Genomic DNA, 52,899 nt, shown 5'->3' on the forward strand with positions numbered 1-52,899 from the left:
GATGATCAGCGGCCCGAACTCACGCACGCGGTTCACCCACAGCGTTTCCGGCATGCCCAGGTCCTGCCATTCTGCCCGCTCGATCTCTTCCACCTGTGTGGCCGCCAGCACCGCGCAGCCCCCCGGGAACACCGCATGCACGGCCTTGTTTTCCAGGCAGCCGGTGGTGGTCTCCGGGCCCATGCCGCCCTTGCCGACAATGAGTTTGACGCCGGTCTGCTCGATGAACTGTTTCTCGAATTTTTCCATGCGCATGCTGGTGGTCGGCCCGATGGAAACCATCTCGAAGCTGCCGTCGTCTTTCTTCCTGACGATGGGGCCGGCGTGGAAGATCGCGCCACCACGCAGGTCTACCGGAAGTTCGCGACCCAACTCGATGAGGCGCCGGTGTGCCACGTCGCGGCAGGTCACCAGTTGGCCGGTGAGGTAGACGACATCGCCCACGTTGAGGTTGGCCAGGTCTTCGTCGCTGATCGGGGTGCTGAGGATCTTTTTCACAGTACTACCCCTTCATGGGAGAGGATGTCGTAGGTCAGGTCGGCGTTGATGCGGATCTTGCCGCGGCGGTGGGCCCAGCAACCGGTGGACACCGCCACGCCGATGGTGGAGGGGTGACGGGCCGAAGACTCGATGTTCACCCCCATCACGCTGCTGTTGCCGGTCAGGCCCTGCGGGCCGATACCGATTTCGTTCAGGCCTTCCTCCAGCAGCTTTTCCATCATGGCCGCGCTTTCGTTGGGGTGGCTGGAGTCCACTTCACGCAGAATGGCCTTCTTCGACAAACGCGCCGCTGTTTCCACCGAGGTCGAAACCCCAACCCCCACCAGCAAAGGCGGGCAGGCATTGACCCCGCGCGAGGTGATCACATCGAAGACAAACTCGGTCACCCCTTCATAGCCTTGCCCCGGCATCAGCACCTTGGCCGAACCTGGCAAGGTGCAGCCGCCACCGGCCATGTACACATCGACAATGCAGTGATCGGCATCGGGGATGATTTCCCAGTCCAGCCACGGGATTTTCGAACCGGTGTTGGTGCCGGTGTTTTTCTCGATGAAGGTTTCCACCGCGTTGTGGCGCAATGGCCCCTGAATGGTGGCTTCCTTGGTGGCGTTTTCGAGGATGCCTTCCATCTCACCCAGCAGCGGGAAGCGTGCGCCGGCCGAGACGAAGTACTGGATCACCCCGGTGTCCTGGCAGCTGGGGCGGTTGAGCTTGTCGGCGTATTCCTGGTTGTCGGCCATCGAGTCGTACACGGCGATGGCCAGCGGGTTGGTTTCGGCTGCACGCAACTTGGCGGTCTTTTCCTTCACGTCACGGGGCAGGCGCTTGCCGATATAGGCGGTGAATTTGGCCATCACGTCGGTAAGCGATGACACGGCGGTTTCTTTGTCCATGATTATTTCCTCACTGCATCTCAAGGTGGGTTCTTTTTGCTGTTATGGAGAGGTCCGGGCGGGGCTCAGCGGCTTGTGGTTCTGCCGGCAGCTGGCCGTCCAGGGCCTGCGCCATGCGTTGTTTGTCCAGCGCACCCACCCAGTGGGCGATGGCCACGGTGCCGACGGCGTTGCCGATGGTGTTGGTGATGGCGCGGGCCTCGGACATGAAACGGTCCACGCCCAACAGCAGCACCATGCCGGCCACCGGGATGTTGTCCATGGTCGCCAGGGTCGCGGCCAGGGTGATGAAGCCCGAGCCGGTCACGCCCGCCGAGCCTTTGGAGGTGAGCAGCAGCACGCCGAGCACGATCAGTTGGTCCATCAGGGTCAACGGCGTGTTGGTGGCCTGGGCGATGAAAATGGCGGCCATGGTGTAGTAGATGCACTGGCCGTCCGGGTTGAAGGTAAGGCCCGAGGGGATCACCAGGCCGACCACCGGCTTGGACACGCCCACTTTTTCCAGTTTGTTCATCAGTTGGGGCACTACCGACTCGGACGAACTGGTGCCCAGTACCGTGAACAGCTCTTCCTTCAGGTACTTGAGGAACTTCCACAGGTTGAAGCCCGACAACCGGGCAATGGCGCCCAGCACGATCACCACGAACAGGAAGCAGGTCAGGTACATGGTCGCCATCAGCTTGCCCAGCGACACGATCGAACCCAGGCCATATTTGCCCACGGTGAAGGCCATGGCGCCGCAGGCCGCCAGCGGGGCCACGCGCATGATCATGCCGACGATGAAGAACATGCCGTGGGAAAAGGCTTCCAGCACATCCACCATCGGTTTGCCACGCGGGCCGAGGTGGGACAGGGCGATGCCGAACAGGGTGCTGAACAGCAGGATCGGCAGGGTCTCGTTCTTGGCGAAGGCATCGGTCACGCTGCCGGGTATCACGTGCAGCATGAAGTCGATGAAGCCGCCACTGTTGCCGGCCGCAGCAGCGGTGTAGGTGGAGATGCTCTTGGCGTCGAGTGTGGCAGGGTCGACGTTCATGCCCTGGCCGGGCTGCACGATGTTGACCACCACCAGCCCCAGTACCAGGGCGAAGGTGGACAGCACTTCGAAGTAGATCAGTGCGCGTACACCGACGCGGCCGAGTTCCTTCATGTTCTCCATCTTGGCGATGCCCAGCACCACCGTAGCGAAGATGATCGGTGCGAAGACCATCTTGATCAGCTTGATGAAGGCGTCACCGACGGGCTTCAAGTCTGCGCCAACCTGTGGCCAGAACACCCCGATCAGCACCCCGAGGGTTACCCCGATCAATACCTGTACGTAAAGCTTGCCGAACAATCGCTTGGCCATTGCCGTCTCCGAATTATTGTTGTGAGTCGGATTTATCTGGCGGCCGGGCTGCTTGTGGGGTGCAGGTCACACCTGGCCTTGGCGGCCGAAGAGCCCAGCGTTTTTGTGGTTAATCACGCAGGGCAAAAGGTAATGGTTTTTCAAAAATGCTGTAATACAATGAAATTCAACTCATTGTTTCCTTCAGGTTAATTATGAATCCGGTATCGGAGCTGGCGTTTTTCACCCAACTGATCCGGGTGGGCAGCCTGGCGGGCACCGCGCGCGAACTGAACCTGACCCCGCCTGCCGTTTCAAAACGCCTGGCGCAGCTGGAACAGCGCCTGGGTGTGCGCTTGCTCAACCGCACCACGCGCAGCATCAGCCTCACCGCCGAAGGCGAGACCTACCTGGTGAATGCCCGCCGAATACTGGGTGAAATCGAAGAAATGGAGCGGCAGGTGTCCAGCAGCCGTGCCGAGCCGAAGGGCCTGTTGCGGGTCAATGCGCCGTTGGGGTTCGGGCGTACCCATGTAGGGCCGGCAGTTTCATCGTTTGCCAAACGCTTCCCGGAGGTGGAGGTGCAATTGCACCTGACCGACCGTCCTATCGCGTTGCCGAACGATGCCATCGATGTGGCCATCCGCTTTGGTGAACTGCCCGACTCGCGCCTGATCGCCCGCAAGATTGCCGCCAACCGCCGTCGGTTGTGTGCAGCGCCTGGCTATCTGGAGGCTCATGGCACTCCGCAAACCCCCAAGGACCTTGCCAGCCACAACTGCATCGTGTTGCGCCAGAACGACGCCGCGTTTGGCATCTGGCGGCTCAGCCGCGGCAAGCTGAGCGAATCGGTGAAGGTGCATGGCAGCCTCAGCACCAACGACGGCGAAGTGGCTCTGAACTGGGCGCTGGACGGGCAGGGCATCTTGCTGCGGGCCGAGTGGAACCTGGCCGATCATCTGCGCAGCGGGCGTTTGGTGGAGGTGCTGGGCGACTACCACACGCCGCCTGCGGATATTTATGCGGTGTATCTGGAGCGTTTGAACCTGTCGGCGAAGGTGTCGTGTTTTGTCGAGCACTTACGGCAGTTCTTCCGACAGGGCGACAGCCAGGCGACGTGGCAGTAGCGCCGCTGCCGCCTTCTTTTTGGTGGCAACTGTCTTGCACAAAACCTGAAGCTGGCGCAATCACTGTGGGAGCGGGCAAGCCCGCGAAGCAGGCTGTGCGGAGGATGGCACGGGCTTCGCCCGTGTTCGCGGGCATGCCCGCTCCCACAGTGATTGCGCCAGCTTCAGGTAGGGTGAAAGACCGTCAGTTGCTACTACCAGCGATAGGTCAGGTCGGCGGTCACGGTACGCCCCGTTCCCAGCAGGCAGGCCACCGTGGCGAAGCAGCCGGCCACGTAGTATTTGTCGGTCAGGTTCTTCACGTTGAGTTGCGCCGACAACCCTTGCAGGCCGTTGTTGGCCTTGCCGAAGTCATAAGACAGCATGGCATCGACCAAGGTGTAGCCCGGCACTTCAAAGGTGTTCTGCGCATCGCCATAAGTGGCCCCGGTATAGCGCACGCCCAGGCCGCCGCCCAGCCCGGCCAGTGGCCCGCCTTGCAGGGTGTAGTCGACCCACAGCGAGGCCAGGTGGCGCGGCACACGGACCGGCGCATTGCCCTTGTTGCTGACACCCAGCGCGTTCGGGTTGTCCTTGGTTACCTCGACATCGTTGTAGGTGTACGCCGTGATCAGGTTAAGCCCCGGCAGCGGCTTGGCCACACCTTCCACCTCGACCCCGCGTGAGGTCACTTCACCCTGCTGCACGCTGAAACCCGGGTGATCGACATCGGTGGTGGCCACGTTCTGCCGGCGCAGGTCGAAGGCCGCTACCGTGAGGTAGTTTTCGCTGCCGGGTGGCTGGTACTTGATGCCCACTTCATATTGCTTGGCGGTTTCCGGCTCGAACGGGGAGCCGTCGAAGCTGTTGCCGGCGGCCAGCTTGAACGACTCGCTGTAGCTCACATAGGGGAACAGGCCCATGTCGAAGCTGTAGCCGAACGAGGCGCGAGCGGTGGTGGCCTCGTCGGTGATCACCTGGTGGCTGCCGAGGATGCGGTTGGTGCTGTCCTGGCGTGCCCAGTCGTGGCGTACGCCAAGGGTGGCGACCCAGTTGTCGAGGTGCAGTTGGTCTTGCAGGTACAACCCGACCTGGCGGTCGTCGCGGGCGGTGGACAGCAGCGAGGTGTAGCGCGAAGTGTCGATGGTTACGCCGCGTGCCGGGTTGTAGATGTTGATCGACGGCGCGTCGCCGTGCTGCACGTCCTGGTTGCGGTGACCGCGCAGGTAGTCGGCCCCCAACAGCACGTCATGGCGTACAGGGCCGGTGCTGAAGTTGGCCAGCAGCTGGTTGTCCAGGGTGTAGTTGTCGCTTTCGTAGTCACGCAGCTCGTAATAACGGGCCAGGGTGTTGCCATTGATCACGCCACTGTTGCGGAACAACTGGTCCTGGTAACCGTGCATGTGGCTGTAACGGAAGTTCTGCCGGAAGCTGAAGGTGTCGTTGAAGCGGTGGCTCAGCTCGTAACCCAGGTTGTTCATTTCTGATTGCTCGCGGTCGAAGCCCGGCTCGTTCAGCGAGCGGTGGCGGGGTACCCGGCCGTTGGGGTTGGAACCGTCGAACAATGAGTAGGCCATGTTCGAGGTGAACAGGTTGGTGTTTTTCTGGTACGACGCCAGCAGGGTCAGGCTGGTGTCTTCGTTGGGCGCCCAGGTCAGGCTGGGCGCAACGTACTGGCGGTCGTCCTTGATGCCGTCGATTTCGTTGTCGGCATCGCGGCCGAGCATCACCAGGCGGTAGGCCAGGGTGCCCTGGCTGTCGAGCAGGTCGCCGACATCCAGGCTCAGTTGCTGGCGGTCGTGGTTGCCCAGTGACAGGCCCACTTCACGGTGGGCGGTGAACAGCGGTTTTTTCGAGACCAGGTTGACCATACCGCCAGGCTCACCCTGGCCGTAAATCACCGAGGCAGGCCCTTTGAGGACCTCGATGCGCTCCAGGCCAAAGGGCTCGGGGGCATAGTAGCCGGTGTTGTTGTTGCGCAGGCCGTCGGTGTAGGCATCGCTGTTGATCTGCTGGAAGCCGCGCACCATCAAGGTGTTGTCGGTGGGGTTGTTGCCGGACACGTTGGTGTGCACGCCAGCGGTGTAGCTCAGGGCTTCGGTAATGGTCTGCGCACCCTGGGCCTTGATCCGGTCACGCGTTACCACCGACACGGACGCCGGGGTTTCCAGCAACGTGCTGTCGGTCTTGCTGGCGCTGCTGGCGCGGGTGGCCAGGTAACCGTCCACGGCGCCGTAGGCACTGTCGCGGCGGGCATCGACGCTGGTCGGCGCCAGTTGCAGGCCTGCGCCCTGTGCCGCAGGTTGCAGGCGGTACTGGCGTTCGCCTGTGGGTACGGCGACCAGGCCACTGCCTTGCAGCATGCGCTCAAGCGCCTGCTCAGGGGTGTAGTCACCTTGCAGCGGGTTGCTGGCCTTGCCTTGGCTGAGCGCGCCGTCGCCGACGATGTAGATACCGGCCGCACTGGCCAGGCGGTTGAGCTGCTGGGTCAGCGGGCCGGAAGGCAGGTCGTAGCGGCGCGTGGTTTCGTCGGCCATCACGGTGGTGGCAGCGAGCAACGGCAGGGCCAGCAGCAGAGGGCGCAAGGTGAACGGGAGCAGGGGCATGGGTGTTCCTTGTGGGGGCAGATGAAGCTGGGTGTTCATCTGCTAATCCGAACGAGCGCGGCAAAACCGGAACACCCCCGTGCAAAAAAAAGTGCGCGTTCAGCGCGGCTCGATGCTGTACCACCAAGGCAAGGTCTTGCGCACCCTGATCGGCAATGCGCTTTCGAGCATGGCCAAGGTGCGTTCCGGGTCATCGGCCGGGAAGCTGCCCATCACCCGCAGCGCCCGCACTTGCGGGTCGACACCCAAATGACCGGGCACGTAGGCACGCAGCTGTTCGACAAACTCGCCAAGGCTGATGTCGCTGGCCAACAGCCGACCCTCGCGCCAGGCCTGGCGTGATTCGTCTACCGCACGCGGCGCTTGTGCACCGTGACGGTCGAAGTCCGACTGCCAGCCGGCAGCCACTACCAGGCTGTCGGTGCCCTCGGCGGGGTGCAGGCGCACCGCGCCGTCGAACACGCTCAGGCGTGCGGACTGGTCGCGCTGCCACACACTGAAACGGGTGCCCAATGCTTGCAGGCGGCCTTGGCGAGTGTCGATCACGAAGGGACGGCTGTCGTGGGCGGTTTCTATCAGCACTTCGCCGGCCAGCAGTTCCAGGCGACGCAGGCTGGGGCGGTAGTCGATGTTCAAGGCGGTCGAGCCGTTCAGCCACAACAGGCCGCCGTCCGGCAGGCGCAGGCTTCGTATTTCACCCGTGGCGGTGCGCTGGTCGGCGCTGAGCACCAGCAGCTGTTGCCGGGCAGCAGGTACACGCCAGCCAGCCAAGGCCAGCAGGCCACCGCCGCACAGCAAGCCGAGCAGGCCAACGGCTCGCCGGCGGCCGAGGTCGGTACGGCGCACGCTGCCCAATGCCTGTAGCGAGGCATCGGCTTGCAGCTTCAGCGGGGTAAAGCGCTGGCTGATGCGTTCCACGTGGGCCCACGCCACCTGGTTTGCGCTTGCGGCGCCCAGCCATTGTTGCCAGCGCCGCTGCAATTGCTGGTCTTGCGGGGCGGCGAGCAACTGCGCATACCAGTTCGCGGCGGCCTGCAAGGTGGCGTGGTCCGGGCGCTCGCTGGCAATCATGGCAGGTCCAGTTCCAGCAACAGGCACTGGTACATCGCCTGGGCCATGTACTTGGTCACGCTGCGCTCGGACACCTTCAGTTGCCGGGCGATTTCCCGGTAGCCCAGCCCCTGGACCTGAGCCAGCAGAAAGGCCTGGCAGACCTTTTCCGGCAAGCGTGCAAGCATCCCCTGTACCTGCTCCAGTGCTTCGAACACCAGCGCGCGCTCTTCTTCGCTCGGCGCCAGTGGTTCAGGCAGGGCCGCCAGGGCTTCAAGCCAGGCCTGCTGCAAGTGCTGGCGGCGCCAGAAGTCGATGCACAGGTGACGGGTGACGGTGCTCAGGTACGCCCGCGCATGTTGTTCGGTCTGAAACTGCTGCGGCTTGCTCAGCAGGCGCACGAACACGTCATGGGCCAGGTCGGCGGCATCGCTGGCGTTGCCCAGGCGCTTGTGCAGCCAACCGCGAATCCAGCCGTGGTGGGCGGTGTAGTAGGTGTGGACTTGCTGGCTGTAGGCGGGGTCGAGGCGCGACATCGGGGCATCCTTTCGCTGTGCGACAAGGTCTCATATGAGAATTTTTCGCAATAGTAGGGCAGGGATTATGGTTACAGCAACAGGAGGTCGGGCTTTCTCGCACGCAGCTTGCGCAAAGCAATTGCGAAGTCAGACAGTAGTCAGGTTAAATGAGAGTCATTATTAAAGACGCTCTTATCGGTCCAACCCATGTCCAGCGCTGACCCTTCCCTGCAAAAAGCGGTGCATACGCTTTACGAGGACCATCATTCCTGGTTGTGCGGCTGGCTGCGCAGCAAGCTCGGCTGCATGGACCATGCGGCGGACCTGGCCCAGGACACCTTCATACGGGTGCTGACCCTGCGCAAGGCGGCGGAACTGCGCCAGCCACGGGCCTATTTGAGCAGTGTGGCCCGCAGCCTGATGATCGACATGTTTCGCCGCCGCGCCCTGGAGCAGGCCTACCTGGAAACCCTCGCGGCCCGGCCCGAGCATGTGGAGGTTTCGCCCGAGGCGCGCCTGCTGATCATCGAGACCCTGCTTGAAATTGATCGGCTGCTCGATGGCCTGGGCACGCGTACCCGCGAAATCTTCCTGATGGCCCAGCTCGATGGCTTGAGTTATGTCGAAATCGCTGAGCGCCTGGAGGTTTCGCTGACCACGGTCAAGAAGCATGCAGTGCGTGCCCTGACCCATTGCCTGATGCTGGCAGAGGCGTGAACGGTGGCGGGTACAGAACCGTTGGACCGCAACACGCTGGAGGCTGCCGCGCACTGGTACGTCGAGTTGCGCTGCGAGCCCGATGAAGCCACGCAAGCTGCGCATCAGCGCTGGTTGCTGAGTGACCCGCGACACGTGCAGGCCTGGGAACGCCTGGCTCGCCTACAGGGCAAGCTGGCGCAGGTGACGCCCGGTATCGCACGGCCGACGTTAAGCAGTGCCAGGGCCAAACGACGCGAAGTGCTAAAGGTGCTGTCGGTACTGTTGGTGGCGGGCGCGGCAGGTGGGGCGGTGTTGCGTGATGGTGGCGTTGCACGGCTGATGGCCGACGTGCGCACGGGTGTTGGCGAGCAGCGCGCGTTGCGGCTGGACGATGGCAGCCAATTGCAGTTGAACACCGACACGGCTGTTGATATTCGCTATGGCACCGAGTGGCGCGCGCTTGAGTTGTTGCGGGGGGAAATTCTGGTACAGACCGCATCGGATGCACTTTCCCGCCCATTCATCGTACACACCGGGCAGGGCAGTATTCGTGCGTTGGGAACGCGATTCACCGTGCGTTGTGACAACGATTTCACGCGGGTTTGCGTGCTGGAACATGCGGTGGAAGTACGCAGCGCACAGGCCATCGCAGCTGTGCGGGTGGATGTTGGGCAACAGCTTGAATTCAGTGCCGGGAAGATGGGCAACGTGACACCGCTGGCGGCGATGGCAGACGCATGGGCACGCGAGATGCTGATCGTGGATGACTGGCGCCTCGCCGATGTCGTGAGCGAGCTGCAGCGGTATCGGCCGGGGTACCTGGGCTGTGATGAGGCCGTGAGCGGGTTGCGACTGTCCGGGGCGTTTCACCTGGGCGATATCGATATTGTCCTGGAAAACCTCACCACCACGCTGCCTGTGCGCATTCGTCGTTTCAGCCGGTACTGGACGCGTGTAGAAGCGGCCTGAAGCCCGCCGTCATTTTTTTTACCAAGGGGGGTTATCGATTTTCGCGCTCGTTCGACTTGTAGGTAGACGCGCACCAAGCGCAATGAAAAAACTGCCGCAGGGCGAAAGGAAACCGCATGCTCGCTGTCAACGATTGCAACCGCATCCTATTGATCAACTCGACCAAAACCAGACTGGCGCGAGCAGTGAATCACGCATTGTTCAGCGTGGCACTGGCCACGCCACTCGCCACGGTCATGGCGGTCAGCCCTGCCATGGCGCAAAGCCAGGCTGAAGCTTCGTTCGACATTGCCGCTGGCCCACTGGCCTCGGTGCTCACGCAATTTGCTTCGGCAGCGGGGGTGACGGTGTCATTCGAGCCGTCATCGGTGCAGGCGTTGCAATCGCCAGGGCTGCATGGGCGCTACAGCGCCGATGCCGGCCTGCGCCAGTTGCTGGCAGGTAACCGGTTGCAGGTGGTCAAGCAGGCCAATGGCAGCTACTCGCTGCTGCCAATGGTCGGTGACGACTCGACCTTGCAGCTTGATACCACCAGCGTAACCGGCGCGGCCGTGGAGTCTGCCTATGGGCCGGTGAGTGGCTACGTGGCCAGCCGCAGTGCCACCGGGACCAAGACGGATACGCCCATCCTGGAGATTCCCCAGGCCATCAACGTGGTCACCGCCGACCAGGTGCAAGCTCAGGGCGCGCGCAACCTGACCCAGGCACTGCGCTACACCCCGGGCCTGTCTACCGGCGGCTTTACCGACCGCAACAGCATCGCCGACGAAATCACCAGCCGTGGTTTTGCCCCGACCCCGCTGTACCTGGACGGTGCTTACATTCCATACGCCGGTAGCCTGGGCGGCGCGCCGCAGATCGACCCCTACACGCTGGAACGCATCGAAGTGCTCAAAGGCCCCTCGTCGGTGCTGTACGGGCAAAACCAGCCGGGCGGGCTGATCAACATGGTTTCCAAGCGCCCGACCCGTGAACAACGTAGCCAGGTCAAGCTTGGCGCCGGTAGCTATAACCGGGTCAACGGTGCCTTCGACACCAGCGGGCCACTGGATGAGCAGAAGGTGTTCACCTATCGCCTGGTTGGCGTTGCCGACAAAGGCAACGAAATGGTCGCTCACACGCACAGCGAACGCTTGTTGCTGGCGCCTAGCCTGACCTGGGCGCCGAACGAGGACACCTCCCTGACGTTGCTGGCGCAAGTGCAGCGCGATGATGGCCTTGCCGACTATCAATCGCTGCCGATGATCGGCTCGCTCAAGCGTGGTCCGACTGGCCAGAGGATCGACCGCGACTTCTTCTCGGGCGATTCCCACTACAACGATTACAAGCGCGACCAGTACGTTCTGGGTTACGACTTCAGCCACCGTTTCAACGATGACCTGGCCTGGCGCTCAACGGCGCGATACACCGATGTACGTGACCGCTACAAGGGTTTTTACCTGCGCAGCTTCGTGACCGAGGGCGATGTGGTCGACTACACCCGCGCCAACCGGGTCAAGCTCGATTGGCGCCAGCACAATATCGCGTACACCATCGATAACAACCTGGAATACAAGTTCAACACCGGGGCGCTGCAACACACCTTGCTGACGGGCGTGGACTACCGTCATTTCTCGCGCAAGTACGATGGCTACAACGCCTACAACGTGCTGCCGGTCGACCTCTATGGCAAGAACAACTACCCCACCGGCAACGTGACCCCGGTGCTGGATACCCGTTGGGACAACACCGTGCGCCAGACCGGTGTCTACTTGCAGGACCAGATCAAGCTGGACAACTGGATCCTGACGGTAGGCGGGCGCCAGGACTGGGCTGAAATCGACAACAAGGACCTGCTGGCGCACAGCATTGCCTCTCAGCGCGACAACAAGTTCACAGGGCGCATCGGCCTGACCTATGTCACCGAGTTCGGCCTGGCGCCGTATGTCAGCTACTCCCAGTCGTTCTTGCCCACCTTGGGCACTGCAGCGCCCGAGCGTGGCGGCAAGGCGTTCGAGCCTACCGAAGGCGAGCAATACGAAGTGGGGCTGAAGTATCAGCCATTCGATGGCACCTTGTTCACCGCTTCGGTATTCCAGGTGAAGCAGAAGAACGTGCTGACCGGTGATACCGAGTACCCGCAGTACGAATCGCAAAATGGCGAGGTGCGTTCGCGTGGGGTGGAGCTCGAGCTCAAGTCCAGCATCGAGAACGTCGATGTACTGGCCGCTGCCACCTACATCGACTCGTTCTACACCAAGAGCACCTACGGCGACCAGGGCAACCGCAACGAGTCGCAGGCCCCTGTGTCGGCCACCTTATGGGTGGATTACCACTTCAACCAGGCCGTGCTCAATGGCCTGACCTTCGGCGCGGGTGCCCGGTACACCGGCCGCAAGCCGGGTAACTCGGCCAACACGTTCGATGTACCGGCCTTTGCCGTGTACGACGCTACCGTCAGCTACGACCTGGGCAAGCTCGACCCCAGCCTGCGCGGCCTGCAGGCCAGTGTGAATGTGCAGAACATCTTCGACCGCGAGTATGTATCGGACTGCAACTACGCGTTTGGCTGCTATTACGGGCAGGAGCGGGTGGCGTCGGTGGAGATGACGTACGACTGGTGATCAAGCCCCCACGCCACGCGTTATACTCCGCGCCATTTTGCCAATGGCCGGAGTACGCTATGCGCCAGGTTTTGCTCATCGTCGATGTCCAGTCCACCTTCAGCCCGCCCGAATGGCTGGTCGATGGTTTGCGGCGGTTGTCAGCGAATATCCCTACCATTGCCTCGGTCGAGTTGCATGACGAACAGGTCACGCCGTTCGAGCGGCAACTCGGCTGGCACCCGGCGGCTGAGGACGAGAGCCTGGTCGAAGCCGACCAGGTCTTTATCAAGCATGGCTACGGGCAGAGCGCCGAAGCTATCGAGTACATTCGGCAGCTGGGTGTAGAGCGGGTGCTGGTGTGCGGGCTGCAGACCGAAACCTGCGTGCTGGCCGCTGGCTTTGCCCTGTTCGATGCGGGGCTGACGCCTACCCTGGTGACGGACATGACCGTAGGCTCTTCGCTGGACCGTTCGGGCAAGCTGGGCATCGCGTTGTGGCAGCATCACTTCCGCCAAGTCACCACCTCGGTAGAAGTACTGGCCGAACTGGCCGGACAGGCCTGACGCATGTAATCACTTTGCCATCAGTGGGCGCCAATGAGTATCATTGTCGATTGTTGTCCGCTGATCGAGAAGGATCTCCATGCTGAAAAAGCCTTACCTGGCAGCTGTCCTGCTGCCTGTTGCAATGCTCTGGGGCAGCCTTGCCCATGCCTTTACCGATGGCACTGACCGTTCTGTCACCCTGGAAAAGACCGCGCAGACATTCGTGGTGCAGAAAGACGGTAGCTACCGTGTGGATGTAGACAGCGTCATGCTGATCAACGAAGAGCGCGCCATCAAGGCCAATGCCGAACAGCCGTTAAGCTACAACCGTTCGTTAGAAACGCTGGAGGTGCTGGAGGCGTACACGCAAAAGCCCGACGGCCGCAAGGTGCAGGTGGATGCCGCGCACATCAAGGAGCAGCAGGAGCGCGCCTCCGCGCAGGCGCCGATGTTCCAGGACTCGGTCAACAAGGTGGTCATCTTCCCCGAGGTGGCGGTGGGCGACCGGCTGGTGCTGCGTTATCAACGTAACCGCACGACACCGCTGTTCCCAGGGCACTTCGAAGACATTACCGCGCCGCAGTTTCACCCGGTCGGGCAGTTTTCGCTGACCTATGACTTGCCGCAGGATATGCCGCTGCAGGCCGATGCCCGCGGTTTCAAGGCATCGTCACCTGCCACCGGGCAAGGGCGCACAGTGTATCGCTGGGACTACGTGCCGGCGGCGCGGGCGCGCATCGAGACCGGGGCGGTGTCGTACCTGGACTACGGCCACTACCTGGCGGTGTCGACCTTCTCCGGCTTCAAGGATTTCGCCCAGGCGTATCAGGCCAGGGCTACGGTCGAGGTCACGCCACAGATCAGCGACCTGGCGAAGCGCCTGACAGCGGGATTGCCCACTGCGCGGGAAAAGGCGCTTGTCCTCAGTGACTGGGTGCGCGAGAACATCCGCTACGTGGCGGTGTATGTCGGTGCTGGCGGGGTAGTGCCGCATGCCGCACAAACCGTGCTGGACAACCGCTACGGTGACTGCAAGGACCATGTCGCGTTGCTGGAAGCGCTGTTGAGCGCGGCGGGTATCAAGAGCACACCCGCGCTGGTGAACCAAGGCAATGCCTATGTGTTCCCCAAAGTGCCGACCTTGGGTGTACTGAACCATGTGATCACCTATGTGCCAAGCCTGGACCTGTACCTCGACTCGACCGACCCGTCGATAGCAGCGGGTTACCTGCCGCTGACCGTGCTGAACAAGCGTGTGCTGCTGACGGCCACCGGCGAGTTTGGCAAAACCCCGGCCATGCAACTGAACCAGGTTTCCAGTGACTTGTTGTTCAAGGTAAAGGCCGATGGCGCCGCCGACTTCACCCACGTGTCGACGGTGAAGGGTTGGGCCAGCGAGATGAGCCGCTTTGGCGTGAAACTGATGAAGCCGGCAGACCGCGACATGCTGGTGGAAAGAGTACTGGCTGCTTATGGCCAGCGTGGCAGCGGTTCGTTCAAGGTTGCACCGCCTGCTGCCAACGGCGACTTTGTCAGCACCGTAGACGGGCACACGGAAAACCTGGTCAACCTGCCAGGGCCAGTGGGCGTGGCGACCCTGACCAGCCTGGCGGGCGGTATTTCGCAGAGCGTGTACAGCTTCACGCTGGAGAAGGAACGCAGCCAGCGCTTCGTGTGCATTTCCAACGATGTGGTGGAAACTTCGCGCTTCGAGTTCCCGGCCCAGGTCAATGTGCTGGCGATTCCCAAACCTGTGAAGTTGCAGGATGGCAACGTCGATTACAGCGCCCGCTACACCCAGGAGGGCAATGCGGTGGTGGTGGAGCGGCGTTTCAGGTTCAGCCGGCCGGACGTGGTATGTACGCCTGAGGACTTCACGGCCATGAAACCGGCGCTGGAGGCGATGGTCCGCGACCTGCAGAGCCAGATCATCGTGCAGGCGGGGTAGGCCGTTTGAGAAACTGGGGCCGCTTTGCGGCCCATCGCCGGCAAGCCAGCTCCCACAAGTACTGCACAATTCTTCAGCATTGCGCGGTCCCTGTGGGAGCTGGCTTGCCGGCGATGAGCTGCGCAGCAGCCCCCAGGTACGTCAGCTCAAGCGGAGGTGGCGCGCTCGGCTGCATCTGCCCCGCACGCCGGGTTCTGCTTGTTCCTGCGGGTGAGTAGAAGGCGCAACAGGCTATTCCAGCAGTAGGCCACCAGCACCCCGCCGGCCAGTGCCAGGGTTACCTCGAACAGCGGGTGATTGAAAATACGGTCTGCCAGCGACTGGAACTGGAAATGCGTCAGGTAGATATACAAGGTTGACGAGGCAATCACCGCACCTGCCCGCGCCACCAGGGCAGGCACTGGCACCGAGCGCACCCAGATCAGGGCCAGCATCGCCGGCAGGGCGATATCGATATAGCGCGAGAACGCCTGCCAGCCCACGCCAGCAATTGCCATCAGGTCCAGCTCGCCGACCACCAGCACCGCCACCGCGCTGGCCACCCATTTACGCGCGGTAGTGTCGGCATGGTGCACCGCCATGCCCAACACCATGACGGCCAGGAAGTGCTGTGGTACCCGGTTGAACAGCGCACCGGCGTCGAACACGAAGCGGCTGACCAGCACATCCACTGCCACCAGCGCACAGGTCGCAATGATCAGGCAGCGGAACGGGTCGGCAAGGACCACCTGGCGCACACGTCGGATCGACAACACCAGGCCGATGATCAGGATCATCTGTACCAGCACTTCGATGTACCAGTAATTGAATACACTGACCTCGCTGGCCGGGAACCAGTTGGAAACCAACAGCAGCGATTGCCAGTGCAGCTGGTCGAACACCAGCTGGATCAGCGCGGTGTACAGCACCGTTGGCACCACGATGGCTGCCAGCGACCTGAGCAGTGTGCGCGCATCGCCACGTTCTTCGATGGCCTTGAGCTGGAACCGCGCCAGGCTGATGCCGGAAACCAGGAACAGCACCGACGTTTCGCCCACGATCAGCCAGTGGTCGAACTCGCTCAGGTGGCCGACCACGATCAGGATGATGGCGAGCATGCGCACGAACACCGGCATTTCCATCACCCGCCAAGGGCCATTGGGCGGTGCGCTCAGCTCGGCCAGCTGGCACACCGGCAGGGTTTCCCAACGTTCAGGGAGGTGGCCGATCAGCTCCTCCAGCACGCGTGAGGCCTGCACGAACGACAGCGAGTCGCCGCCCAGCTCGACGAAACTCAACCTGGCGTCCAGGCGTGGCACCTGGAGGATGCGCGCCCAGGCGGTGCTCAGCTTTTCCGCCAGTGGGGACAGGAGCACGTTGGCCGTGTCGTCAAAGGGCGCAGGCAGGGCGCGTTTGTCGAGCTTGCCGTTTGGGGTGAGCGGCAGGGCATCGAGGAACACGAAAAGCGACGGCACCATGTAGTCCGGCAGTTGGCCGCTGAGCGCCTGGCGCAGTTCATCGGCGGTGGTGGGCTTGCGGCTGACGCAATAGGCAACCAGCCGGATCGAGGCGCTGTCGTGGTTGGCCACGACCACGCATTGCCCGATGTGTGGGTGGCGGGTGATGGCGTTTTCGATTTCCGCCAGCTCGATGCGATGGCCACGGATTTTCACCTGGCTGTCGCCGCGTCCCAGAAAACGGGCGCTGCCATCGGCCAGGTAGGTGCCCAAGTCACCCGTGCGGTAGCAGCGGTCGCTTGGGTCGCCGGTGAACGGGTTGGCGACGAACTTGGCCTCGGTCAGTGCCGGGTCGCCCCAATAGCCCTGGGACAGGTACGGGCTGCGAATCAGTATTTCGCCCGTTTCCCCTTCGCTGACCAACTGGTTGGCCGGGTTGACCACCAGCAACTGTGCATTGGCGATGCCCTTGCCCAACGGGACACGTGCATTGTCGGCGTGCGGGTCAAGCGTATGGAAGGCCATTGCTTGTGGTGTTTCGGTGGTGCCGTAGAAGTTCACGTTGACGGCGTTGGGCGCAATGGCGCGGATCTGTTGGTACAGCGCCGGGCTGAGCGCATCGCCGCCCCAGAACAGGTAGCGTAGCCGGTCGAGTACCTGGCCATTCAGGTGTGTGCCGGTTTCGATCAGCTTGCCCAGTGGCGGGGTGAGGTGGATCACGCTCACGTTGTGCTGGTGAATCCAGTTGGCCAGCCGGGACGGGTCGGTCAGGGTTGACTGGGCAGGGCAGGCGATGGTCGCGCCAATCGACAGAGGCGTGAACACGTCGCGGTACACCGGGTCGTGGCCCAGGCCGGAAAGCAGGGAGAAGGTGTCGGCCTGGGTGAAGCCATGCTGGCGTACATGCCAGTCGATGAAGTGCACCAGCGGTGCGTGATGGGTGACGATGCCCTTGGGTTCGCCGGTGCTGCCTGAGGTGAAGGTGATGTAGGCGGGGTGTTCGGGGTTTACGGCGGGCAGCGCCACAGGCAGGTTGGGGAAGGCTTGCAGTGCGTCTGCGGGGGCTTGCGGCACCGTAACGACAAGAGGGCCGTCGGTATCGACGGTTGCCTCGCCACAGCGCAGGACCACGGCCGGCCCCAATGTGCGGACGATCTGTGCAATGCGCGCAGGAGGGTAGGCGGCGTCGGCCACGGTAAAGGCCAGGCCAGCCCGCAGGCAGCCGAGCATGGCGTATACCAGGGCGGCGCTGCGGCTGGCGACGATGACCACACGATCGGTGCCGCTGGCAGCGTTTTCTACCAGATAGGCGGCAACGCCCTGGCTGATCTGAGCGAGTTGTGCATAGCTGCAGGTGGTGTGCTGGGCGATGATGGCGGTGGCATCCGGGCAGCGACCGGCCTGATCGAGGAACGCGTGGTGAATAGGCTGCTCGGCACGGTACTCCAGGCACAGCGTCGGGTTCGGGCGCAGGTCCGGCATGATGGGTAAGGGCTCCGCATGAACGTTGGGGCTGGCTGGTAGCACAACGCTAGTGCAGGGTGGCTGATGGCGCCAATGTCGCGCGATAGCCGGGCGCGTGTCCTGCGCAAAACCTGAAAGGTTGCGCGATCATTTCTCTGCATTGGACGCACTAATTTTCCCGCAGCGCCCTACGTCTACTTGAAAGCCCCCCTGCACCACGTGCACAGCGGCATCCATCATTCAAGGAGACAGGCAATGACTTCCGTTTTCGACCGCGACGATATCCAGTTTCAGGTAGTGGTCAACCACGAAGAGCAATACTCGATCTGGCCCGACTACAAGGCCATCCCCAACGGCTGGCGTGCCGTGGGCAAGAGCGGCCTGAAGAAGGAATGCCTGGCCTACATCGATGAGGTCTGGACCGACATGCGCCCACTGAGCCTGCGCCAGAAAATGGCCGAAGCCGCCGCCCAGTGACCGCACTGAACCTGCTGTGCCTGCCGTATTCCGGGGCCAGCGCCATGGTTTACAGCCGCTGGCGGCGCAAGCTGCCAGCGTGGCTGCAGGTGCGCCCGGTGGAGCTGCCCGGGCGTGGCGCACGCATGGCCGAGCCGTTGCACACCGACATGCAGGCGCTGGCCCGGCAACTGGCCGCCGAGCAGCGCCAGGCGGCCAATGGGCCCTATGCGTTGCTCGGCCATAGCCTGGGGGCGTTGCTGGCCTTCGAGCTGGCTCATGAACTGCAAGCGCTGGGCTGCCCGTCGCCACTGGCATTGTTTGCCTGCGGTACCGCAGCCCCGACCCGGCGCGAGGATTACGATGGCAAGGACTGGCGCGAGCCCAAGAGCGACGCCGAGCTGATCAGCGAGTTGCGCGAGCTTCAGGGTACGCCCGAGGAAGTGCTGGCCAACGCCGAGCTGATGAGCCTGACCTTGCCGACCTTGCGCGCGGATTTTCTGCTCTGTGGCACTTACGCCTACCGTCAGCGGCCGGCCCTGCAGTGCCCGCTGCACGTGCTGGGCGGCGCGGACGACCGGGCCAGCGAAGAGCAGTTGCAGGCCTGGCGCAAGGAATCCCATGGTGACTTCTCGCTGCAGATGTTCCCGGGTGGCCACTTCTTCATCCATGAGCACGAAGACCCCGTGCTCGACGCGTTGACCGCATCACTGCAGCCGCTTCGGCTGTCCGCCTGATTGACGTTGCCGCTTGCCTGGGGGAGGCTAGGCCTTTTTCCAGGCAAGGGGCAGACAATGCTGATCGATCCACACAAGGCCGCACTGCTGGTCGGTGAACAGCCCTGAACGGCCGGTTACTGGCCGCCGGGTTGATGGCCCTGGCGCTGCTGCAAGGCTGCGTCGGGCACCGTGAGGAAGCGCCCGAGGCGGACCCGGCCAAGGTCCGTGCGCAACTGTTGCGGCTATTGCCGGCCCAGACCAGGGACCGCGAGGGCTGGGCCTGGGACATTCAGGTGGCGTTCGAAACCCAGCGCATTACCCCGAGCAAAAGCAACCTGTGTGCGGTGCTGGCCGTGACTGAACAGGAATCCACTTTCAGCGCCGACCCGCAGGTACCCAACCTGGGGCGTATCGCCCGCGAGGAAATCGACCGCCGCGCCGCGCGCCTGCATATCCCCAAATTGTTGGTCGACGGCGCGCTGAAGACACCCTCGGGCAACGGTCAAAGCTACCAGCAGCGCTTGCAGGCAGTGCGCAGCGAGAAGCAGTTGAGCGAGCTGTACGACGAGGTGATAGCCCGTGTGCCGTTGGGCAAGACCTTGCTGGACGGGCTCAACCCGGTGCACACCGGCGGGCCGATGCAGGTCAGCATCGACTTTGCCGAAAAGCACGCGCAGGGCTACCCCTACAGCCACGATGGCAGCATTCGCCAGGAGGTATTCAGCCGGCGTGGCGGCATGTACTTCGGTATTGCCCACCTGTTGGGCTACCCGGTCAACTACGAGCGCCAGCTTTACCGTTTTGCCGACTTCAACGCCGGTTGGTACGCCAGCCGTAACGCGGCCTTCCAGGCGGCACTGAGCAAGGCGACTGGCGTGACGCTGGCCTTGGATGGCGACCTTGTTGCGCCGGGGGCGATCATGCCAGGGAGCACTGAACTGGCTGCGCGCAAGCTGGGGGTGAAGCTGGGGCTGCGTAATCCGCAGATTCGCAGCCAGCTCGAAGAGGGCGACAGTTTGGCGTTCGAGGACAGCAAGCTGTACAGCGGGGTGTTTGCCTTGGCAGATGCCAAGGCTGGCAAGCCGGTGCCACGGGCGGTGTTGCCGGGGATCGAGCTGAAGAGCCCGAAGATCACCCGCAAGCTGACCACGGCGTGGTTTGCCGGGCGGGTGGATGAGCGCTACCAGCGGTGCATGAAGCGGTAGCTGGGTACAGGCGGCATCAGCTCTCGCCCAGTGCCCCAACCACCTGGTCGACACTGGCCTTCAAACCGGCAAACGCATCCTCAGGATCGCTCTCCACCACCACCAGCTTCGCCCCGGCAGCCTTGATCACCTCGGCCACCGCCGCGTCCGGTTGCCGATGGTCCAGCACCAGTGCCACATCCTGCGCTTTCAGGTTCTCCCCCAGCGCCTGGAGCGCGGCAGCGTCCCATTCGGTCGGCAGCGGCTGCTCCACCACATCCAGGTTCAAGCCGCTGGCCAGGTAACCCAACCGCTCGGACAAGCTCACCACCGTCAGGTTGTCGACCTTGGCCAGGCGTGTCTGGCTGCTGGCCGATAGCTCAAGCAACTGGCGCTTGAGCCCTGCCAGGTTGCCCTGGATCTTCGCCTTGTCGTCCGGTGCCAGCCGTTCCAGGTCATTGGCTACCACATCGGCCATGCGCCCGAGGTTGGTCGGGTTGAGCCAGGGGTAGGTGCCGTAGGCATCATCACCTGTGACCGCAATGCCGGGCAGCGCGCCATCCACCGGGCGTGCGGCATCGATTTCGACGATGCGGATGTTGCTGCGCCGGGCCATCGGGTACAGCGGGTCGTCACGCCAGATCGAGCGTACACCGATCACCGCGTCGGCCTGCTGTGCGGCTTTCTCCAGGCTAGGGCCACCGCGTGAGCTGAAATACGACGGCTGGCGGCTGGCCGGCAGGTTGGCCGGTGCCGCCCGTTTGAGTTGCACCGCCGTGCCGTCAAGCAGGGCGCTGGCCAGGCTGTGGGTGATGGGCAGGGTGGTCAGCACTTGCGTGGCAAAAGACAGCGACGGCAGGCCGGCCAAGGCCAGCGCCAGGGTCAGGCGTTTCAGGTTCATGCCGGGTTTCCTTGCAGGCGTGGGACGAGGGCGCGGGCCAGGGCGGCCAGGGCAAAGCAGATGCCGGCGACCAGGATGATCGCGGCGCCCGACGGCACGGGCAGGTCGAAGACGATCGGCAGCAGGATGCCGAGCAGGGTGCTCAAGGTGGCGATCAGTACCGAGATGAAGAAAAACCCCTTGAGCGACTGGCTGACCAGGCGTGCAGCCGCAGCGGGGATGACCAGCAGTGCACCGACCAGAATGGCCCCGATCACCTTCACTGCGGCCACGGTCACCAGGGTCACCAGCACCACGAACAGGTAATCCAGGGTTTTCACTGCCACCCCGCGCACGGCCGCCAGTTGCGGGTTGAAACTGGCCAGCATGATGCGGTTGTACAGCGGCACGGCCAGAGCCAGCACCAGTACTGCGACGATACCCAGCACCACCAGGTCCTGGCCACTGACGGTCAGCACCGAGCCGAACAGCACGTTTTCGAGGATGTGCACGTTGATCTTGCCGGCCAGCATCAGCAGCAGGCTGGCGCCCAGCGCCAGCGACACCGACAGGAACACGCCGATCAGCGTGTCGGGTGAAAGACCGGTGCGGTTGCGCAGGTAGTTGAGCAAGATGCCGAACAGCAGGCAGTAGCCGAACAGGCTGCCATAAGGGCCGGTGTAGGGCTCACCGAGCAGGATGCCGATGGCTACCCCGGTCAGTGCAGCATGGCCCACGGCTTCGGAAAAGAACGCAAAGCGCTTGACCACCACCAGGGTGCCCAGGCCGCCCAGTACCGGGCCAATCATCAGGCCAGCCAGCAAGGCATTGACCACGAAGCCGTAGGCCAGAGCCTCAGGCAAGTAACCAGCCGTGGCCCAGTCCTGGACCAGTTGGCGAAATGCTTCAAAACTCATGAGGCAAGGCTCTCGCTACGCGGGTGAACAGAGAACAGGCCAAGCAGGCGCTCTGGTGTGAGGGCCTGGGCCGGCGGGGCATCGAACAACACCTGGCGGCTCAGGCCAGTGACCCGGTCGGCCAGGCGCAGCACGGCCTCCAGGTCGTGTTCTATCCACAGCACTGTGGTGCCGGCCTGGCGCCAGCCCTGCAGTAACTGCTCGAACACCTGGATACCGGCTTCATCGAGGGCCGACATGGGCTCGTCCAGTACCAGCAACTGCGGCTCGGGGATCAGGCCTTGGGCCAACAGCACACGCTGGCGTTCGCCGCCAGACAATGCGCCCATGCGCCGTTTGCGCTTGTCGAGCATGCCGACCCGCGCCAAGGCCGCATCGATGGCCGGCTGCACGCGGCGCGACAAGCCGAGAAAAGCCGGGCGCCGCTGGCACATGGCAGCCATGAAGTCATCTACGGTCATTGGCAGGCCACGGTCGAACTCCAGCGCTTGTGGCACATAACCGATCACCTCGCGCTCACCCGGCCAATGCAGGGTCAGTTGGCCCTGGTGTGGCATTTGCCCGAGCAGGGTCTTGATCAGGGAACTCTTGCCGCCGCCGTTGGGGCCGACGATGGCATGCACGCTCCCGGCAGCAACGCCGAAGCTGACGTGTTCAAGGATGCGTGTACGGCCCAGGGTGAGGTCGACGTCGGCGAACTCGATGCGTGGCCCACAGGCCTTCACCAGGTTGGCGGCGGCGGTCATGCGCGGTTCTCCTGGATGGCGCGCACCACGGTGTCGAGGTTGCGCTTCATCTCCACTTCGTACTTCTCTTTGGTGTATTCACCGTAGGAAATGTGCGTCAGCGGGTACAGACGTACGCCGGATTCACGCTGGATGGTTTCGACATAGGCGGACGGGAAGTCCATTTCCGAGAAGATCACCTTCACATCCAGGGCTTTGAGCTGGTCGATGGTCTTTTTCAGCTGGGCCGGGCTGGGCTCGATGCCGTGGGCCGGTTCGACCACGGCGGTCACCTCCAGGCCGAAGTCGCGCACCAGGTAGTCGTAGGCGGCATGGATGGTGGCAACCCGGAAGGTGGCGCTGGGCGCTTCGGTTACCTTGGCCAGCGCCTCGGCACGCAGGGCGCGCAGGCGTTTGGCATAGGCGCGGGCGTTTTGCGTGTACAGCTTGGCGTTGTCCGGGTCGAGCTTGCCCAGTTCGCGGGCAATGTTGTTGACCTGGGCGATGGTGGTGCTGATGGACAGGAAGGTGTGCGGGTTGACCACCTTGCCGGCGCCGCGCGCTGCAATGCCGGTGGCTGCCAGCAACGGTACATTCTGGTTGGCTTCGATGGTCGCGATGCCGGGTTTTTCGCTGGCGGCGATCATGCGGTCGGCGAAGTCGTCATGGCCGACACCGTTGAGCACCACCACGTCCAGCGTGCCGATGCGCTTGATGTCCTCGGCCCGTGGCTCGTAGGCGTGCGGGTTGAAGCCCGCCGGAATCAGCGGCACCACTTCGGCCTTGTCGCCGACGATGTTGGTCACATAGCTGTAGTAGGGGTGCAGGGTGATGCCAATACGCAGGGGCTTGCCGTTATCGGCCAGGGCCAGTGCCGGCAGGGCAAAGGCCAGGAGCAGGGCGAGGGCGGAGCGGAACATGGGTGGGAGTCCTTGGGTTCAGTGACGGTGTTCGCGGGTAACCCCGGCGTCGTAGTGGCTGACCACTTGCTGCCAACCTGCAGCGATCAAGGCCGCCTGGCCGAGATCGTCCGGGATGACAGCAGCGCTGTCGCGGCGCAACCAGACATCGGCCTGGCCTGTGCTGTCCGCCGGCAGGATCAGCAGCAGGCTGCCGGCGACTTCAGGGGCCTGACTGCGGCCCAGGTAAGCGCCGGATTCCAGCCACGACCACTGATGATTGCCACGGCTCTGGCTGCCGGCATCCACCACGAATGGCGGCAGGCCTTCTTCGGCCAGTGCCTGCACGCTCGGCACGGCGGCGTTTTCTTCACGCAGCAGCTGGATCTCGTCGAAGGCCACCCGCAGGTCGGTGTACAGGCCTTGTTCGGCGGTGGTGAGATCGCGGCGGGCGTCAATCTGGTGGCTGGCGATGGCCTGTTCGTCTTCGCGTTCGCCACGCAACAGCACCACACTGGCGGCGAGCACCACGATCAGTAGGCTGGCCAGCAGCACGTACAGGGTTTCGTGCCCGGCGCCGGCCGGGCGAATCACTTGGGCGCGGCTCATGGCTGGGCGATATCGGCGTAGTCGACTTCCACCACGTGCCCGGGGCCGGCGTCGAACAGCACGTAGAATTCGCCTTCCGGGCGCTTGAAGGTGAGCGTGGAGTCGCCGCCCAGCTTGCCGCCGACCAGTATTTGCTCGTCATAGCCGATCACGTCCAGGGTTACCCCGGCGGCACCGCTGCCGTCCGAGAAGCCACCGGTGCATTTGACCTGGCCGCTGGCCAGTTCTTCGCATTCGCACATCGGGTTGTGTGCCAGGGCAGGGCCCGCGGCCAGTACCAGTAAGGGCAGGGCGAGGGTGCGCATCAGGTGTTTCATTTCTTGCCTCCTTGTTTCTCGAGCCAGGCCACGGTGGCAGGCGATGCCTTGGACAGGGGGACAGATGCCTGGTGCATGCTGCCGTCCCAACCTTCCAGGGTGATCCAGATTTGCGCGTCGGGTTTGGTACGCGGTGGGATGGGCAGGTTGGTGCCCATGCGGTAGGGGGCGCCAAAGAAGATGGTGCCGGCCGCACGCAGGCTGCGCGGTTTGCCGATGCGCAGGTAAACAGCCTTGACGTCTTTCATGCAGGCTTTGCACAAGGACGCGCTGAAGGACTTGAAGTGGCCGGCGGGGCCGTCTTCGCGTGGTGCTTCGTCACGCAATTCAGCCAAGTCCAGCGTGTAAGGGCCGGCCTGGATGCCACTGACCACGTTCGCCCCCAAGCCTGCGTCGCCACGAAACAGCTTGGCGTCGCTGAAATACTTGGGCATGAAGCCCAGCGGGACGAGGATCAGCAGGATGTTCAGATGAAAGCGCCACTTCAGCCACCATTGCTTCAGCGGGCTGGCGGGCACGGCCTGGGCGTGGCTCATGGTTGGGTCTCCAGTGTGGTCTGGCTGCGTGCGGCACGGGGCGCACGGTCACTGCGCTTGAGGGCGGCTGCGGTGGCCTGGGCGGTACGCTTGGTCCAGATCAGCAAGCCGCTGAGCACCATCAAGGTGAGTATCAGGCCGAAGAAGAACCAGATCAGCTTGATGGGCAAACCGCCAAAGTCACCGGTGTGCAAGGGGCGCATGGACTCGGTGACGAATTCCAGCGTGGAGCGGTCGCTGAGCAGGAACTGGCTGTCGACGTTGCTGGTGTAAGGGTTGACCGCTGCACTCTGGAACATCAGCGGATACCAGCCGCGCCCGCCCATGGAAACGTGGCTGTAGGCGGTCGCCGGCAACGAAATGAAGGTAATGTCCAGGCCTGGAATCGCCAGGCCGGCAATACGTGCCGCCTCATCGAGGTCAATGCGCGGGGCCGGCGTGCCATCCGGCGTTTGCGGCACATCTTCACGGGCGATCACCGGCACGATAGGCCGGCTGGAAATGGTGATGTGGTTGTCCGAAAGCAGCGCCTGGATCAGGAACCAGGTGCCGGTGATGGAAATGACCGCGATGAACCAGATCGACCACACCCCCGCCAGGCGATGCAGGTCGCCCCAGAAAATACGTGAGCCGTGCCCGGTGCGCACCGGTTTGAAGAAGCCTTTCCAGAACTTCTTGTACACCACCAGCCCGGTGACCAGAGAGGCCAGCATGGGCAGGCCGAGAAGCGAAACCAGGTACCAGCCCCAGCTGAAACCATTGGTGAACGGCACCAGCCACCAGCCGTGCAATGCACGGGTAAAGGCTTCGAAGTTGAAGTCTGGGGACTTGCCCTGGATGACGCCGGTGTAGGGGTTGACGTACAGCGTCGGGCTGGTGCCATCGGGGTACGTGACATCGGCCAGCAGGGCAAAGTGCGAGCCGTCGGGCTGCCTGAGCGACTCCACGAACATGTCTGGCTCGGCTTTGCGCATGGCGTCCAGTACCTGCTGGAAGCTCAGGCGCTCGGCATCACCGTCGGGCTTGCTCGCGCGTACATCCGGGTTGGCCAGCCAGACGATTTCCTGGCTGACCACGGCGAGCATGCCGGTGAAGCACACGATCAGCACAAAGAACCAGATCGGCAACGCGAGCCAGCTGTGGACCAGGAACCACAGCCTGGATTTGGATTTTTTCGGTGATTTGGCCATCAGACGGTCTTCTGCAATGGGTGGTCGAGCGCGTGCCCAACCAAAGAGGGCTGTACTAATAAGGACGAATGAGAATTGAAAACCTGCCGTTTTAAATGCAAGCAAATGTTTCAGAGGGCACAAAGCCGGCCTGCGCGCGAGGCGACAGGCCGGCCTTGAGGGGGCGTAGCACAGGGGTCAGGCGCGGGTCAGGGCCGCAGCGGGTTGCGCTTTGCCGTGCAATTGCGCCAGGTCCTGATACAGGGCGCGGCCGATTTCTGCGGCACGGGCCGGCAGTACCGAGAGCAAGGTGTCACTCAGGCCGTGGCTATTTTCGCAGAAGCCCTGCAAGTACACCGAGGCCTGCAGGTCGGGGCTGGCCAGCACGCGGTAGTTGCGGTCGACGCTGAAGTCGTCCAAGTAACCGGCCAACGGTGCCAGCAGGTCACGGTGCGAGCGGCGCTCGTAGCCGGTGGCAAGGATAACGGCATCGTAGCGGTGGGTTTGCTGCTGGCCGGTAGCGAGGTCGCGCAGGGTCAGCTCCAGGCCTTCACGAGTGGCCACCACGGCTTCCACCTGGCGCCGGCACAGCACGTTGTGGCGGTGCTGGTGGGCGACTTTCTGCCGGTAGAGGATGCCGTAGATGCGTTCGATCAGGTTGAGGTCGACCACTGAGTAGTTGGTGTTGTGGTACTCGCCCAGCAGCTTGCTGCGCTGGTCGGCGGGTTCGTTGTAGACCAGGTCGGTGTAGTCCGGCGAGAAAATCTCGTTGACGAACGGGCTGTCGTCGGCCGGTTTGAGGGCCGAACCGCGCAGGACCATGTCGACCTTGACGGTCGGGTAGCTGTCGTTCAGGTCGATAAACGCCTCGGCGGCGCTCTGGCCCGAGCCGATCACAGCGATGCGCATCGGTTTGCCGTCGGCGCACGGCAGCTTGTTCAGGCTGCTCAGGTATTGGGAGTGGTGGAACACCCGTGGGTCGTCCTTGAAGGCGCCGAACTTTTCCGGGATTTTCGGCGTTCCGCCGCTGCCAACCACCACCGAGCGGGTGCGGCGGCTGTATTCGCGGCCCTGTGCATCGCGTGCGATCACACGCAGGTGTTCTACCCGGCCATCCTGCAGTTCCGGTTCGATACGCAGCACTTCCTGGCCATACACGGCTTGGGTGGCGAAGTGTTCGGCGGCCCAGCGCAGGTAGTCGTTGTACTCCAGGCGGCAGGGGTAGAAGGTGCCGAGGTTGATGAAGTCGGCCAGGCGCTGCTTCTGGTGCAGGTAGTTGACGAAACTGTAGGGGCTGGTGGGGTTGCGCAGCGACACCAGGTCTTTCAGGAACGAGATCTGCAGCTCACTCTGGGTGGCCAGGGTTTCACCGTGCCAGCGGTAGTCCTGTTGCTTGTCGATGAACTGCGCATCGAGGGCATGGCCCTGGGACTCGGCGAGTTCTTCCAGGGCGATGGCCAGGGCCAGGTTGGAAGGGCCGAAGCCCACGCCGATCAGGTCCTTGATAGTTTCCGGGTTTGCAGACTGGCTCATGGCTGCGGTTCCATAATGGTCGGATGTGGACGCCGCCGGGAGGGGCCGGCGCTTGCGTTTGTACATTGGGTGGAACGAGCCAAACGATGGGGAATTTACTGGCGGGCGGCCGACCCACTGCTACACGGGCTAAAGACCTGCGCGCTGCGGCCGATAGGCAAAACAATGCAAGGACCCATTTTGCAACGCAGGGAGACAGACATGACAGGAATTGCAGCAGTCAGCATCAGCACCACGGCCCAGGCGTTGAGCACGACTCAGACTGCCGACAGCCAGGACGCGCAAAAGGCTGAAGAGGGTGGAACAGTCGCTCAGACCGACGCCTCCAGGGCGAACGGTGGCGGCCAGGCCCAAGGGGCTCAGGGCAGCAGTGAAAGCTCGGAGCCTGCGCACATCAAGCAATTGCGCGAGATGATCAAGAAGCTGCAGAAGCAATTGGCTGACGAACAGAAACAACTGGCCCAGTTGATGGCGCAGAAGATGGAAGAAACCGCCAAGATGGCAGCTGTGAGTGCCAAGCAGGCGAGCATCGCGACCATCAATGGGGAAATCCTGCAGGCAACTGCGCAGTTGCTCGAAGCGCTGCAGACGTCAGGTGGCAGCAGTGCAGGGGGGATGGTCAATACGCAGGCATGATACGACTGGGGCCTGCAAAGGCCCCAGCCAGACCGTTTGGGTTTACTCGGAAACCAGGCGTCCCTTGTTCTGCCGGTCTGCCTTGTACTGCATGGCCACTGCCGGCGCCGGTTTGGCGGCACCGGTTTCCAGCCACTGACGCATGCGGCTGGCATCGGCGAAGTGGGTGTACTTGCCGAACGCATCCAGGATGACCATGGCCACCGGGCGGTTGTCCATGCGGGTCAGCAGCACCAGGCAGTGCCCGGCTTCGTTGGTGAAGCCGGTCTTGGTCAGCTTGATGTCCCAGTTGTTCTTGTTCACCAGGTGGTCGGTGTTACGGAAGCCCAACGTGTAGTTGGGCTTGCGGAAGGCCACGGTTTTTTCGCGTGTGGTCGACAGCTCGCTCAGCATCGGGTACTTGCGCGAGGCCATCAGCAGCTTGGCCAGGTCACGGGCGGTGGATACGTTCTGTGTCGACAGGCCGGTCGGCTCGACATACCGGGTATGTGCCATGCCCAGGCTGCGAGCTTTGGCATTCATCGCCTTGATGAACGCCGGGTAGCCACCTGGGTAGGCGTTGGCCAGGGAGTTGGCGGCACGGTTTTCCGACGACATCAGGGTAATCAGCAGCGTTTCGCGGCGGTCAAGCTGGCTTCCCAGGCGCACACGCGAATACACGCCTTTCATTTCCGGGTTGTTGGCAATGGTCATGGTGAGCATCTCATCCATGGGCAGTTTGGCATCCAGCACCACCATCGCTGTCATCAGTTTGGTCACCGAGGCAATCGGCACCACGCGGTCGGCATGGCTGGCGTACAGTTCCTGGTTGGTGTTCAGGTCGATCAGCAAGGCGCTGCCTGAAGCCAGGTGCAGCTTGGACGGGTCGCGTTGAACCTGGGCCGGGGGTTGTGCAGCAGCGGTCGACGGAAGGGTCGCGGTTCCTGTGAGCAACAGCAGCAGGCTGAGGATAGACAGGGATGTTTTCACGTTGAGGCTCACTAAAAGTTGGTATGTCGTTGGCTGTGCAAGGGTTTTCCCCCTAAACCGCTGCATTGTGGAGTATGGCCCAAACGCTGTCGAATGCCTTATGACTAAAGGGCGCAAGGTGAACGATATTTAATGCTGTACCAATTCTGTACCAATTACGTTCGTTTCCAGCTTCGCCAGTTCTGCCCAGTCGTTGGCTGAATTCAACCACTTCGCGTAGGTCGTGAGCAGCACCTGGACGGAGTGCCCCAGCTGGCCAGCGATGAAGGCAGGGTTCATGCCCGACATAAGGCACATCGTGGCATAGGTATGCCTGCAGTTGTACTGCGGTCGGGCAGGAATTTTCAGGGCCTTGATCGCCTCGTTGAAGTGGTGCGCAGGCGTTTCAGGCCTCATCATGTGGAGTGACTTCCCCGCAGGCTGAAAGATGAATGGCGATTCGGTAGACACCCGACGCGTTTGCTTGGACCGGTAATGCGCCACCTCTTGCGCTCTGGCCAGGGCGCCAAGGGCTCGGCTGTTAAGCATCACGGTTCGGGTGTACTTGGTCTTGGTGCGATCAACTACCTGATTCTCGACCACGATCCGACAGACGTGGGCCGTCTTTTTCTCAAAGTCGATCTCATCCCAGCGCAGCGCCATGATTTCCCCGGTACGCATGCCGGTAAACAGCGCGAACTCGTAGAAAGCCGCGAACACCTGGTTGCTTCGGGAGAAGTTCGCGTACATCCACTGGATCAGCGCGTCAGCCTCTTCAACAGTGAAGGGGTCAATCTGCTTTCTGTTTTTCTGCGGCAACTGGATTGATGCCGCTGGGTTCCTGTCCACTACTTCGTCGTAGACCGCCGCACGAAACATTGCCTTAACCCGGGCAATCGCGGCGCGCTTGACTGTCGAACTTTTCCACTTGGTCTTTGCGACCACCTCCCTCAGAACCATCGGCGTGACCGCCTTGATCGGCAGTGTCGCCAGATGTGGCATCCAGTAGTTGTTCATCAAGCCCTTGTAGTTGACCCGGGTGTCGTGGACCACTTCTAGGCTGTTCAACCAGCTTTGCGCATACTCGCCAAACATGAGCTCATTAGTTGGAGCGTTGTAGCTCGAAGTCGGGAACAGTTCGGCGTACCGCTTTTCGTCCAGAACCCCGTGCTTGGCCAGGCTGATTACTTGAGCGCGTAGATCGGCTGCCGCTTTGATCCCCTTGGCGGTCTGGGGGTATGCGAGAGTTTCGGTCCGACGTTCACCGTTGCAAGTAAAACGGATCCGGATTGATTTGCCGATGAATTCGACTCCAGTGGGTAGCCCCAGCTTCCTTCCAGCCACGCTTCGTATCTCCTGATGCTGTAAAAAATACGGCCGTCGATCTTCTTCCAGACCCCCTCGGGGATCACGCCGCGGCTTCGCTTGCCTTCCAGGGCCCGCTTGGTCGTACCGACCAGCTCGGCCATTTTTTCCTCAGGGACCTTGTCGGATACATAGGTCACCGGCTGGCGCTCTTCGTCTTGCATGATGGTCTCCACGCCGCCGGTGGCGGCAGGTTGGTAGTCAGGCAGGGATTTTCGCGATCACCGCGTCAGCCACCTTGATAGCGGCCTGGGCATCGTCGACGTAGGCTGGCGTGAAGCCTCCTGCGTAATGGATCACTCGCTGGCAGGCATCCAGCTCTTTGCGCACCAGGCGCAGCGCCTGCACCAGCTCTTCCTGAAGCGCGCCCTCGGCTCGGCCGACATCCCAGAACTCTTGGCCCCAATGGCCTTCCGGCGGTGGGTTGCTGTTCTGCTTGCCTAAGGCCATGGCGCCGATGATGGCGTCACAGAGCAGCCGCTTGTAAATGTTCCCGCCATCAAGGCCCAGGCCGCCGCGCCGCCGCAGGGTGCTCACGACCTCGTCAACGTTCAGGCCGCTGTCCTTGAGCACGATGTCGAGCTCGGGCTTGTCCTGGGTGTAGATGACCAAAGCCAGCTTGGCGCCTGGCCAGAGGTCAGCCGCGATACGCTCCAGGCAGTCGTTCGCGGTGTGGTGGAATCGCTCTGTTGCGGACATAGGGAATCCTCGCCTGCGCCTGTCGGCGGGCTCATGTGGTTTAATCGGGGTTCAAGAGGAGGAACGATATGGCAAAGGAAACTAGAAAGCCGTGGGGCTATGCAGCAGTCACCCTGATACCAACTGGTATCGGGTTCGCTTTCAGTGGGCTTATGACAGAGCAGCCTGCATTCATCTACAGCGGCCTCGGCATGGCCATACCGGGTGTATTGCTGGCTGCGACGCACTTCTGGTCGGCACGCCGGCGGACTTGAGTAGTGGTTGGGTGTGACCATTTCGGCGGGGTTACCGATATGGTTCCGCCTGGCTGGCGGGCTTGAGTAGTAGGGGAAGGGTTAGGACGGGATTTTCAGGTCCGCAGCAACGATGCCGTGATCTACTGGAGGCGGAATCGCGTATCCAGGAGCCACCTCCAGCGCAGCCTTTTCAGTTCGGTAGCTGAGTACCACGATGGATGCTGGCTCAGCATCGGTTTTCACGATCACGCTCCAGTAGCCGAACTTTCGATGGGCCGGCGTGATGACGGTTGCGACATGCCGGATCTGATTCATCGCGGCCCCCTGTAGATCAGGTAGGCCATGAGCAGCGGTGCTGCGATCGGTATCAGGAACATGGCATCAGCTCCTTCGGCACCTGGACGATATAGTCGAGCTGGTAGCGAACTAGCCCGCGACAGAACGCCGTCAATGCATTGGGTCCGTACAGCCAAACGACAGCTGCCGCAGGCCCTCCGCTGTAGCAGACGGCTTCATCCAGGTCGGAGCAGTACTTGGCGCCTCCCTGGTGCTTGTCGATCAGAGGCCCACCGACCGCCCAGTCTTCCCAGGGGTTGAAACGCTTGGCGTGCTCGATGGCCTGGCCCTGGTGCCGGGCGAACACCCGCCAGGGCACTCCGTTGTAGCCGGGCGGCTCCAAGTACACATCCAGCCCTTCGGCCTTGCCGACTGCCCAGCCCAGCGCCTCACCAGATAGGTTGGATACCCTCACTTCGATCAGGTCGGTCATGGCGACACCTTCTCGGATGGAAGCAGTTGAGCTGCCATCTCTGCTGCGAGACCGACAGGCCACCAGTAACGTGGCCGCTGATACTCCGGGTAGCCGGCCTCGCGCAGGACGAGACCTTTTCGCTCCAGAGCCTTGAAAGTGCTGAGCACCGAAGCGGCCGCGAGGTTGAGGCGAGTGCCAACCTCGCGGCTCAGCCCGCCAAGTCCAAAGGCGCAGGCCTGATCGCCTGCCGCCAGCTTCTTGCAGTCTTGCTCGTACAGGTACGGGGTTTTCTCCCGGTACCGCACTACGTTGGCGCGTGATACCTCGCGCAAGGCATCGAGGACGCGCTGCTGGTTGTCGGTCAGTTTCACAGCTGATACCTCTCATCAATCCAGCGCCCAGGCGCCAGAGCGGGTGTAGGTTCGGGTTGGGTTTCGTGCGGGGAGAGCTGGCGCTGGTTGCCGGCCTGCAGCTGGATCACCGGCGAGCACTCGGGTTGTTGGGTTCGGCCCTCACCGGCCATGCGCCTGGCGTGCCTTCTTCGACGAACACATATCGGTGCGCAAACTCGCCCGAGCGATCCGGCACGGTCTTACACCATTTGTGCTGCGGGCCACCCAGGAACCGGCCAGGCCATTCCTTGACGGCTTCAGCCATGAACGCCTCAAGGTCGTGGTGACCTTTGCTCATAGCGATGTAGGTGTCGCTGCCGACGCTTTGCACCTCCAGCGGATACTGTTTTGCAGGCATGCGGGTTCCTTGGCCGCCATATCGCGGCAGTTGGCGAAAAATGTTTAAGTTCGGGTGACTTTAATCTGTGGCGGGGTGTCCACCGGTCACGAGGAGTGCTTCGCTCCTCATCAGCGGTGGATCAAATGAGCTCTATCAGCAAGGATCAGCAGTTTCATGCGTATGAACTGCTTCGAAAGCTCGATACCTACACTGCTCAAACGATGAGTCAGGTTGTGTATGGTGTGACGTCTTCCTCCAACTGGCGATCGGATTGCGACCAGCACCGACGCATTTTTGAAGAATGGATGGCTTTTGCTGCAACGATGCACCTGCCTGAGCCCCCGGACGCAGACTGATTGCCGCTTGTCCGATTCAGTTCTCAGTATCTCCCGCTGCGGTTGATAGCCGCTTCGCGGTCGCTATTGTGAATAGTCACCTATCGCATACAACTAAAGTCGTAGGAGACGGCATGAGAATTCGCGGTGATGTTTTTTGGGATTGGGCAGACCCGACGTTGCACCATCGCACTCAAGCCGAAACGCTCAGTGACGGCACCTTCATTGACGTGCAGGTGCGCCTGTCGCGAACTGGTATGACGCAGATGTTCATCGGTGTGTACGCATCCAGCGGCATGGCCATCCATGAGGAGGCTTTCGATTCTCGACCAGGTGAGTCGATGACCCGGGCGCTCGCATGGGGTGTTGGCCGCGCTCGCCGCATTGCTGTGGAGGGTGTATCTGCTGCTGATCGTCTCGCCGCATCGAAGTAGAGGGGAGAGGGGTTACAGCTGGCTGGAGTACTTTTGTACTCCTACCCAGTTTTCTTCTACGCCTGGCGCGCCTTGAATCGCTCGTAGGGGCCGTCAGGGAGATCAGCGATTGCGTTGGCAGCCTTGATCAGCAGGTCACCCAAAGCTGTTCGCGCCTTCGGCACAAAGGCTCGGTACCTTGTCCCTGGCGGGTAATAGGCGGCCCATCCCATGCGGTTGCAGAGATCCGACGCTTCGTTCAGCCCTGCATTTCGGCCGTCGGCAAAGACCTTGGCGCGGCGCGGGTCCATCCAGTCGAGTTCGCCATTCTCCAGCTGATCGATGCGCTGGTCGCGTACGGTCAAGTCGGCCTGAAGCTGGGACACGAGCTGCGCCAGTCGAGCGACTTCACTCTGCTCAGGCAGGTGCGCCTCGTCGTTCATGGCTGGCGCTCCAGGGCGGCGCGGATCAACTTCTCGCAGTCGCTGCGCTTCAGCGGCGGAAGGATGTTGGACGTTTCGACCATCGCGGCGTCGACCATGGGGATCAGATCATTGCGCTCAATCGTTGCGCCTGGCTTTGCGCTGGCGCCTCGGAAGTGCTCGTCGTATCTCCGTTGCGCCTCTTCGTCACCCTTCAGGCAGCCGCACCGGTAAGGGTGGGCGGTGTAGTCGATATGGCAAAGGCGATTCTGGTATGGGGCGGCAGGCGTGCGTGGCTCCTGGCCGGAGGATAGAGCGGCGTCGATAAGCTCTCGTGTCTCGTCCAGGCCGGCGTACTCATCCCAGTATTCGCGCTGAATTGTCTCCTTCAGCTTGTGCAGCAGTGCATCCTGATTGGCCAGCTTGGCTTGCAACTTGATCCCGAACTGGGACGACTTCCAGTTCGATTCATGCATACGGGTCAGCTCTGTACGCAGCCGCTCAACCTCGCCAGGATCGGCGTGGGGGTAGAGCGGCACAACTTGATGGCTGGTCTTGTCTTTCAGGCTGCGCAGCCAGTCGCTGTCTGTGATGGTCACGCAAGCATTGCGATCTGCCCCGACCTCGACGCGCGCCACCGGCTCGCCCTGGTGATGCCCAAGAACCATGTCGAGCGACTGCTCGCTACGGTCGGCTGGCTTGAAGCTATCCGCGATTGGGCCTACCGCAATGATCGGCAGGCCGGTAGCCGCCGCATCCCTCTCTGCCTCTTCTTTGGTCCACCAGAAGGCAGTACCAACCATCCAGGCTATAGGCTCGGGGTGTTGTGTCGCTGGCTCAGCTGCAAGGTGGTGCCAGCTGTCGACCTCGAACTCTGCCGGGCGTAGGCCGAGGCGGGCGCCGTTATCCATTACGGCGACTACGGCGCCGTGGCTGTTGGTCCAGGCTGGATAGGTTTGTCCTTGCCTTGCCTCGGGCGTGTGGGCGGGTTCAACGCCTGGTATGCGATCGGAGGTTACGGTAACCAGCATGCGGACCGTGCGCGGCACGCGATCGCTGTACGGGTAGCCGCCGAATCGCTTGTGAAAGGCCGGGCAATCGATTTTGTTTTTTGTGGGCATAGGAATGTCTCGCGGGTATATTTAGCTCGCTGGATTGAATTCATGGGAAGAGCTAACAGTGGGTAAAGACCATGATGGTTTATCACTTTTGCAATGAGCAGTACGGGCTACAGAATATCGAGAGGTCAAGACTGAAAGTTGCGACCGTAATGGATCTAAATGACCCATTTGAAATGCTGTGCTTGTCATCTGAAGATCCAGAAACTAGAAAGAATCTTCGTTTCTTCAAGAGTCGGATGGCTGAGCTATATGGAATGCTTTGCTTTAGCCGAACATATGCCAGCCCTGTTCAGTGGGGGCACTATGGGGATAGGCATAAGGGCATATGTTTGGCTTTCGAAATCGACGATTCGTCACTCCATACTGTGGAGTACCGCAGTGGTCGAATGACTTTTGATCCAGAATCCTACCTCTCTAAATCTAAAGACCAAAAATCTGATTTCATGCTAAGACAACTTAGAATAAAACATTCAGAGTGGTCTTATGAGAAAGAGGTAAGGCAAATCTTCTTGCTGGAGAAGTCGCAGCGTCTGGATAGTTTGTACTTCATGCCGTTCTCGGAAATCGGAACTCTTCGCCAAGTTATTGTTGGTTGTAACTCGTCGCTCGAGAAGTCCAAGCTCGCCGCATTGCTGAGGAACGATTATCCTGAAGTTGAGATTTTCAAGGTCAGAACAGCATTCAAACAGTACAGGATCGTGAGGAATCGCGACGAAGAACTCTGGTTGTAGGTGCTTTCCGATCAGGCCGCCAGGCGTCGGTAGAGCTGGATTAGGTCGGATGCGTTGGCCTCGACCAGTGCCCTGGCTTCGTCCTTACAGACGCTGTTGCCCAGCAGTTTCACCTGGTCAGTCTTGCTGATAGCTTTCCAGTAGAGCTGGCCCGTCTTCTCGTCGAGGAACAGGCCTCGGTCGATGATGTAGTCCGGCCGGAAGCCTTGAGCACGTTTCAGCTCGTGCGGCTGCAGCATGCGAAGGGTGATGTCGACCAGCACGTAGCCGCCGACCATGACGATATCGGCGTGCTCATTGAAGTGCTGCGGCAAGTACTTCCGGAGGAATGCCGCGCATTTTCGGGCGCTGGTCAGTTGCTCGTCCGTTAGCGTGTGGCTCTGCAACTGAACGACCTCTACCACTGCCATGCGATCTTTCGATGGGATCGTGTGGACCGGCTCACGAAGTGAGATGCCGTCCTTCTCGGCGCCGTAGTACTTGACCATGTATGCCGTGACCAGACGCTGATCGTCAGCTGTGAGGTCGTCGCCTTTGCAGAAGCCGTCGTTGGCCTGCTCAAGGTGGGCTGATGCAATCGCATGGTGGCCGCTGTTCTGCGTGATGCAACTGAGAGGGCCGTTAGCGGCAGCACCCACGCAGCCCTTGCGTAATGTCACGAGGGAAGCAGATACCAACGCTTGTTCGCCGCGGTTGGCGCCTGTCACCGTCATTGCAGGGTCTGTGGCGGGGTAGCCTGACCGATCTCCGTGGTGCGTCAGGTGCGTCAAATGCGCACCGACCAAAGCAAAGTGCCCTCCCTTGACTTGTGCGACCTGGGTTCGCAGAGGCTCAAGAGTGTCAAAGGTGCGCTGTGTCGACCCATTCGCATGCTCAGTCAGGCATCCGGCCATTGCCATCATCGGCTGAACCAGGGCGTGATGGGTGCCTCCACCGCTTATGGTCGAGGCCGGCTCGGCGACGCTGTGCGTGCTGGTGTGCGACTTCGAGGTGCCGCGCAGCGGGACAATGAACGGGTCGTTGCAGGCCAGGGTGTGTCGCCACAGGCCTTTGGCGATGCGGTTCATGGTGTTTTCCACCAGAGCGTCATCGCGGAAGATCGTGCGGCCTTGCATTTCCCAGTCGATGCATTCGGCGGCGGACCGCCAGGCTTTCTGGCCCTTGCCAGGGTTCTTGTGATGCGTCGGCGCCGGCCACACGATTGGCTTGCCGTCGCGCCGAGCGATGCCGTACAGGCGCTTGCGGATAGTGGGTGCGCCTTGGTCTGCGGCAACTCGCATCTGGTGCTCGAAGTTGTAGCGCAGCCCGCGCACCAGTGCTTCCTTGGGTACGTGGTCGCCGATCTCCGCCAGGATCTCCGGCAGATCCGGGTGGTCCTCAGGAATTCCGTTGCCCAGCACATTCACGAATGCCTGGAACGTCCGGCCTTTCTCAGCCTTGATCGGTCGCCCTTCATCGTCAAGCGGCCCCCAGTCGGCGAACTCTTCCACGTTTTCAAGGAAGATCAGTCGCGGACGGGTCTGGTAGGCCCAGCGAATGATCACCCATGCCAGGCCCCGAATCTTGCGGTCGCGGGGCTTTCCGCCCTTGGCCTTACTGTGGTGACGGCAGTCGGGCGATGCCCACAAGATGCCGACCGGCTGACCTTTGGTAGCCAGGATGGGGTCAACCTCGAAAACATCGGCAACATAGTGCTCGGTCTGCTGGTGGTTGGCGCGGTGCACAGCCAAGGCGATTGGGTTGTGGTTTACCGCTACATCCGGTTCGCGGTACGCCTCGGCGATGCCGCTGCTGGCGCCGCCGCCGCCGGCGAAGAGATCAACAACCAGCTCCTTTTCGAAGGGCAGGGCGAGGGAGGTCATAAAGGTCATAGAGGTCATAGAGGTCATGTTGTGGTCCTTGTGTGCAGGCGCCGCCCTCGCCGGGGAGGCTAAATTGTCGAAATGTGTGGTGGGTTCTCTGATTCGGGGGGCGCCGGGCAGGCGGGTGCCAAGTTACGGTCGCAGCTTCAGTGCCGCTGCTGACTCTTACGTAGTTGAGGGGTATAGTGGCCACCTGCCTGTATTGTTGGCGCCGCAAGGAGTAGTAATGAAAGGATTGGCGGAAAAATTGATGCGCAAAATTCTGAGCTTTTGGTTTTTTGCGATTTCTTTGGTGTTTTGTGTAGGTGCCTTTGCGATAGGTTTGTATCGTTTCAAGATGAGTGGAGAATTATCGATTGTTCCTAGCGACTGGGCGACGTTTGGTAGCTATGTCGGTGGGGTGCTTGGACCCCTAGTTTCCTTTGTTACATTGATTGCGGTAATTAAAACAGTATATCTTCAGCGCGACCTTTTGGAGTCGCAGCGCTCAGAGCTGAAGCGCATGGTTAAGCTGCAAAACGATACGTTTGTTGCTCAGAAGTCTCAAAGTGAATCGCTAGCTGCAGAAGCCTTGAGAAGCATGGTGGCAAAATATCAAGACACCATTCTAAGGCTGATTGATCAACAGCTTTCTATTCAGCAACGAGTTGTTGATCTCATGGATTTAGAAGAGCAGAAAACTGCGTCGAATAGGGATTTGAGTTGGGAGGCCAGAACGAAAGCGGAGAAAAATATTACAGAGCGAAGAGTCAAGGCCTTGAAAATTGTTGATGGATTATCAAAGCTTTCAATGGAAGTCGCTATTGCTGAGTACGGCAGCGTCTCTGAGTTACGTGAGCTGGTAGAGAATAAGCTATCGGAGACACTTCCTTGGTTATCAAAGTCCCAATTCAGTGGCTGATCGGAGCCAGCGGCCTGAGCAAATCTAGATACACCGATCCTGTTCTTGCCAAGTGCGACCTCGCCGGGGAGGCGTTATCGTTGAATAGGGGAAGGCGCTGGCGGGCAGCGCGGGGTGGCGTGATTCTTTGAAGTGGGGTATTGGTGTTCTGCACCGAGATAGAGTCGGGCCAAGGAGAACAAGGTGATTAACATGGAACGCAAAAGAGAAGACTTCACCCATAGGGGCGTGAAAGTTCACATCACATATTTTCTAAGCCCCTCAGCTACTGTTCCGCGGTTTGATGTCTACGCAACACTGTCGGAAGGCGAGGAAAAGATTGGAGCGTCAATCGAAGGCTGGGAGAGCGAAAGCGATGCTCTGAATGCCGCAAAAGCCTTGGCCTGCGAGAGAATCGAAAAGCATTTGCTCGACAGATAGCTAGCGGGCAGCGCCGGAGGGTCACGGGCAGTTGTTCGCGCCGCAGTTCTGGCAGTCGTTGAGGAATCGGCCGTCCCAGCTGATGAAGCGTCCGCAGCCGTGGCAGTTGAGCGCTCGCTCCCAGGGCTTGCGCTGCTTCCTCGGTACCACCATTTCGATACCGGTACCGCGCAGGGCCTCTTTGATGTTCACGTCACGCTTGTGCACCAGGCGCCGGGCCTTGGCTTCGAGGTAAGCCAATGGCCAGATAACTGCCTCCTCTGGCGTGTTTCCGATCGCCTGGGCAGACTCAAGAGTGAGGCGGTGGGCCTTCTCGAATAGGTAGGTATGGCCAATAGGCCAGTGGGCCAAGGCGATGTCATTACCGTTCCAGTGGCCAGGGATCTGCAAGACAACTGTGTATCCCGGGGTCAGCTGGTCGCGGGCTTCATCCAGGCTGATGTACTGATGATCGACGCCATGGTGTGCGCGGGCGTCGACGTAGACCTTCGGCCATGGAATGTCTGTTTCCCGGTGGCCACAGGCCTGCGCTTGGGTGAAAAGTTCGGCCCGGTCGAGGTTGGTGGTGTACCCGCCGCCCAAGGCCCAGAACATGAGACCGTCACCCGTGTTGCTGCGGCTGTCCTGAAGGTAGAACTGGGTCATGGCTTTCTCCATGCATGCGCCGCCCTCCGTGGCTGGGCGGCATGGTGGCAATTTGGTTTGGGATGGACTATTAAGTGCTCTGGACCAGATCCAAATGAGCGAATGATCAAATGTCTACTGCGATCCAGATGGTCAACTGTTCATACGGCCGAATAAGCTATGTCTCTGTTGAGGGAGGCGCTGATATTGCTGTGGACATTCAACATAGCTTTGGCGTTGAGGTAACAGGTCTAGAAACCAGGCAGTCGGTTGATCCAAGAAAATTCGGCCGTAAGGTTGGCCGAAACGAAAAGTGCCCATGCAACTCTGGGCGTAAGTACAAAAAATGCTGCATAGGGGAGATCAACATGTCTACTGGAATCCGTTCAACTGATAGTCAATTCACCGTAGGAAAGGCCAACATCGTCGCTGATGTTGGTGTTGACTTGGTTCGTAGCAAAGCCAGAATTGAGGAACTGAATCATATCGCCACGGATGTCCCGGATCTTGAAAGCCTGCTCAAGGCTATGGTTGTTCGACCACCGGAAGATCTGATCCAGGACGCCTTGGAGCAGACAAAAAAGGAGGGTTCTACTGAGGGGCTTTCCTATACCAAGTTGAAACAGTGGTGTGACAAGCAGGGAATTAATGCTGCGCTTTGGCTTCAACTCGCCACCGCGATAGGAACGTCTGCATTTGGTTAATAGCCTCAGTGCCATATGCTTTCATGGTCTACTTCAGCCGGCATGCTCCAATGAAATTATGCCGGTGTCGTCCGGATCATCTCCCAAAAGCAGGTCAGGCGCGCGCAGTTCGCGACCAATGCGAAACTGGTCGAGCCTTCGCGCCACGAAATCGGATACGACTATTTCGTGGCGCGGCGCACTGAGGAAGTGGCGGGCCGCTTCAGGCCCTAATTCATGGATCCGATGGATCAGCAGGGTCATGGCCTCGCCGTTTTCTTCGACGCTGGCCCATTGCTTGATCTCGGCCAGGGCCTGATTAGTCCCTGGTCGAACCTTCAAGCGCAGGTCTTCTTCCTTCACTTTGGCTGCCTTCTCGCGTCGACGCTTGTCTCGTTCCGCCTGGTCCATTGCCATTGCCGATACCTCCCAAGCCGCTGGGCGGCAGATTGATGTGTTGCTGGCGCCGGCCGTGCCGGACGCGCGCGGTGATGCGGTTCATGCGTTTCTCTTCGCTCGCTTCTCGGCAGTAGTCGGGAAGTCGATTTCAAACTCTCGGATCAGTCGCCCGAGCTGCTTGAAGGAAATATTCAGTTCACGCACAACGTCTGCCCTGGACATTCCGACATTGCGGTAGGCGACGATCTTTTCTGCCTTCGACCTGTCTTCAACGGGGTCGCTGAGCTTTTTGCCCAGGTTGCTTTTCCCGTAGTTGGGGTCACGCTGGAACTTGAAGTTGCCCTGGGACGCGGCGCGAACGAGAGTCGCCTGGACGAGGCCGGTGTGAGCCATGGCCTCCTTGTAAGTCATGGTCTTTGCCAGCTCGCGGAGCTCATCGAGCTTTTTCAGGCGCGCCGCCACCCGTTTGTTGGGTGGGGCGGCTACCGATGCACGCTTTGGCTCAAGGTCGCGATGAGGCCGGTGTGGCACGTACTCGAACCCAGGCAGGGTTTCAACGCATCCACCGCTGCCGAAGAAGTTGTCGATGCTGGCATTGAGCTGAGCCAGAATCTGGTCGCGGCAGTTCGATTGCCCGATCATTGCAGGCCACCTCTTTTGCTCGCTGCCCCTGCCTCCATAGCGTCCACGAACCGAATTGCAGTCTCGTAGGTGAAGGCGAAGCCCTGCTTGGCGCCGGTAGCGATTTCGACCACATCCCAAACTTTGCCCTTGCCCGACGCCTGATAGCGCGGGGCGCCTTTGCCAATCTTCGCAAAGGCCTCGTTGCGGGCCTCTTGGGTTCGCGCCAAGAGCGCCTTGAGCATGTCCACCTTCTCTTGGAAGGCCGGGTGCATTGTTGTCTGCATGGTTGATCCTCGGGTGGGTCAGGCGTGGAGCTCGAAGGCCTCGGCCTTGCGAACGATTCGAACTTGGGCGGTGCGGCGCTCAGGCACGCGGCGGTCGCGGCGCATGGGGTCGCTGTCGCCGATCACCGCATGCATGGCGATGATTCCGGCGAGGGCGATGCAAAGCGGGCTGATGATCTGCTGGCGCATGGCCTTGGTGACCGCCTCGATGCGGCGGCCGGCCTCCAGTTTGAACAGAGCGGCCTCGATGCGGTTGGCTACGGTGCCGGGGCTGACCGCCATCTGGCGGGCGATTTCTTTGGTGGTGAGGCCTTGGGCCACCCACAACAGTGCTTCCAGCTCACGGGGAGCCAGCGCCTTGCCGAGCTGGCCAATCCATGAGCCGCAAGTGATCGTGTCCATGAGTTGTTATCTCGGTTTGGCGCCGTCCAGGGCTTCGCGCAGTTGCAGGACAAGCGCAGTGGGAATGGCGATGGAGCGGCTGTCCTCATTGATCGAGTCCAGCGATGCAATTAAATTGCGTGACGCGGTGTGCACTGCTTCAAGCCTGGGCTTCGGTATCGAAGGCCCTTTCATCGAACCAGCGGTAACTCGCTTCTTGCCGCTTGCCTGGGCTTTCTCTAGTTCGGCTCCCAGCACCTTGCCAGCACCGTCTCCGTGTTCCCGGACGACTTGTGCAGCTGTCGTGGCTGAAACGTGGCCGGCAGCTACCAGGTTCTGGACATCGGTGTTTGCATTGCCGACAGTGAGCACCTGCTCGACGTGCTGCCGTGTCTTGCCGACTTTGGTGGCTATCTGCTCCACCGACCAACCGAAAGCCCGGAGGCGCTTGTAGCCTTCAGCCAGCTCCAAGGGGGAGAGCTTTTCGTTTTCCTGGCTGGTGATGATGCGTGCCACTCGATCGGCATCGCTGCCTTCGAAAGCGATCACTGGCACCCAGGCTTCCAGTGCATCTGGCCGATCTTTGTTGGGCGTCCGTGGAAGACGGCCCTCGGAATCAAGCTTCAACAGAGCCCGGCGCCTGCGGTGACCATCAACCAGCCAAACACCACCTTCGGCCCGTGGGCGAACTTCCAGCGGAGGGATTTGACCGCCTGCCGCGATGAACTCTGCGAGAGCATTGATGCTCGCTTCGAGTGCATCGCCTTCGGTGCGGAGGTTGAAACCTGGCTCTTCGTGCAGATCCTCCAGTTGAACCTTCATGGCATCGGCGCGCCGCACCTCGCCATCCTTGATCATTTGCTTGAACGACTTCGCCATTTGAGTTCACTTCCGTTGGGCTGCCAGTGCAGTTGATTCAGTGGATTCCCCCTGATGCGCCCCACTTGAGGCGCACCGGGGAATCGTCTGGCGTCACCGCCTCAGATGGCAGCTATGCGCTCATTGCGTTGGCCTTGGGCTTCCCTCGCACCGCCTTCAATCTGAATACGGCGGTGGTCATTGGGGATCATGTTGCTCCGCGCTTGAGTGCAGCCCTTTGGCCGGCTGAGTAGGGCACGTATGCGCGGATTGCCGACCCGGTTTGTCGGCTGGGCTTAATGCTTCATTGGCAGGTTCCTCCCGCGGTGGTATTCGAAGAAGTGATGCCGTCGTAACATCGGAGATATCACACCAAGGATCGGACGAGACATGTCTACGGATTGGGTTACTGAGCAGCTCCGCAAGGCTTTCATTAAGATCAATGCGAAGGCCGAACGAGCCGAAGCAAAGCGCCGAAAGCGCAGTGAAGCCAAAGCGAAAGCTACGGCTATGGCGAAAGCCGCCGAAGAGTCCGCAGCTTGGGATCGCAGTCAGAAGGTCAGGCCCTGCCATGAATGTGGAAGGCCTGCCAAAGCAGATCCTGAGTTCTTTTTGAATCCTGTTATGTGTCCGAGATGCAAAGATCGATCTCGAGACATTGACCTGGACATCCACCCCAGAAAACGTGATGACTTTTCAGAAATCACTGTTTTCAAAGGCGGGGCTCCAGGCCTAGGACGCCGCAAGTAATCGGACACGCAGCTGGCGTCAGCCCGATTCATTTCCTACATGTCGATCAACTCACCACGCCGTCGAGTCTCGAATAGAGCAGCGTGTTGATCGCGGTCCCACCAAGATCCGAGGTCGATACGGCATCGCTCAGGGAGGCTCCTGCCTATGAGCGTGCTAACTACCTTTCCCACCTGGCGGTGTGTTGCGTCTGGTTGTGTAAAGAGCGGTGGCCGGTAATGGCCTCGGCAGTCCCTGGTGAGTGACTGCGTGCTGATGCAAATATCACGCAACGTGTTTTATATGTCAACACAATACGTGATTTATTTTGCCTGAGGGTGTGCTGAGGATTTTCCCTACGAGGCGGGTTCACGTTTCACGAGGCGTGATGTATGCTCATTGCAATAACTGGATGGATATACAGTAAAGGAGATGGCTTATGTCCAAGCAGAAGAAGACGGCACCACAAGTACGCCAAGAGATGACCGGGGTAGAGCGGCTCGGGCTGCGGGTTTCGTCGATGATCAATCACCCCATTGCGCAGTCTCAGCGCTGGGTGCGATCCATCGCCTGGACACGGATGGAGACATGGAGTGGGAGGAGGTGATGGGCCTGCTGGCCGAAACGCCGGAATTGGATCTGACGTTCAACGATGACGAAAGCGTGACGGTACGGTGGGAGCCGCAGAGCGCCGAGGATCGTGACGACCTAGTCGTGGAGCGTGATTGGGAGGAGGAGAAGGTGGGGGAAGAGGCGCCGTTCTGACGAGCATAAAAAAGCCCGCAATGAGCGGGCTCATATTGTCGGGCTGCTCGCTTTACCAGGAGCAGCCTTTTCTGATATCGGCGAATGCGGCTTCAGCACCTGAAATGTCGAATGTCGCCGTCACAGGGTTCTCGCTGTAAGGCGTCACATTGGCCACGAAGGATGAGTGTTTGGTCATCTCCTTAAGTGCGGCAACCGGCGACCCGGGATAGAAGGACGAGGTGTGGTCTGTGGATACATCCCAAGTATGCGTCTCAGCCTTCATTTTGCCGATTCGATGAGTAACTCGTGCCGAGTCGGTACCCAAGAATGAGTTCCAATTGATGTAAAGCTCAGTTTTGTTCTTGGCGCATCGAACTACGAGCCCTATCTCTTCGCCCAGTCGGCCTCTGCCGCTACTCGCTTCAAGCCGAGCAAGGTAGATCGACTTATCTGTCATTGGGTCGGTGGTGGTTGAAGTAGACCACTTGCCTTTGCTAGCGGCTGGAGTTTCTACAGTCTTGGTGGTTAGCCCATTGCTCTCCGCTAGCGTGTCAAAGCACGACAGGCGCTCAACAGGGTTATCAATGGCTGCGCATTTCATGACGTCTTTTTCTGGTACGTCTGCTGACGCGGAATTCGCTATCGCGAGCGATAGGGTAAGCGCGAAAGTATGAACGGCGATTTTCACTTGGGTCCCTCCGAAAGAAAAGCGCCATCCTACCACTATGGCCATAAGCCATCACGCACTCACATTCTATCTCGAATGTAAAGCTACGCTCGTCGCAGGAATGAACCTTTTCGGATTAGCCATAGGTATAATTGCTGAAACGTTTAACCAATAGGTTTTCGCGCCTTGATGAAGCACGAAGTCGAGTCGGTGACTCAGCAGAAACAGAAGGGAAAACCACATGCCCTAGAGGCGTGGAAAGAAACCTATGCAGGGCGCCCGCTAGGTGAAGACCTTTACTCCACGGCGATCAACGCAGCTGCCGACCTCAGGCACCGGGGGCTGATCGACTTCCAAGAGTGGCTGGTGCTGATCCGAATGGCGAATGCAGGGCTGCGGATGCACGGGTGAGGGTGTATGACGCCCAAAGAAAAGCCCGCACTGCTATGCGGGCTAACGTAGGGAAGCGGATGAGCCTTGACTGTGCAGGGTAGGGCGTGAAAAAAGCGTGAAGGCATGAAAAAGCCCGCCTGATGGCGGGCTTTCTGCGACGGGTGCTGATCCTTCAACTTGGTAGGATTGTACGGCGATAGATGGCGGACTGCCGGTTGCGGGACCCTATACGCCCCGGTCTCGCCAATCAGTTTTTCCCTAGGTCCAGATTGTGCTGGCGCAGGTGATCAGGCATTGGAAGATCACCGATGCACATGCATCGGACGCCTGATCGCTCTGCCTCAAGGCGCATGTCAGCATCATTGGTAATCAGCAACCTGGCGCCATTCGCTTTAGCGACGGCTATGATCTGCCAGTCTACTTTTACAGAGTGCCGCGGCCGCTTTTCGCCTTTCGCGCTCTTCCTGGCGTTCCTTCCTGCTTTCACAACCTCTACAGTTTCCATTGCTGCTCGCAGGTCATACGGAAGAAGGCGGAACGCATTCGATTTGAAAATATTTTGGGTGGCGCTTATTTCAGTCGTTCCGGCCTGATCAAGAAACTCGGCCCAGACCTGAGCTGGAATGCCAATACTTTCCCGTTTTTTGCGGAGGTCTAGGAAAAGACCTTGCATTCGTAGGTTGTCTTCTGTGCTTAGTCGCTTTCCAAAAAACAGGACCAAAGCATTGGTGTCCAAAATTACCAATTAATGACCCTTCCTTAGCCCCGATAGGTAGTGCTCGATATCGGGGACGTCAGTCCAGCCAAGGCCTAGAGCCTCCATGGAGGCGTACGCTTCATCCCAGTCCCCGTCAAGCGGAGACCACGACTTAACGTTCAGTTGAAGCAACTCCCACTGGCCGCTGCAGGTTCTCTTCCACTTACCTTTCCCGGCCAGCTCGATTTGCTCGCCTAGGTAATAAGCTGAGATTTCTTTCGCGAGCTGCGCCCCCATTATGGTGCAGTTGTACTCGCGACCGTCGTTATCTTTAACGAGCACCGGAATAGTTTCATCGCGGCCACCAATCTTTATCACTTGGCCAGTGATCGTGCTTTCTTGCTCTATGACCAGCTCTTTTGCAGGGGCTGACTTCTTCCCGCCCGGGAACGGGTAGATCACTGCGCCTGACGGGTTCTTCAATTCGCCTCTGGTCCCATCCTGAATCAAAAGCTCATTGATCCGATCCAGAGCGCTCAAGGCGTCTTTGGCTGCAAGGTCGCTGCGTGACGCAGCAAGTGAAAGACGCTTAGAAACTCTGCTCGCAGCCTCGTCCTCTGCCCATGCCTTCAGCGCTGCGCTGCCGGTGGATAGCTTGTCGAAGTGAACCTTGTCCTTTTCACCCATCAGCTTTGCCAGCTCAGCCAAATAGACAGCCATCCGCTCAAGCGTAAGCTTGCTCGGGTGCGAACCGACTATTCGAAGAGTGTAAACGTTGGGCTTTTTCATAGGCTGATTATAGGCATGCGTCCTTGCCGAATTCGATGTCTTTCCTGTTCTCCAGGTCACTCGCGCAAAAAAAATCGGTCGATCACGCAGCCAATCCTTCCCGCCTTCACCTCATCCCCGCCAACAGATCCTCCCCAGCCTGGATTACCTGGCAGATCCTGATCACTGCCTGGGCGTCATGCTCGTTTCCGGCCCGGCTAGAGCTATGAGCCCCATCAGATCACCCCGTACCAGTGGCTCAGCAACATCAGCTCAAGGACCACTACGAACACGCACAGGGCGATGAAACCGGGACTGAATACTCGCTTGCGATTGGAGCCTCCGCCCAGGCTAGAAAGGTCAGCGCCGTCGGATGCAACGACGAGAAGCCCTAGAAGAGCGAAAATCCACGCTTTACTCCAGAAGCCACGCTCTCGCCACTCAGTCATCCGATTCCGTCCGCAATTCTAACTGTTTTCTTGGTTTGGCCTGGAACCGAGACCTAGTCTTGGCTGGGCTTGGTTAGGGCTGTTGCTATCCACCGATGGCATTTTATAGCCCCTCTAAGGAAGTTCGCCTGTTTGGAGAAGATTCAAAAATTCTCCAGCATTGATGATGAATGCACCTGCTTCTTGCGCCTTGGCGACCTTGCTGGGGCCGGCGTTATCGCCATAACAGAGAAAAGTCAGCGACTTGCTTGGTGTTTTAACCACCTTCATACCGAATCCCTGAGCTAGCAGCTCCAGTTCGGACCTATAGGAGGCGGTAAAGCCGGTGAAAAGAATCGCGTTCGGGCCATTCGAGGCGTTTCTAGGCGCCTTATTGGACAATGCTGCCGCCGCAGCGAGATCTGAGGGCCTAGGCCTTGGTGCGGGAGGCGCTGCTTCCTTCAGCAACAAATCTTCGCCCAGAAGGAATTCTACGATCCGATCCTTGCGAAATGTTTTAGGGAATGCGTCTCCGCCAGATCTGCCTTGGATGTAATTGGAATTTTCGGACCACTGAAGAAGTTCGCGCTCAGTCACTACGCCCTTCGAGTCGCAATATCTAAACTTGATAATACTCAAATTACCTCTCCTTGGTACTTGCCAGTGGTCTCATTCACATAGATGCGGCTACTTCTTCTTCGCCATCATTCTGCTGGCTTGCGAGCTTGCGAAGATCTGGAGTGAAAGTTACTACCATCCCGGTCTTTGAGCAGGTGAGGGTGATCTCTGCATCCATATCTATTTCAAGGTCTTGGCCGCGCAGGCCTTGCCATTGAGCTAAGTAGTGCAGTGACCCGAATTTGTCACTTTTCTTGAGTTTCTTACTGACGCCACCCTTCCAGTTCAGCGGTGGAAGCTCCTCCTGTTTGGCGCATGCAGCTAACGCTGGCTTCTGGAGCGCGAGCTTGCGACCGATCTCCCAAGACTTAATCAGCCCCAAGTCGGCGCTTTTCCAAATCGAATCCCAGTCTAGGCCGAGTCGCTCAGGCTCAGAGTGGCTGCGGTGGATTATTCGACTCAATATTCGCTCATCCATGATGTTATGTTACTCGTAGACTGTTTATCGCTGGGTTTTGCGTTGTGGAAGATATCTAAAGAGCTTTCCTACTCGGATACATCGGCGCAGTAGCTGGTTGGGGTTGGTCAGGGGCATGGCTACACCAGATGGGCATTCCAGACCAGTAGTACTCGAGCCTGGATGTAGGTCTCATCAACCCGAATGTCTTCAGGGGGATGATTTGTGTTGTCCGAGATCATCTTGAAATGCTCTCGACCCTTCTTCTGCAGGCGCTTGATGTACTGATGACCCTGATGGGAAAAGTAGTAGATCCCATCGCCCACGAACTCACGGATGCTGATGTCAACGACCAGCGGGTCGCGGCTCTTGATGGTCGGGGCCATGGACTGACCGACACCCGTTATGAGCTTCAGATGGAAATGCTCTTTGAACTCGACCCCCATCTCTCGCAGGTGAGTAGGGCTGACGCGAATGTCCTGCAGCATTTCAGGGTAGTCGTGGGCTACTTCACCATCGCCCATTGCTCCGCGTACGTCGTAGTGAGCAATCCACACCTCATCGCCCACGAGGCCTGGGCGAACGAAGCCAGCCGCGACGACACTGCTGGCGCTCGGCTCTTCAGCCGCAGCAAGGAGGCGCTGACGGGCCTCTTCCGGGATGCCTTTGCCGCTCTTTGCGAGCATCTGCCTGACAAGGTCAGTCGTACTCCGGGCTGGCTCCGAAACCTCGGTCACTGCCGCAGAGCTCAGGAGTAGCTCGGATTGGTCGACTCCAAGGGCAGCTGCCATAGCGGCAATATCCGCCAGCGTTGGCTCTCGCGTACCGGCTTCATAGTTTCCGACGCGTGATTGCGATTTCCAGCCGCAAGCATCTGCCAGCTGGGCCTGGGACATTCCCGTCGCTTTTCTCAAGCGCTTAATGCGCTGGCTCAGTGATTCATTCATGCGCGGGATTTCATCACGAAATGAAATACACGGCTTTCACTTATTGTGATTGATATTAACACGATGCGTGTTTATCCTGAGTGCTAGTCATTGAGGAACCCTGAATGAACAACGTTCGCAAGATCCGGGTGGAGGCGGGGATTAGCCAAGCGCGCCTTTGCCGCGAGCTCAGCTGGAACCAGTCGCGTCTGGCCAATTACGAGGCCGGCCGACGGTGTGTCGGCCTGGATGCGGCCCGGAAGATTGTCGATGCGCTGAACGGTCTAGGCGCCGAGTGCAGCCTCGACGATGTCTTTCCGCCAACGGCTCGCGACCCAGAAGCCGCCTGACATTTGAATCATTACTGATCTGGCTCTGAGCCAGTAGATGACCGAAACACCTGCTGATCCATCCAGTACCTGAATCGCAGGCATAAAAAAACCGGGTGGCAGCCCGGCTTCTTCAACAGCATCAAATCGAGGTCGATTATGCACTCTGCAATGGATGCAAGCAACACCGCGCCCGTAGCCATTTTTCATCTGAAATCTTTCCACAAATCCGCCGCCCTCAACGCAGCGCGGATGATCCGACTCCAGTACGCGCCTGCTTCCAAGCATGCATTTCGCGCTGAATGTGTGGAGCACCTGCGCGCGTCCCTGTGCGAGACCCAGCCATGAGCACGATCATCATGACGGCCTGTTGGCCACTCCAGGGCATGAGTCCGGCGCAGAAGTCCGTGCTGATATCCCTCGCCGACAACTCGAACGACGACGGCGTCTGCTGGCCTTCGGTGGCTCGTATCGTAGAGCGCACCTGCCTGTCCGAGCGTGCCGTACGCAACGCCTTGCGCTGGTTGGAGCAGTCTGGAGTGTTGTCTGCTCACCATCGAACAGGCCGTTCCACCTGGTACACCGTGAGCCCATCCAGCTATAACCCCGGCACCACATGCCCCCCGGCAGCAGATGCCGGAGCACTCCGGCACGAAATGCCCCCCACCCCGGCACTAGATGCCCCTCACCCCGGCACTAGATGCCCCTCACCCCGGCACCACGTGCCCCCAGAACCGTAAAGGAACCATCAAGGAACCGTCAGAAGATACCGCGAGCATGCGCGAGGCGTTGAATTCGGTACCAGTCGATCAAATCGTCGGCCTGTTCAACGAATTGCTGCCAACTCTGCCGAGCGTGGTTCTGATCAACAAAGACCGCTCAGCAAAGATCAAGGCGCGCTGGGCGGAAAGCCCTGTCCACCAGGACCTTGAGTTCTGGCGTGATTTCTTCACCATCGTTGCCGGTAGTGATTTCCTGATGGGCAAGATCGACGGCAGGAATGGTGCCAAACCCTTCCGGGCGACGTTCGACTGGCTGATTGCCCCTTCGAACTTCGTGAAGGTGGTCGAGGGCAATTACCATGCGTGAGCCCTACAACCTTGAGGCTGAACACAGCCTGCTCGGCGCCATGCTCCTCCGCCCGGAACTGATCGACGTTCTCTCCGACGACCTATCGGCGGAGTCGTTTTACTTCGCTGACAACGCCGAAGTCTTCCGAGGAATTATGTCGGTGCGTTCCACGGGGCGCTCTGTGGACTTCCTGACTGTGGCCGATCACCTGGGCACGTTGTCCTCAGGTGATAGCGCACTGGCGTATTGCGCTGAGATTGCCAAGAACACCCCCAGCGTTGCCAATGCAAGCGAGTATGCCCGGATCGTCAGGGAGCGCGCCGTGGAGCGGGCTCTGTATGACCTGAGTGACCGAACGCTGGAGATCGCCCAGAGTGGCGGCGACATCCAAGACAAGATCGCGGCCGTGCAGGCAGCTGCGATGGCGATCGACACTGGCACCGATGGTGATGAGATCGTCAAGGCTGGTGATCTGATGGCCGAGCAGCTGGAGGTCTGGCAGGAGCGGCATGACCGCCTGTCACGCGGTGAGACGTTGATTGGCCTGTCCACCGGCTTGGTTGACCTCGACGAGAAACTGGGTGGCCTGCAGCCGGAGCAGTTGATCGTTGTGGCCGGCAGGCCTGCAATGGGCAAAACCACGCTCGCCATGGGTTTTGTGCTGGACGCTGCGGTCCGTCAGAAGAAGTCAGCCTTGGTCGTCAGTCTGGAAATGAGCAGGGCCCAGCTCATTGATCGAGCCACTGCGGCAGAAGGGAAGATTCCTCTCAACCTCATCAAAAATGGTTCTGCCTGCCAGTCCCATGAAGCGGAACTGTGCGCGGCAGTTGGCAAGATCCAGCACGCAAACCTGTTCATCGCAGACCGCGCCGGCGCCACAGTCGGCCGCATTCGCTCGATGGCTCGTCGGCACAAGATGCGTTATGGGCTCGACATCCTGATGATCGATTACCTTCAGCTGATGGAAGGCGAGGGTGGCAATCGCACTGAAGAGGTCAGTGGCATAAGTCGCGGGTGCAAGTTACTTGCACGCGAGCTCGGTATTCCGGTTGTGCTGCTCAGTCAGCTTTCTCGTAAGTGCGAGGAGCGCCCAAACAAGCGCCCGGTGCCATCTGACCTCCGTGAGTCGGGCGCAATTGAGCAGGACGCAGACGTGATCCTGTTCGTCTACCGCGACGAGGTTTACCACGAAGACAGCGAGCTGAAAGGCATCGCCGAAATCATCGTGGGGAAAGGTCGAGACATTGAGGCCGGAACCGTGCGCGCGGCATTTTTGGGGCAGTTCAACCGTTTCGAAAGCCTCTCTGCGAGCTGGCAGCCTCCCGCCAAAGCGCCTGCGCCCGAGCGATCCCTGAGATCTCGCTATGCCCAACGAGGAGCCGCTGCATGACTGACCCAATGCACCTGCCGCCCAAGCTTCCCGAGTATCGCTGGGCGCTGTATTGCCGCAGCGACCTGCTGGATCTTGCCCACGAGCCAGCCCAACCGATAGCGCTGTATCGCGACGAGCAGGCAGCTCGTAGCCATGGCCAGTGCATGTGGCCTAACACCTTCCGCGTCATTGATCTTCATGGAGAAGACAGCCCATGCGGCAATCAAAACTGACCAAGGCCGCACGCGGCCGCGAATGCCAGGTGCGTATCCCTGGCGTATGCAACGGCAACCCCGAGACCACCGTCCTTGCGCACTACCGCCTGGCCGGCACCTGCGGAGTCGGCAAAAAGCCGCACGACATGCAGGGGGCCTGGTGCTGCAGCTCCTGCCACGACGCATGCGACGGCCGTAGCCGGGCCGTTGACCGCGACACCGCCCGCCAGTACCACGCCGAGGGCGTCATGCGCACCCAGGCGCTGCTCATCCATGAGGGGGTGCTGATCGCATGAATGCGCCCGCCCTTCGCCCGTTCAAGGCCAAGCCGGCCCGCGCAAAGCCCGTCGACAGGGAAGGGCAGGAGCAGGCTGCCCTGCTCGAAGAGATCCAGCTGCGCTATCCCGAGGTCTTCGAACTGATTTACCACGTCCCGAACGGCGGTCACCGACACAAGGGCGTGGCG

63 protein-coding genes and 2 pseudogenes (1 of these 65 only partly in view) are annotated in these 52,899 nt (G+C 60.5%); 26 read left to right on the forward strand and 39 right to left on the reverse strand.

Going from position 1 to position 52,899, the window contains the following annotated elements; translation table 11 throughout:
• From ttdB to A0O30_RS24170, 3 genes are all read right to left on the reverse strand, one after another.
• The coding region (gene ttdB / locus A0O30_RS24160; protein WP_105948310.1) for a L(+)-tartrate dehydratase subunit beta at positions 1 to 498 on the reverse strand (498 nt) is incomplete at its 3' end.
• On the reverse strand, positions 495 to 1,394 hold the full coding sequence (ttdA, locus tag A0O30_RS24165; RefSeq protein ID WP_105948311.1) for a L(+)-tartrate dehydratase subunit alpha: 900 nt from the start codon (positions 1,392 to 1,394) through the stop codon (positions 495 to 497). The genes ttdA and ttdB, both read right to left, overlap by 4 nt.
• A gap of 10 nt (positions 1,395 to 1,404) precedes the next feature.
• A complete protein-coding gene (locus tag A0O30_RS24170) occupies positions 1,405 to 2,742 on the reverse strand; it encodes a dicarboxylate/amino acid:cation symporter (protein ID WP_105948312.1) in 1,338 nt (445 codons plus the stop codon).
• A gap of 194 nt (positions 2,743 to 2,936) precedes the next feature.
• Between A0O30_RS24170 and A0O30_RS24175 the strand changes: the two genes are divergently transcribed.
• Positions 2,937 to 3,848 (forward strand): LysR substrate-binding domain-containing protein, encoded by a 912-nt coding sequence (locus A0O30_RS24175; protein WP_105948313.1) that lies wholly within the window; start codon positions 2,937 to 2,939, stop codon positions 3,846 to 3,848.
• Between the two features lie 194 nt (positions 3,849 to 4,042).
• Here the strand turns inward: A0O30_RS24175 and A0O30_RS24185 are convergent, their stop codons facing one another.
• From A0O30_RS24185 to A0O30_RS24195, 3 genes are all read right to left on the reverse strand, one after another.
• Entirely contained in the window at positions 4,043 to 6,433 is a 2,391-nt protein-coding gene (locus A0O30_RS24185) for a TonB-dependent siderophore receptor (protein ID WP_105948314.1), read from the reverse strand.
• A gap of 99 nt (positions 6,434 to 6,532) precedes the next feature.
• The gene (locus tag A0O30_RS24190) at positions 6,533 to 7,504 is read right to left on the reverse strand and encodes a FecR family protein (protein ID WP_256589789.1); all 972 of its coding nucleotides are present in this window, start codon (positions 7,502 to 7,504) and stop codon (positions 6,533 to 6,535) included.
• Positions 7,501 to 8,019 carry a sigma-70 family RNA polymerase sigma factor gene (locus A0O30_RS24195; protein WP_105948315.1) on the reverse strand — a complete coding sequence of 173 codons (519 nt, stop codon included), beginning with the start codon at positions 8,017 to 8,019 and terminating at the stop codon, positions 7,501 to 7,503. Before A0O30_RS24195 ends, A0O30_RS24190 begins: the two co-directional genes overlap by 4 nt.
• Before the next feature lie 189 nt (positions 8,020 to 8,208).
• On the opposite strand from A0O30_RS24195, the gene A0O30_RS24200 reads away from it, so the two are divergent.
• The 5 genes from A0O30_RS24200 (at position 8,209) to A0O30_RS24220 (ending at position 14,747) form a co-directional block, all read left to right on the forward strand.
• Complete coding sequence (locus tag A0O30_RS24200) at positions 8,209 to 8,718, forward strand: sigma-70 family RNA polymerase sigma factor (RefSeq protein ID WP_105948316.1); 510 nt, start codon at positions 8,209 to 8,211, stop codon at positions 8,716 to 8,718.
• Between the two features lie 3 nt (positions 8,719 to 8,721).
• Positions 8,722 to 9,669 (forward strand): FecR domain-containing protein, encoded by a 948-nt coding sequence (locus tag A0O30_RS24205; RefSeq protein ID WP_105948317.1) that lies wholly within the window; start codon positions 8,722 to 8,724, stop codon positions 9,667 to 9,669.
• Between the two features lie 116 nt (positions 9,670 to 9,785).
• Complete coding sequence (locus A0O30_RS24210; RefSeq protein WP_105948318.1) at positions 9,786 to 12,272, forward strand: TonB-dependent siderophore receptor; 2,487 nt, start codon at positions 9,786 to 9,788, stop codon at positions 12,270 to 12,272.
• Positions 12,273 to 12,331: 59 nt separating this feature from the next.
• Positions 12,332 to 12,817, forward strand: a complete 486-nt coding sequence (locus A0O30_RS24215) for an isochorismatase family protein (protein ID WP_016714645.1) — start codon at positions 12,332 to 12,334, stop codon at positions 12,815 to 12,817.
• A gap of 79 nt (positions 12,818 to 12,896) precedes the next feature.
• Positions 12,897 to 14,747 (forward strand): DUF3857 and transglutaminase domain-containing protein, encoded by a 1,851-nt coding sequence (locus tag A0O30_RS24220; RefSeq protein WP_105948319.1) that lies wholly within the window; start codon positions 12,897 to 12,899, stop codon positions 14,745 to 14,747.
• A gap of 146 nt (positions 14,748 to 14,893) precedes the next feature.
• On the opposite strand, the gene A0O30_RS24225 is transcribed toward A0O30_RS24220, so the two are convergent.
• Positions 14,894 to 17,665, reverse strand: coding sequence for an amino acid adenylation domain-containing protein (locus tag A0O30_RS24225; RefSeq protein WP_105948320.1), 2,772 nt, complete (start codon positions 17,663 to 17,665; stop codon positions 14,894 to 14,896).
• Positions 17,666 to 17,902: 237 nt separating this feature from the next.
• Here A0O30_RS24225 and A0O30_RS24230 point away from each other — a divergent pair, with 237 nt between their 5' ends.
• From A0O30_RS24230 to A0O30_RS24240, 3 genes are all read left to right on the forward strand, one after another.
• Entirely contained in the window at positions 17,903 to 18,124 is a 222-nt protein-coding gene (locus tag A0O30_RS24230) for an MbtH family protein (RefSeq protein WP_016711157.1), read from the forward strand.
• On the forward strand, positions 18,121 to 18,840 hold the full coding sequence (locus tag A0O30_RS24235) for a thioesterase II family protein (protein WP_105948321.1): 720 nt from the start codon (positions 18,121 to 18,123) through the stop codon (positions 18,838 to 18,840). The genes A0O30_RS24230 and A0O30_RS24235 overlap by 4 nt, the downstream gene beginning before the upstream one ends.
• Positions 18,841 to 18,974: 134 nt before the next feature.
• Positions 18,975 to 20,027, forward strand: coding sequence for a DUF1615 domain-containing protein (locus A0O30_RS24240; RefSeq protein WP_105948322.1), 1,053 nt, complete (start codon positions 18,975 to 18,977; stop codon positions 20,025 to 20,027).
• Between the two features lie 16 nt (positions 20,028 to 20,043).
• Here the strand turns inward: A0O30_RS24240 and A0O30_RS24245 are convergent, their stop codons facing one another.
• The 9 genes from A0O30_RS24245 to A0O30_RS24285 form a co-directional block, all read right to left on the reverse strand.
• Positions 20,044 to 20,907 (reverse strand): metal ABC transporter solute-binding protein, Zn/Mn family, encoded by an 864-nt coding sequence (locus A0O30_RS24245; RefSeq protein ID WP_105948323.1) that lies wholly within the window; start codon positions 20,905 to 20,907, stop codon positions 20,044 to 20,046.
• The gene (locus tag A0O30_RS24250) at positions 20,904 to 21,803 is read right to left on the reverse strand and encodes a metal ABC transporter permease (RefSeq protein ID WP_105948324.1); all 900 of its coding nucleotides are present in this window, start codon (positions 21,801 to 21,803) and stop codon (positions 20,904 to 20,906) included. The genes A0O30_RS24245 and A0O30_RS24250 overlap by 4 nt, the downstream gene beginning before the upstream one ends.
• Positions 21,800 to 22,549, reverse strand: a complete 750-nt coding sequence (locus A0O30_RS24255; protein WP_016711152.1) for a metal ABC transporter ATP-binding protein — start codon at positions 22,547 to 22,549, stop codon at positions 21,800 to 21,802. The genes A0O30_RS24250 and A0O30_RS24255 overlap by 4 nt, the downstream gene beginning before the upstream one ends.
• A complete protein-coding gene (locus tag A0O30_RS24260; protein WP_019099837.1) occupies positions 22,546 to 23,448 on the reverse strand; it encodes a metal ABC transporter substrate-binding protein in 903 nt (300 codons plus the stop codon). Before A0O30_RS24260 ends, A0O30_RS24255 begins: the two co-directional genes overlap by 4 nt.
• Before the next feature lie 18 nt (positions 23,449 to 23,466).
• Positions 23,467 to 24,036 carry a DUF6162 family protein gene (locus A0O30_RS24265; RefSeq protein WP_105948325.1) on the reverse strand — a complete coding sequence of 190 codons (570 nt, stop codon included), beginning with the start codon at positions 24,034 to 24,036 and terminating at the stop codon, positions 23,467 to 23,469.
• Positions 24,033 to 24,353: a hypothetical protein gene (locus A0O30_RS24270; protein WP_105948326.1), complete on the reverse strand. Its 321-nt coding sequence runs from the start codon at positions 24,351 to 24,353 to the stop codon at positions 24,033 to 24,035. The genes A0O30_RS24265 and A0O30_RS24270 overlap by 4 nt, the downstream gene beginning before the upstream one ends.
• Positions 24,350 to 24,889, reverse strand: a complete 540-nt coding sequence (locus A0O30_RS24275; RefSeq protein WP_105948327.1) for a thiamine pyrophosphate-binding protein — start codon at positions 24,887 to 24,889, stop codon at positions 24,350 to 24,352. The genes A0O30_RS24270 and A0O30_RS24275 overlap by 4 nt, the downstream gene beginning before the upstream one ends.
• On the reverse strand, positions 24,886 to 26,079 hold the full coding sequence (locus tag A0O30_RS24280; protein WP_105948328.1) for a PepSY domain-containing protein: 1,194 nt from the start codon (positions 26,077 to 26,079) through the stop codon (positions 24,886 to 24,888). Before A0O30_RS24280 ends, A0O30_RS24275 begins: the two co-directional genes overlap by 4 nt.
• 177 nt (positions 26,080 to 26,256) lie before the next feature.
• Positions 26,257 to 27,591, reverse strand: a complete 1,335-nt coding sequence (locus A0O30_RS24285) for a lysine N(6)-hydroxylase/L-ornithine N(5)-oxygenase family protein (RefSeq protein WP_105948329.1) — start codon at positions 27,589 to 27,591, stop codon at positions 26,257 to 26,259.
• A 201-nt stretch (positions 27,592 to 27,792) separates the two neighbouring features.
• Here A0O30_RS24285 and A0O30_RS24290 point away from each other — a divergent pair, with 201 nt between their 5' ends.
• Positions 27,793 to 28,227, forward strand: a complete 435-nt coding sequence (locus A0O30_RS24290) for a hypothetical protein (RefSeq protein ID WP_105948330.1) — start codon at positions 27,793 to 27,795, stop codon at positions 28,225 to 28,227.
• 42 nt (positions 28,228 to 28,269) lie between these two features.
• On the opposite strand, the gene pbpG is transcribed toward A0O30_RS24290, so the two are convergent.
• From pbpG to A0O30_RS24330, 8 genes and pseudogenes are all read right to left on the reverse strand, one after another.
• A complete protein-coding gene (gene pbpG, locus A0O30_RS24295; protein WP_223624865.1) occupies positions 28,270 to 29,196 on the reverse strand; it encodes a D-alanyl-D-alanine endopeptidase in 927 nt (308 codons plus the stop codon).
• Positions 29,197 to 29,325: 129 nt separating this feature from the next.
• Positions 29,326 to 30,270, reverse strand: coding sequence for a site-specific integrase (locus A0O30_RS24300; protein ID WP_332880014.1), 945 nt, complete (start codon positions 30,268 to 30,270; stop codon positions 29,326 to 29,328).
• 84 nt (positions 30,271 to 30,354) lie between these two features.
• Positions 30,355 to 30,519, reverse strand: a pseudogene (locus A0O30_RS28290) (Arm DNA-binding domain-containing protein); the annotation flags it as partial.
• 222 nt (positions 30,520 to 30,741) lie between these two features.
• The gene (locus A0O30_RS24305) at positions 30,742 to 31,239 is read right to left on the reverse strand and encodes a hypothetical protein (protein ID WP_105948331.1); all 498 of its coding nucleotides are present in this window, start codon (positions 31,237 to 31,239) and stop codon (positions 30,742 to 30,744) included.
• Between the two features lie 335 nt (positions 31,240 to 31,574).
• Positions 31,575 to 31,790, reverse strand: coding sequence for a hypothetical protein (locus A0O30_RS24315; protein WP_105948333.1), 216 nt, complete (start codon positions 31,788 to 31,790; stop codon positions 31,575 to 31,577).
• A 52-nt stretch (positions 31,791 to 31,842) separates the two neighbouring features.
• Positions 31,843 to 32,244: a phage protein NinX family protein gene (locus tag A0O30_RS24320; RefSeq protein ID WP_105948334.1), complete on the reverse strand. Its 402-nt coding sequence runs from the start codon at positions 32,242 to 32,244 to the stop codon at positions 31,843 to 31,845.
• A complete protein-coding gene (locus A0O30_RS24325; protein ID WP_105948335.1) occupies positions 32,241 to 32,597 on the reverse strand; it encodes a hypothetical protein in 357 nt (118 codons plus the stop codon). The genes A0O30_RS24320 and A0O30_RS24325 overlap by 4 nt, the downstream gene beginning before the upstream one ends.
• A gap of 106 nt (positions 32,598 to 32,703) precedes the next feature.
• Positions 32,704 to 32,976 carry a hypothetical protein gene (locus tag A0O30_RS24330; RefSeq protein WP_105948336.1) on the reverse strand — a complete coding sequence of 91 codons (273 nt, stop codon included), beginning with the start codon at positions 32,974 to 32,976 and terminating at the stop codon, positions 32,704 to 32,706.
• A gap of 125 nt (positions 32,977 to 33,101) precedes the next feature.
• Here A0O30_RS24330 and A0O30_RS24335 point away from each other — a divergent pair, with 125 nt between their 5' ends.
• Positions 33,102 to 33,314: a hypothetical protein gene (locus A0O30_RS24335; RefSeq protein WP_105948337.1), complete on the forward strand. Its 213-nt coding sequence runs from the start codon at positions 33,102 to 33,104 to the stop codon at positions 33,312 to 33,314.
• Positions 33,315 to 33,427: 113 nt separating this feature from the next.
• On the forward strand, positions 33,428 to 33,727 hold the full coding sequence (locus A0O30_RS24340) for a hypothetical protein (protein ID WP_105948338.1): 300 nt from the start codon (positions 33,428 to 33,430) through the stop codon (positions 33,725 to 33,727).
• Between the two features lie 56 nt (positions 33,728 to 33,783).
• Here the strand turns inward: A0O30_RS24340 and A0O30_RS24345 are convergent, their stop codons facing one another.
• Positions 33,784 to 34,149, reverse strand: a complete 366-nt coding sequence (locus A0O30_RS24345; protein WP_105948339.1) for a hypothetical protein — start codon at positions 34,147 to 34,149, stop codon at positions 33,784 to 33,786.
• Positions 34,146 to 35,249: a hypothetical protein gene (locus A0O30_RS28075; protein ID WP_256589792.1), complete on the reverse strand. Its 1,104-nt coding sequence runs from the start codon at positions 35,247 to 35,249 to the stop codon at positions 34,146 to 34,148. Before A0O30_RS28075 ends, A0O30_RS24345 begins: the two co-directional genes overlap by 4 nt.
• A 71-nt stretch (positions 35,250 to 35,320) precedes the next feature.
• Between A0O30_RS28075 and A0O30_RS24355 the strand changes: the two genes are divergently transcribed.
• Positions 35,321 to 35,980, forward strand: coding sequence for a DUF2971 domain-containing protein (locus A0O30_RS24355; RefSeq protein WP_105948340.1), 660 nt, complete (start codon positions 35,321 to 35,323; stop codon positions 35,978 to 35,980).
• Positions 35,981 to 35,991: 11 nt separating this feature from the next.
• Here A0O30_RS24355 and A0O30_RS24360 read toward each other — a convergent pair whose 3' ends face one another.
• Positions 35,992 to 37,851: a DNA cytosine methyltransferase gene (locus tag A0O30_RS24360; protein WP_105948341.1), complete on the reverse strand. Its 1,860-nt coding sequence runs from the start codon at positions 37,849 to 37,851 to the stop codon at positions 35,992 to 35,994.
• Positions 37,852 to 38,068: 217 nt separating this feature from the next.
• On the opposite strand from A0O30_RS24360, the gene A0O30_RS24365 reads away from it, so the two are divergent.
• Together A0O30_RS24365 and A0O30_RS24370 are read left to right on the forward strand one after the other, a co-directional pair.
• Complete coding sequence (locus tag A0O30_RS24365) at positions 38,069 to 38,743, forward strand: hypothetical protein (protein WP_105948342.1); 675 nt, start codon at positions 38,069 to 38,071, stop codon at positions 38,741 to 38,743.
• Between the two features lie 192 nt (positions 38,744 to 38,935).
• Entirely contained in the window at positions 38,936 to 39,163 is a 228-nt protein-coding gene (locus tag A0O30_RS24370) for a hypothetical protein (protein WP_146256327.1), read from the forward strand.
• A 21-nt stretch (positions 39,164 to 39,184) separates the two neighbouring features.
• Here the strand turns inward: A0O30_RS24370 and A0O30_RS24375 are convergent, their stop codons facing one another.
• A complete protein-coding gene (locus tag A0O30_RS24375; RefSeq protein WP_105948344.1) occupies positions 39,185 to 39,808 on the reverse strand; it encodes a hypothetical protein in 624 nt (207 codons plus the stop codon).
• A 110-nt stretch (positions 39,809 to 39,918) separates the two neighbouring features.
• Between A0O30_RS24375 and A0O30_RS24380 the strand changes: the two genes are divergently transcribed.
• The gene (locus A0O30_RS24380; protein WP_105948345.1) at positions 39,919 to 40,491 is read left to right on the forward strand and encodes an SEC-C metal-binding domain-containing protein; all 573 of its coding nucleotides are present in this window, start codon (positions 39,919 to 39,921) and stop codon (positions 40,489 to 40,491) included.
• A gap of 33 nt (positions 40,492 to 40,524) precedes the next feature.
• On the opposite strand, the gene A0O30_RS24385 is transcribed toward A0O30_RS24380, so the two are convergent.
• From A0O30_RS24385 to A0O30_RS24405, 5 genes are all read right to left on the reverse strand, one after another.
• Positions 40,525 to 40,887 (reverse strand): hypothetical protein, encoded by a 363-nt coding sequence (locus tag A0O30_RS24385; protein ID WP_105948346.1) that lies wholly within the window; start codon positions 40,885 to 40,887, stop codon positions 40,525 to 40,527.
• 81 nt (positions 40,888 to 40,968) lie between these two features.
• Positions 40,969 to 41,511: a hypothetical protein gene (locus tag A0O30_RS24390; protein ID WP_105948347.1), complete on the reverse strand. Its 543-nt coding sequence runs from the start codon at positions 41,509 to 41,511 to the stop codon at positions 40,969 to 40,971.
• Positions 41,508 to 41,777 (reverse strand): hypothetical protein, encoded by a 270-nt coding sequence (locus A0O30_RS24395; protein ID WP_105948348.1) that lies wholly within the window; start codon positions 41,775 to 41,777, stop codon positions 41,508 to 41,510. Before A0O30_RS24395 ends, A0O30_RS24390 begins: the two co-directional genes overlap by 4 nt.
• Before the next feature lie 18 nt (positions 41,778 to 41,795).
• Positions 41,796 to 42,179, reverse strand: a complete 384-nt coding sequence (locus tag A0O30_RS24400) for a response regulator transcription factor (protein WP_105948349.1) — start codon at positions 42,177 to 42,179, stop codon at positions 41,796 to 41,798.
• 6 nt (positions 42,180 to 42,185) lie between these two features.
• Positions 42,186 to 43,037, reverse strand: coding sequence for a ParB N-terminal domain-containing protein (locus A0O30_RS24405; protein ID WP_105948350.1), 852 nt, complete (start codon positions 43,035 to 43,037; stop codon positions 42,186 to 42,188).
• Between the two features lie 369 nt (positions 43,038 to 43,406).
• On the opposite strand from A0O30_RS24405, the gene A0O30_RS27760 reads away from it, so the two are divergent.
• Together A0O30_RS27760 and A0O30_RS24410 are read left to right on the forward strand one after the other, a co-directional pair.
• Positions 43,407 to 43,766: a hypothetical protein gene (locus A0O30_RS27760; protein WP_146256328.1), complete on the forward strand. Its 360-nt coding sequence runs from the start codon at positions 43,407 to 43,409 to the stop codon at positions 43,764 to 43,766.
• 418 nt (positions 43,767 to 44,184) lie between these two features.
• Positions 44,185 to 44,510 (forward strand): annotated as a pseudogene (locus tag A0O30_RS24410) (DUF1654 domain-containing protein).
• Between the two features lie 52 nt (positions 44,511 to 44,562).
• Here the strand turns inward: A0O30_RS24410 and A0O30_RS24415 are convergent.
• Positions 44,563 to 45,180 (reverse strand): type VI secretion system-associated protein TagO, encoded by a 618-nt coding sequence (locus A0O30_RS24415; protein WP_158261463.1) that lies wholly within the window; start codon positions 45,178 to 45,180, stop codon positions 44,563 to 44,565.
• A 168-nt stretch (positions 45,181 to 45,348) separates the two neighbouring features.
• On the opposite strand from A0O30_RS24415, the gene A0O30_RS24420 reads away from it, so the two are divergent.
• Positions 45,349 to 45,570, forward strand: a complete 222-nt coding sequence (locus A0O30_RS24420; protein WP_105948352.1) for a hypothetical protein — start codon at positions 45,349 to 45,351, stop codon at positions 45,568 to 45,570.
• A 229-nt stretch (positions 45,571 to 45,799) separates the two neighbouring features.
• Here A0O30_RS24420 and A0O30_RS24425 read toward each other — a convergent pair whose 3' ends face one another.
• The 5 genes from A0O30_RS24425 to A0O30_RS24450 form a co-directional block, all read right to left on the reverse strand.
• Positions 45,800 to 46,297: a type II toxin-antitoxin system VapC family toxin gene (locus A0O30_RS24425; protein ID WP_105948353.1), complete on the reverse strand. Its 498-nt coding sequence runs from the start codon at positions 46,295 to 46,297 to the stop codon at positions 45,800 to 45,802.
• Positions 46,298 to 47,038, reverse strand: coding sequence for a hypothetical protein (locus tag A0O30_RS24430; RefSeq protein WP_256589793.1), 741 nt, complete (start codon positions 47,036 to 47,038; stop codon positions 46,298 to 46,300).
• Positions 47,039 to 47,580: 542 nt separating this feature from the next.
• The gene (locus A0O30_RS24440; RefSeq protein WP_105948355.1) at positions 47,581 to 48,084 is read right to left on the reverse strand and encodes a BRCT domain-containing protein; all 504 of its coding nucleotides are present in this window, start codon (positions 48,082 to 48,084) and stop codon (positions 47,581 to 47,583) included.
• Between the two features lie 34 nt (positions 48,085 to 48,118).
• Complete coding sequence (locus tag A0O30_RS24445; RefSeq protein WP_105948460.1) at positions 48,119 to 48,526, reverse strand: hypothetical protein; 408 nt, start codon at positions 48,524 to 48,526, stop codon at positions 48,119 to 48,121.
• A 134-nt stretch (positions 48,527 to 48,660) separates the two neighbouring features.
• A complete protein-coding gene (locus A0O30_RS24450; RefSeq protein WP_105948356.1) occupies positions 48,661 to 49,467 on the reverse strand; it encodes an XRE family transcriptional regulator in 807 nt (268 codons plus the stop codon).
• Between the two features lie 104 nt (positions 49,468 to 49,571).
• Between A0O30_RS24450 and A0O30_RS24455 the strand changes: the two genes are divergently transcribed.
• From A0O30_RS24455 to A0O30_RS24480, 7 genes are all read left to right on the forward strand, one after another.
• The gene (locus A0O30_RS24455; protein WP_105948357.1) at positions 49,572 to 49,796 is read left to right on the forward strand and encodes a helix-turn-helix transcriptional regulator; all 225 of its coding nucleotides are present in this window, start codon (positions 49,572 to 49,574) and stop codon (positions 49,794 to 49,796) included.
• A gap of 365 nt (positions 49,797 to 50,161) precedes the next feature.
• Entirely contained in the window at positions 50,162 to 50,515 is a 354-nt protein-coding gene (locus tag A0O30_RS28085) for a helix-turn-helix domain-containing protein (protein ID WP_256589805.1), read from the forward strand.
• Positions 50,516 to 50,552: 37 nt separating this feature from the next.
• On the forward strand, positions 50,553 to 50,864 hold the full coding sequence (locus tag A0O30_RS28090) for a hypothetical protein (RefSeq protein WP_256589794.1): 312 nt from the start codon (positions 50,553 to 50,555) through the stop codon (positions 50,862 to 50,864).
• On the forward strand, positions 50,857 to 52,236 hold the full coding sequence (dnaB, locus tag A0O30_RS24465) for a replicative DNA helicase (protein ID WP_105948358.1): 1,380 nt from the start codon (positions 50,857 to 50,859) through the stop codon (positions 52,234 to 52,236). Before A0O30_RS28090 ends, dnaB begins: the two co-directional genes overlap by 8 nt.
• Positions 52,233 to 52,451 (forward strand): hypothetical protein, encoded by a 219-nt coding sequence (locus A0O30_RS24470; RefSeq protein WP_256589795.1) that lies wholly within the window; start codon positions 52,233 to 52,235, stop codon positions 52,449 to 52,451. Before dnaB ends, A0O30_RS24470 begins: the two co-directional genes overlap by 4 nt.
• Entirely contained in the window at positions 52,433 to 52,729 is a 297-nt protein-coding gene (locus tag A0O30_RS24475; protein ID WP_105948359.1) for a DUF1364 domain-containing protein, read from the forward strand. The genes A0O30_RS24470 and A0O30_RS24475 overlap by 19 nt, the downstream gene beginning before the upstream one ends.
• Positions 52,726 to 52,899, forward strand: partial view of a VRR-NUC domain-containing protein gene (locus tag A0O30_RS24480; RefSeq protein WP_084296787.1) — the start only. 255 nt of this gene lie beyond the right edge of the window; only the first 174 of its 429 coding nucleotides appear in the window; the start codon lies at positions 52,726 to 52,728; the stop codon falls past the right edge of the window. The genes A0O30_RS24475 and A0O30_RS24480 overlap by 4 nt, the downstream gene beginning before the upstream one ends.

This window comes from Pseudomonas sp. LLC-1, assembly GCF_002992185.1.
In the GTDB taxonomy this organism is placed as follows: domain Bacteria; phylum Pseudomonadota; class Gammaproteobacteria; order Pseudomonadales; family Pseudomonadaceae; genus Aquipseudomonas; species Aquipseudomonas monteilii.

Coding starts and splice junctions, on each gene's coding strand:
- ttdA (WP_105948311.1), bottom strand. CDS start 1,394: ATGGACAAAGAAACCGCCGTGTCATCGCTTACCGACGTGATGGCCAAA.
- A0O30_RS24170 (WP_105948312.1), bottom strand. CDS start 2,742: ATGGCCAAGCGATTGTTCGGCAAGCTTTACGTACAGGTATTGATCGGG.
- A0O30_RS24175 (WP_105948313.1), top strand. CDS start 2,937: ATGAATCCGGTATCGGAGCTGGCGTTTTTCACCCAACTGATCCGGGTG.
- A0O30_RS24185 (WP_105948314.1), bottom strand. CDS start 6,433: ATGCCCCTGCTCCCGTTCACCTTGCGCCCTCTGCTGCTGGCCCTGCCG.
- A0O30_RS24190 (WP_256589789.1), bottom strand. CDS start 7,504: ATGATTGCCAGCGAGCGCCCGGACCACGCCACCTTGCAGGCCGCCGCG.
- A0O30_RS24195 (WP_105948315.1), bottom strand. CDS start 8,019: ATGTCGCGCCTCGACCCCGCCTACAGCCAGCAAGTCCACACCTACTAC.
- A0O30_RS24200 (WP_105948316.1), top strand. CDS start 8,209: ATGTCCAGCGCTGACCCTTCCCTGCAAAAAGCGGTGCATACGCTTTAC.
- A0O30_RS24210 (WP_105948318.1), top strand. CDS start 9,786: ATGCTCGCTGTCAACGATTGCAACCGCATCCTATTGATCAACTCGACC.
- A0O30_RS24215 (WP_016714645.1), top strand. CDS start 12,332: ATGCGCCAGGTTTTGCTCATCGTCGATGTCCAGTCCACCTTCAGCCCG.
- A0O30_RS24220 (WP_105948319.1), top strand. CDS start 12,897: ATGCTGAAAAAGCCTTACCTGGCAGCTGTCCTGCTGCCTGTTGCAATG.
- A0O30_RS24225 (WP_105948320.1), bottom strand. CDS start 17,665: ATGCCGGACCTGCGCCCGAACCCGACGCTGTGCCTGGAGTACCGTGCC.
- A0O30_RS24230 (WP_016711157.1), top strand. CDS start 17,903: ATGACTTCCGTTTTCGACCGCGACGATATCCAGTTTCAGGTAGTGGTC.
- A0O30_RS24240 (WP_105948322.1), top strand. CDS start 18,975: ATGGCCCTGGCGCTGCTGCAAGGCTGCGTCGGGCACCGTGAGGAAGCG.
- A0O30_RS24245 (WP_105948323.1), bottom strand. CDS start 20,907: ATGAACCTGAAACGCCTGACCCTGGCGCTGGCCTTGGCCGGCCTGCCG.
- A0O30_RS24250 (WP_105948324.1), bottom strand. CDS start 21,803: ATGAGTTTTGAAGCATTTCGCCAACTGGTCCAGGACTGGGCCACGGCT.
- A0O30_RS24255 (WP_016711152.1), bottom strand. CDS start 22,549: ATGACCGCCGCCGCCAACCTGGTGAAGGCCTGTGGGCCACGCATCGAG.
- A0O30_RS24260 (WP_019099837.1), bottom strand. CDS start 23,448: ATGTTCCGCTCCGCCCTCGCCCTGCTCCTGGCCTTTGCCCTGCCGGCA.
- A0O30_RS24265 (WP_105948325.1), bottom strand. CDS start 24,036: ATGAGCCGCGCCCAAGTGATTCGCCCGGCCGGCGCCGGGCACGAAACC.
- A0O30_RS24270 (WP_105948326.1), bottom strand. CDS start 24,353: ATGAAACACCTGATGCGCACCCTCGCCCTGCCCTTACTGGTACTGGCC.
- A0O30_RS24275 (WP_105948327.1), bottom strand. CDS start 24,889: ATGAGCCACGCCCAGGCCGTGCCCGCCAGCCCGCTGAAGCAATGGTGG.
- A0O30_RS24280 (WP_105948328.1), bottom strand. CDS start 26,079: ATGGCCAAATCACCGAAAAAATCCAAATCCAGGCTGTGGTTCCTGGTC.
- A0O30_RS24285 (WP_105948329.1), bottom strand. CDS start 27,591: ATGAGCCAGTCTGCAAACCCGGAAACTATCAAGGACCTGATCGGCGTG.
- A0O30_RS24290 (WP_105948330.1), top strand. CDS start 27,793: ATGACAGGAATTGCAGCAGTCAGCATCAGCACCACGGCCCAGGCGTTG.
- A0O30_RS24300 (WP_332880014.1), bottom strand. CDS start 30,270: ATGTTTGGCGAGTATGCGCAAAGCTGGTTGAACAGCCTAGAAGTGGTC.
- A0O30_RS24305 (WP_105948331.1), bottom strand. CDS start 31,239: ATGTCCGCAACAGAGCGATTCCACCACACCGCGAACGACTGCCTGGAG.
- A0O30_RS24315 (WP_105948333.1), bottom strand. CDS start 31,790: ATGAATCAGATCCGGCATGTCGCAACCGTCATCACGCCGGCCCATCGA.
- A0O30_RS24320 (WP_105948334.1), bottom strand. CDS start 32,244: ATGACCGACCTGATCGAAGTGAGGGTATCCAACCTATCTGGTGAGGCG.
- A0O30_RS24330 (WP_105948336.1), bottom strand. CDS start 32,976: ATGCCTGCAAAACAGTATCCGCTGGAGGTGCAAAGCGTCGGCAGCGAC.
- A0O30_RS24335 (WP_105948337.1), top strand. CDS start 33,102: ATGAGCTCTATCAGCAAGGATCAGCAGTTTCATGCGTATGAACTGCTT.
- A0O30_RS24340 (WP_105948338.1), top strand. CDS start 33,428: ATGAGAATTCGCGGTGATGTTTTTTGGGATTGGGCAGACCCGACGTTG.
- A0O30_RS24345 (WP_105948339.1), bottom strand. CDS start 34,149: ATGAACGACGAGGCGCACCTGCCTGAGCAGAGTGAAGTCGCTCGACTG.
- A0O30_RS28075 (WP_256589792.1), bottom strand. CDS start 35,249: ATGCCCACAAAAAACAAAATCGATTGCCCGGCCTTTCACAAGCGATTC.
- A0O30_RS24355 (WP_105948340.1), top strand. CDS start 35,321: ATGATGGTTTATCACTTTTGCAATGAGCAGTACGGGCTACAGAATATC.
- A0O30_RS24360 (WP_105948341.1), bottom strand. CDS start 37,851: ATGACCTTTATGACCTCCCTCGCCCTGCCCTTCGAAAAGGAGCTGGTT.
- A0O30_RS24365 (WP_105948342.1), top strand. CDS start 38,069: ATGAAAGGATTGGCGGAAAAATTGATGCGCAAAATTCTGAGCTTTTGG.
- A0O30_RS24370 (WP_146256327.1), top strand. CDS start 38,936: ATGGAACGCAAAAGAGAAGACTTCACCCATAGGGGCGTGAAAGTTCAC.
- A0O30_RS24375 (WP_105948344.1), bottom strand. CDS start 39,808: ATGACCCAGTTCTACCTTCAGGACAGCCGCAGCAACACGGGTGACGGT.
- A0O30_RS24380 (WP_105948345.1), top strand. CDS start 39,919: ATGTCTACTGCGATCCAGATGGTCAACTGTTCATACGGCCGAATAAGC.
- A0O30_RS24385 (WP_105948346.1), bottom strand. CDS start 40,887: ATGGCAATGGACCAGGCGGAACGAGACAAGCGTCGACGCGAGAAGGCA.
- A0O30_RS24390 (WP_105948347.1), bottom strand. CDS start 41,511: ATGATCGGGCAATCGAACTGCCGCGACCAGATTCTGGCTCAGCTCAAT.
- A0O30_RS24395 (WP_105948348.1), bottom strand. CDS start 41,777: ATGCAGACAACAATGCACCCGGCCTTCCAAGAGAAGGTGGACATGCTC.
- A0O30_RS24400 (WP_105948349.1), bottom strand. CDS start 42,179: ATGGACACGATCACTTGCGGCTCATGGATTGGCCAGCTCGGCAAGGCG.
- A0O30_RS24405 (WP_105948350.1), bottom strand. CDS start 43,037: ATGGCGAAGTCGTTCAAGCAAATGATCAAGGATGGCGAGGTGCGGCGC.
- A0O30_RS27760 (WP_146256328.1), top strand. CDS start 43,407: ATGTCTACGGATTGGGTTACTGAGCAGCTCCGCAAGGCTTTCATTAAG.
- A0O30_RS24420 (WP_105948352.1), top strand. CDS start 45,349: ATGAAGCACGAAGTCGAGTCGGTGACTCAGCAGAAACAGAAGGGAAAA.
- A0O30_RS24430 (WP_256589793.1), bottom strand. CDS start 47,038: ATGAAAAAGCCCAACGTTTACACTCTTCGAATAGTCGGTTCGCACCCG.
- A0O30_RS24450 (WP_105948356.1), bottom strand. CDS start 49,467: ATGAATGAATCACTGAGCCAGCGCATTAAGCGCTTGAGAAAAGCGACG.
- A0O30_RS24455 (WP_105948357.1), top strand. CDS start 49,572: ATGAACAACGTTCGCAAGATCCGGGTGGAGGCGGGGATTAGCCAAGCG.
- A0O30_RS28085 (WP_256589805.1), top strand. CDS start 50,162: ATGAGTCCGGCGCAGAAGTCCGTGCTGATATCCCTCGCCGACAACTCG.
- A0O30_RS28090 (WP_256589794.1), top strand. CDS start 50,553: ATGCGCGAGGCGTTGAATTCGGTACCAGTCGATCAAATCGTCGGCCTG.
- dnaB (WP_105948358.1), top strand. CDS start 50,857: ATGCGTGAGCCCTACAACCTTGAGGCTGAACACAGCCTGCTCGGCGCC.
- A0O30_RS24470 (WP_256589795.1), top strand. CDS start 52,233: ATGACTGACCCAATGCACCTGCCGCCCAAGCTTCCCGAGTATCGCTGG.
- A0O30_RS24475 (WP_105948359.1), top strand. CDS start 52,433: ATGCGGCAATCAAAACTGACCAAGGCCGCACGCGGCCGCGAATGCCAG.